Source organism: Marinobacter sp. P4B1 (genome assembly GCF_001447135.1).
GTDB classification, from domain to species: domain Bacteria; phylum Pseudomonadota; class Gammaproteobacteria; order Pseudomonadales; family Oleiphilaceae; genus Marinobacter; species Marinobacter vinifirmus.
The window spans coordinates 288,357-346,027 of the sequence record NZ_LLXM01000011.1 but is presented as its reverse complement, the minus strand read 5'-3'; the positions used below and the strand labels follow the sequence as shown (position 1 = coordinate 346,027).

At 57.9% G+C, this 57,671-nt stretch carries 48 protein-coding genes, 4 tRNA genes and 1 pseudogene (1 of these 53 only partly in view); 17 read left to right on the top strand and 36 right to left on the bottom strand.

The features are described 5' to 3' along the window. On the top strand, positions 1-622 hold the final stretch of the coding sequence (locus AQ621_RS09290) for an efflux RND transporter permease subunit (RefSeq protein WP_014422284.1). Its footprint begins 2,417 nt before the window's first position; only the last 622 of its 3,039 coding nucleotides appear in the window; its start codon lies off the left edge, out of view; the stop codon is at positions 620-622. A 281-nt stretch (positions 623-903) separates the two neighbouring features. Here the strand turns inward: AQ621_RS09290 and AQ621_RS09285 are convergent, their stop codons facing one another. From AQ621_RS09285 to AQ621_RS09245, 9 genes and pseudogenes are all read right to left on the bottom strand, one after another. Further along, positions 904-1,989, bottom strand: coding sequence for an aldo/keto reductase (locus AQ621_RS09285; protein WP_041654908.1), 1,086 nt, complete (start codon positions 1,987-1,989; stop codon positions 904-906). A gap of 84 nt (positions 1,990-2,073) precedes the next feature. Further along, positions 2,074-2,880, bottom strand: a complete 807-nt coding sequence (locus AQ621_RS09280) for a dienelactone hydrolase family protein (RefSeq protein WP_008170335.1) — start codon at positions 2,878-2,880, stop codon at positions 2,074-2,076. 78 nt (positions 2,881-2,958) lie between these two features. Continuing rightward, a complete protein-coding gene (locus tag AQ621_RS09275; protein WP_014422282.1) occupies positions 2,959-3,525 on the bottom strand; it encodes a TetR/AcrR family transcriptional regulator in 567 nt (188 codons plus the stop codon). Between the two features lie 43 nt (positions 3,526-3,568). Beyond that, positions 3,569-4,237 (bottom strand): cupin domain-containing protein, encoded by a 669-nt coding sequence (locus tag AQ621_RS09270; RefSeq protein WP_008170339.1) that lies wholly within the window; start codon positions 4,235-4,237, stop codon positions 3,569-3,571. 63 nt (positions 4,238-4,300) lie between these two features. Beyond that, on the bottom strand, positions 4,301-4,921 hold the full coding sequence (locus tag AQ621_RS09265) for a glutathione S-transferase family protein (protein ID WP_041654905.1): 621 nt from the start codon (positions 4,919-4,921) through the stop codon (positions 4,301-4,303). A 580-nt stretch (positions 4,922-5,501) separates the two neighbouring features. Further along, positions 5,502-6,191 (bottom strand): RES family NAD+ phosphorylase, encoded by a 690-nt coding sequence (locus AQ621_RS09260; protein WP_058341225.1) that lies wholly within the window; start codon positions 6,189-6,191, stop codon positions 5,502-5,504. Next, positions 6,191-6,595, bottom strand: coding sequence for an antitoxin Xre-like helix-turn-helix domain-containing protein (locus tag AQ621_RS09255; protein ID WP_058341224.1), 405 nt, complete (start codon positions 6,593-6,595; stop codon positions 6,191-6,193). Before AQ621_RS09255 ends, AQ621_RS09260 begins: the two co-directional genes overlap by 1 nt. Positions 6,596-6,741: 146 nt before the next feature. After that, positions 6,742-7,500 carry an SDR family oxidoreductase gene (locus tag AQ621_RS09250; RefSeq protein ID WP_058341223.1) on the bottom strand — a complete coding sequence of 253 codons (759 nt, stop codon included), beginning with the start codon at positions 7,498-7,500 and terminating at the stop codon, positions 6,742-6,744. Between the two features lie 25 nt (positions 7,501-7,525). Continuing rightward, positions 7,526-7,946, bottom strand: a pseudogene (locus tag AQ621_RS09245) (SDR family oxidoreductase). 148 nt (positions 7,947-8,094) lie between these two features. Here AQ621_RS09245 and AQ621_RS09240 point away from each other — a divergent pair. Next, positions 8,095-8,769 carry a spermidine synthase gene (locus tag AQ621_RS09240; protein WP_058341222.1) on the top strand — a complete coding sequence of 225 codons (675 nt, stop codon included), beginning with the start codon at positions 8,095-8,097 and terminating at the stop codon, positions 8,767-8,769. A gap of 15 nt (positions 8,770-8,784) precedes the next feature. Here the strand turns inward: AQ621_RS09240 and AQ621_RS09235 are convergent, their stop codons facing one another. The 3 genes from AQ621_RS09235 to AQ621_RS09225 all read right to left on the bottom strand — a co-directional run bounded on the left by AQ621_RS09235 (position 8,785) and on the right by AQ621_RS09225 (position 11,688). After that, complete coding sequence (locus tag AQ621_RS09235) at positions 8,785-9,087, bottom strand: monooxygenase (protein WP_058341221.1); 303 nt, start codon at positions 9,085-9,087, stop codon at positions 8,785-8,787. Between the two features lie 78 nt (positions 9,088-9,165). Further along, on the bottom strand, positions 9,166-10,185 hold the full coding sequence (locus tag AQ621_RS09230) for a hypothetical protein (protein ID WP_058341220.1): 1,020 nt from the start codon (positions 10,183-10,185) through the stop codon (positions 9,166-9,168). 27 nt (positions 10,186-10,212) lie between these two features. Further along, entirely contained in the window at positions 10,213-11,688 is a 1,476-nt protein-coding gene (locus AQ621_RS09225) for a DUF3360 family protein (RefSeq protein ID WP_082640993.1), read from the bottom strand. Positions 11,689-11,818: 130 nt separating this feature from the next. Here AQ621_RS09225 and AQ621_RS09220 point away from each other — a divergent pair, with 130 nt between their 5' ends. Beyond that, positions 11,819-13,666 (top strand): sensor domain-containing diguanylate cyclase, encoded by a 1,848-nt coding sequence (locus AQ621_RS09220; RefSeq protein WP_058341218.1) that lies wholly within the window; start codon positions 11,819-11,821, stop codon positions 13,664-13,666. Here the strand turns inward: AQ621_RS09220 and AQ621_RS09215 are convergent. From AQ621_RS09215 to AQ621_RS09200, 4 genes are read right to left on the bottom strand one after another with little or no spacing between them, the layout of a single operon-like run. After that, on the bottom strand, positions 13,657-14,289 hold the full coding sequence (locus AQ621_RS09215) for a condensin complex protein MksE (RefSeq protein WP_058341217.1): 633 nt from the start codon (positions 14,287-14,289) through the stop codon (positions 13,657-13,659). The two genes, AQ621_RS09220 and AQ621_RS09215, sit on opposite strands and share 10 nt — an antisense overlap. Continuing rightward, positions 14,282-15,709 carry a hypothetical protein gene (locus tag AQ621_RS09210; RefSeq protein ID WP_058341216.1) on the bottom strand — a complete coding sequence of 476 codons (1,428 nt, stop codon included), beginning with the start codon at positions 15,707-15,709 and terminating at the stop codon, positions 14,282-14,284. Before AQ621_RS09210 ends, AQ621_RS09215 begins: the two co-directional genes overlap by 8 nt. After that, on the bottom strand, positions 15,702-18,644 hold the full coding sequence (locus AQ621_RS09205) for a coiled-coil domain-containing protein (protein WP_058341215.1): 2,943 nt from the start codon (positions 18,642-18,644) through the stop codon (positions 15,702-15,704). The genes AQ621_RS09210 and AQ621_RS09205 overlap by 8 nt, the downstream gene beginning before the upstream one ends. After that, positions 18,637-19,419 (bottom strand): hypothetical protein, encoded by a 783-nt coding sequence (locus tag AQ621_RS09200; protein WP_058341214.1) that lies wholly within the window; start codon positions 19,417-19,419, stop codon positions 18,637-18,639. The genes AQ621_RS09205 and AQ621_RS09200 overlap by 8 nt, the downstream gene beginning before the upstream one ends. A gap of 59 nt (positions 19,420-19,478) precedes the next feature. Between AQ621_RS09200 and AQ621_RS09195 the strand changes: the two genes are divergently transcribed. Then, the gene (locus tag AQ621_RS09195) at positions 19,479-20,126 is read left to right on the top strand and encodes an MBL fold metallo-hydrolase (RefSeq protein ID WP_058341213.1); all 648 of its coding nucleotides are present in this window, start codon (positions 19,479-19,481) and stop codon (positions 20,124-20,126) included. Between the two features lie 21 nt (positions 20,127-20,147). Here the strand turns inward: AQ621_RS09195 and AQ621_RS09190 are convergent, their stop codons facing one another. Both AQ621_RS09190 and AQ621_RS09185 read right to left on the bottom strand, forming a co-directional pair. Further along, a complete protein-coding gene (locus AQ621_RS09190; RefSeq protein ID WP_022989656.1) occupies positions 20,148-20,771 on the bottom strand; it encodes an L-threonylcarbamoyladenylate synthase in 624 nt (207 codons plus the stop codon). Beyond that, positions 20,768-21,124, bottom strand: coding sequence for a BolA family protein (locus AQ621_RS09185; RefSeq protein WP_058341212.1), 357 nt, complete (start codon positions 21,122-21,124; stop codon positions 20,768-20,770). The genes AQ621_RS09190 and AQ621_RS09185 overlap by 4 nt, the downstream gene beginning before the upstream one ends. 126 nt (positions 21,125-21,250) lie before the next feature. On the opposite strand from AQ621_RS09185, the gene AQ621_RS09180 reads away from it, so the two are divergent. The 3 genes from AQ621_RS09180 to AQ621_RS09170 all read left to right on the top strand — a co-directional run bounded on the left by AQ621_RS09180 (position 21,251) and on the right by AQ621_RS09170 (position 25,813). Continuing rightward, positions 21,251-23,413 (top strand): DNA topoisomerase III, encoded by a 2,163-nt coding sequence (locus AQ621_RS09180; RefSeq protein WP_058341211.1) that lies wholly within the window; start codon positions 21,251-21,253, stop codon positions 23,411-23,413. A gap of 83 nt (positions 23,414-23,496) precedes the next feature. Next, positions 23,497-24,180 (top strand): response regulator transcription factor, encoded by a 684-nt coding sequence (locus AQ621_RS09175; protein ID WP_022989659.1) that lies wholly within the window; start codon positions 23,497-23,499, stop codon positions 24,178-24,180. Beyond that, positions 24,173-25,813: a PAS domain-containing sensor histidine kinase gene (locus AQ621_RS09170; RefSeq protein ID WP_227508283.1), complete on the top strand. Its 1,641-nt coding sequence runs from the start codon at positions 24,173-24,175 to the stop codon at positions 25,811-25,813. The genes AQ621_RS09175 and AQ621_RS09170 overlap by 8 nt, the downstream gene beginning before the upstream one ends. Here the strand turns inward: AQ621_RS09170 and AQ621_RS09165 are convergent. The 4 genes from AQ621_RS09165 to AQ621_RS09150 all read right to left on the bottom strand — a co-directional run bounded on the left by AQ621_RS09165 (position 25,782) and on the right by AQ621_RS09150 (position 29,161). Continuing rightward, a complete protein-coding gene (locus AQ621_RS09165; RefSeq protein WP_058341210.1) occupies positions 25,782-26,294 on the bottom strand; it encodes a shikimate kinase in 513 nt (170 codons plus the stop codon). The genes AQ621_RS09170 and AQ621_RS09165 overlap by 32 nt on opposite strands. Positions 26,295-26,301: 7 nt before the next feature. Continuing rightward, complete coding sequence (sstT, locus tag AQ621_RS09160; RefSeq protein WP_082640989.1) at positions 26,302-27,522, bottom strand: serine/threonine transporter SstT; 1,221 nt, start codon at positions 27,520-27,522, stop codon at positions 26,302-26,304. A 122-nt stretch (positions 27,523-27,644) separates the two neighbouring features. Continuing rightward, positions 27,645-27,721: transfer RNA gene (locus AQ621_RS09155), tRNA-Met, on the bottom strand. 102 nt (positions 27,722-27,823) lie between these two features. Next, positions 27,824-29,161: an acetyl-CoA C-acetyltransferase gene (locus tag AQ621_RS09150; protein WP_082640987.1), complete on the bottom strand. Its 1,338-nt coding sequence runs from the start codon at positions 29,159-29,161 to the stop codon at positions 27,824-27,826. A 187-nt stretch (positions 29,162-29,348) separates the two neighbouring features. Here AQ621_RS09150 and AQ621_RS09145 point away from each other — a divergent pair, with 187 nt between their 5' ends. Then, positions 29,349-30,755: a 3-oxoacyl-ACP reductase gene (locus AQ621_RS09145; protein ID WP_058341208.1), complete on the top strand. Its 1,407-nt coding sequence runs from the start codon at positions 29,349-29,351 to the stop codon at positions 30,753-30,755. Positions 30,756-30,800: 45 nt separating this feature from the next. Here the strand turns inward: AQ621_RS09145 and AQ621_RS09140 are convergent. The 5 genes from AQ621_RS09140 to AQ621_RS09120 all read right to left on the bottom strand — a co-directional run bounded on the left by AQ621_RS09140 (position 30,801) and on the right by AQ621_RS09120 (position 33,247). Then, a tRNA-Val gene (locus tag AQ621_RS09140) sits at positions 30,801-30,876 on the bottom strand. 11 nt (positions 30,877-30,887) lie between these two features. Then, positions 30,888-30,964, bottom strand: a tRNA-Asp gene (locus tag AQ621_RS09135). Between the two features lie 51 nt (positions 30,965-31,015). After that, positions 31,016-31,091, bottom strand: a tRNA-Val gene (locus tag AQ621_RS09130). A 206-nt stretch (positions 31,092-31,297) separates the two neighbouring features. After that, positions 31,298-32,179 (bottom strand): DUF2846 domain-containing protein, encoded by an 882-nt coding sequence (locus AQ621_RS09125; RefSeq protein WP_058341207.1) that lies wholly within the window; start codon positions 32,177-32,179, stop codon positions 31,298-31,300. Positions 32,180-32,305: 126 nt separating this feature from the next. Then, a complete protein-coding gene (locus AQ621_RS09120) occupies positions 32,306-33,247 on the bottom strand; it encodes a hypothetical protein (RefSeq protein ID WP_058341206.1) in 942 nt (313 codons plus the stop codon). A 310-nt stretch (positions 33,248-33,557) separates the two neighbouring features. Here AQ621_RS09120 and purE point away from each other — a divergent pair, with 310 nt between their 5' ends. From purE to AQ621_RS09090, 6 genes are all read left to right on the top strand, one after another. Continuing rightward, a complete protein-coding gene (gene purE / locus AQ621_RS09115; protein ID WP_022989333.1) occupies positions 33,558-34,049 on the top strand; it encodes a 5-(carboxyamino)imidazole ribonucleotide mutase in 492 nt (163 codons plus the stop codon). 167 nt (positions 34,050-34,216) lie between these two features. Further along, a complete protein-coding gene (locus tag AQ621_RS09110) occupies positions 34,217-35,335 on the top strand; it encodes a 5-(carboxyamino)imidazole ribonucleotide synthase (protein ID WP_058341205.1) in 1,119 nt (372 codons plus the stop codon). A gap of 71 nt (positions 35,336-35,406) precedes the next feature. After that, positions 35,407-35,985 carry a superoxide dismutase [Fe] gene (sodB, locus tag AQ621_RS09105; RefSeq protein ID WP_058341204.1) on the top strand — a complete coding sequence of 193 codons (579 nt, stop codon included), beginning with the start codon at positions 35,407-35,409 and terminating at the stop codon, positions 35,983-35,985. 252 nt (positions 35,986-36,237) lie between these two features. Then, on the top strand, positions 36,238-38,298 hold the full coding sequence (locus AQ621_RS09100; protein WP_058341203.1) for a putative bifunctional diguanylate cyclase/phosphodiesterase: 2,061 nt from the start codon (positions 36,238-36,240) through the stop codon (positions 38,296-38,298). 29 nt (positions 38,299-38,327) lie between these two features. Next, a complete protein-coding gene (locus AQ621_RS09095) occupies positions 38,328-38,915 on the top strand; it encodes a LemA family protein (RefSeq protein WP_022989337.1) in 588 nt (195 codons plus the stop codon). Positions 38,916-38,925: 10 nt separating this feature from the next. Then, positions 38,926-40,914, top strand: a complete 1,989-nt coding sequence (locus AQ621_RS09090; protein WP_058341202.1) for a M48 family metallopeptidase — start codon at positions 38,926-38,928, stop codon at positions 40,912-40,914. Between the two features lie 69 nt (positions 40,915-40,983). Here AQ621_RS09090 and gspD read toward each other — a convergent pair whose 3' ends face one another. The 6 genes from gspD to AQ621_RS09060 form a co-directional block, all read right to left on the bottom strand. After that, a complete protein-coding gene (gspD, locus tag AQ621_RS09085; RefSeq protein ID WP_058341201.1) occupies positions 40,984-42,939 on the bottom strand; it encodes a type II secretion system secretin GspD in 1,956 nt (651 codons plus the stop codon). 32 nt (positions 42,940-42,971) lie between these two features. Next, the gene (locus AQ621_RS09080; RefSeq protein WP_058341200.1) at positions 42,972-43,826 is read right to left on the bottom strand and encodes a type II secretion system protein N; all 855 of its coding nucleotides are present in this window, start codon (positions 43,824-43,826) and stop codon (positions 42,972-42,974) included. A 1-nt stretch (position 43,827) separates the two neighbouring features. Further along, a complete protein-coding gene (gspN, locus tag AQ621_RS09075; RefSeq protein ID WP_058341199.1) occupies positions 43,828-44,619 on the bottom strand; it encodes a type II secretion system protein N in 792 nt (263 codons plus the stop codon). Positions 44,620-44,786: 167 nt separating this feature from the next. Further along, positions 44,787-46,439: a chaperonin GroEL gene (gene groL / locus AQ621_RS09070; RefSeq protein ID WP_058341198.1), complete on the bottom strand. Its 1,653-nt coding sequence runs from the start codon at positions 46,437-46,439 to the stop codon at positions 44,787-44,789. 76 nt (positions 46,440-46,515) lie between these two features. After that, on the bottom strand, positions 46,516-46,803 hold the full coding sequence (groES, locus tag AQ621_RS09065; RefSeq protein ID WP_022989343.1) for a co-chaperone GroES: 288 nt from the start codon (positions 46,801-46,803) through the stop codon (positions 46,516-46,518). Positions 46,804-47,000: 197 nt separating this feature from the next. Further along, positions 47,001-47,471, bottom strand: a complete 471-nt coding sequence (locus AQ621_RS09060; protein WP_058341242.1) for an FxsA family protein — start codon at positions 47,469-47,471, stop codon at positions 47,001-47,003. Between the two features lie 70 nt (positions 47,472-47,541). Here AQ621_RS09060 and AQ621_RS09055 point away from each other — a divergent pair, with 70 nt between their 5' ends. Further along, positions 47,542-48,303, top strand: coding sequence for an SDR family oxidoreductase (locus AQ621_RS09055; RefSeq protein WP_058341197.1), 762 nt, complete (start codon positions 47,542-47,544; stop codon positions 48,301-48,303). A 23-nt stretch (positions 48,304-48,326) separates the two neighbouring features. Beyond that, complete coding sequence (locus AQ621_RS09050; RefSeq protein WP_058341196.1) at positions 48,327-48,650, top strand: MGMT family protein; 324 nt, start codon at positions 48,327-48,329, stop codon at positions 48,648-48,650. Between the two features lie 42 nt (positions 48,651-48,692). On the opposite strand, the gene AQ621_RS09045 is transcribed toward AQ621_RS09050, so the two are convergent. Then, a complete protein-coding gene (locus AQ621_RS09045; protein WP_058341195.1) occupies positions 48,693-50,207 on the bottom strand; it encodes a fumarate hydratase in 1,515 nt (504 codons plus the stop codon). A 486-nt stretch (positions 50,208-50,693) separates the two neighbouring features. On the opposite strand from AQ621_RS09045, the gene AQ621_RS09040 reads away from it, so the two are divergent. Further along, a complete protein-coding gene (locus tag AQ621_RS09040; protein ID WP_058341194.1) occupies positions 50,694-53,606 on the top strand; it encodes a hypothetical protein in 2,913 nt (970 codons plus the stop codon). A 107-nt stretch (positions 53,607-53,713) separates the two neighbouring features. On the opposite strand, the gene AQ621_RS09035 is transcribed toward AQ621_RS09040, so the two are convergent. Both AQ621_RS09035 and AQ621_RS09030 read right to left on the bottom strand, forming a co-directional pair. Beyond that, positions 53,714-56,356, bottom strand: a complete 2,643-nt coding sequence (locus tag AQ621_RS09035; protein ID WP_058341193.1) for a penicillin acylase family protein — start codon at positions 56,354-56,356, stop codon at positions 53,714-53,716. 114 nt (positions 56,357-56,470) lie between these two features. Next, positions 56,471-57,535 carry a CaiB/BaiF CoA transferase family protein gene (locus AQ621_RS09030; RefSeq protein ID WP_058341192.1) on the bottom strand — a complete coding sequence of 355 codons (1,065 nt, stop codon included), beginning with the start codon at positions 57,533-57,535 and terminating at the stop codon, positions 56,471-56,473. Positions 57,536-57,671 lie beyond the last annotated feature (136 nt).

Genomic DNA, 57,671 nt, shown 5'->3' with positions numbered 1-57,671 from the left:
TCAGGCCGATGTAGAAGGTGCCCAGCCACCGGATGTTACCAAGGAGATATGGAGTGCGATGACGGGCCTGCGCGAACAGTTGACGGAGGGTTACCGTATTGAAATCGGCGGTACGGTGGAACAATCAGCCAAAGCCAATGCTTCAATCCAGACATTACAACCGGTGATGTTGGCGTTGATGCTGATCTTTATCATGCTTCAGATGCGTTCCTTTATCGGCACATTGACTGTTCTTGCCACCGCGCCACTGGGGCTGATTGGGGCTGTGCTGGCTCTGCTGCTGTTTAATCAACCCTTTGGCTTTACCGCGCTGCTGGGGCTGATTGGCCTGGGCGGCATCCTGATGCGAAACACCATGATTCTGACGCAGCAGGTGCAGGACAACTTCAAAGCGGGGATGGCTGCGAGAGAAGCCGTTGTCGAGGCGGCAGTGCAACGTTCCCGCCCCGTGGTGCTCACCGCTCTGGCGGCCGTTCTGGCGTTTGTTCCTCTGACCTTTGACCTGTTCTGGGGGCCGCTGGCTTATGTGCTTATAGGTGGCGTAGCAGTGGGCACTCTGATCACGCTATTGTTTGTCCCGGCGCTTTATGCCCTTTGGTTTCGCTTACAGATAAAAGATTGAGGTAGGTTTGAATGAGCGCCAATTTTGTTAGCAATTACAACTCACTTAAGTCTTCCAGGAAGGTGATTGAGTTCTGAAATAACCCTTACACACGACCTGTTTTGCCGACAACACCAGAACCGGTAAAGTCAGGTGTTGAAGCAGCCAGGAGAGTCGTCGAAGTGGCCAGTAGGCACGGACGTCTACGTTTTGACAGCATTAACGGTTTTTCCAGCATAGCGGCTGCGCCGTCGGGGCGCAGCACGATGTGAAGGTTGGGTTGGGTTGGGTCGGTTTTGGAATCAGGACTCGGTAGAGTTTCGGTACCCGGCCATCATTGCCATCATCCAGCCCGGGTACTCCTCGGGCAGGCGGCTGACTTCATCCAGGGCTACCAGTTCATCGTCGGACAAGCGGATTTGGGCCGCGCGGATATTGTCCCTGAGCTGCTCGGGCCGCTTGGCGCCAACGATGATGCTGGTCACAGGCTTCTGGTGTAGCAGCCATGACAGGGCAATCTGTGCCACATTGACCGGTTCGCCGTCGATCTGTTTGCCATCGGCAATCTCCCGCATAACCTTGATGACTTCGCTGCCCCGCTCGCGGTTGACGGGTGGAAAGTCAAACTTGGCGCGCCGGTTTTCTTCGGAAACGTCCGGCCCCTCGTATTTACCGGACAGGTAACCCCCGGCCAGTGGGCTCCACACCATCAGACCAACGTTCTCAGATTTCAGCATCGGAATAATATCCCGCTCCAGATCGCGACCTACGAGGGTGTAGTAGGCTTGCATGGATATGATCGGGCACAGGTTGCGGGCCCGGGTGATGCCGATGGCTTTCATCACTTGCCAGGCGGCCCAGTTGGACAGGCCCACGTAACGCACATGGCCTTGCTGCACCAGGGTGTTCAGTGCCTCCAGAGTTTCCTCGATCGGCGTGGCCGGGTCAAAACCGTGGATCTGGTACAGGTCAATATAATCCGTTTGCAGGCGCGCCAGGCTCGCCTTGCATTCGCTCATTATATGGCCGCGGGAAGCACCACGGGCATTGGGGCTTGCGCCCATGGGGCCGAGCACCTTGGTCGCCAGCACCACATCTTCGCGGCGAACGCCGAGATTCTTCAGGGACTGGCCGACGATGCGCTCACTGGCGCCGAAACCATAGATGTTGGCGGTATCGATAAAGTTGACCCCCGCCTCCAGGGCGATCTTCACGAGTTCGTCGGCCTGTTCCTGCTGCAACTGGCCGATCAGGCCCCAGATGTCCTCATCGCCGCCGAAGGTCATGGTGCCCAGGCACAGTTCGGATACGAACAGCCCCGAGTTGCCCAGCGACTTGTAGCCTGGACGATTGTCTCCATCGAACAGTGGTAAACTCTCAGTTGCCATGTTGCACCTCATCATGCTTTTCGGTTGGTGTTCCAGAATTCACTGTAAATACTGCCGGTTTCGGTTTGTTTGCACTCGCTTGTGTTACTGGGTGAAGATGGCCTTGTAGAAACGCATGGTGCCATCCCAGGAACGGCTGGCAGCCTCTTCATCATAACCAACCGGCATGCCGAACTCCTCGGCGATCTTGTCGGCGCCTGGGTTGGTGAATGAGTGCAGTACTCCGGGAAAGCTCACCAGTGTCAGGTCGACTTCGGCATCCTGCATCTCCTTGACCAGGCCCGCGACCTGATCCGAGGGGACCAGCTTGTCGGCACCGCCGGTGTACACCTGGATCCTGGCTTTCACGGACTCGGGTTCAGCCGTGAGGGGGCTGCCGAGCGCGCCGTGGAAGCTGACAACGCCGTCCAGATCGACGCCCATGCGCGCCATGTTGAGAACCACGGCGCCGCCAAAACAATAACCCTGTGCCGCAATTCGGGACGCATCAACACTTTCGTGGTTCTTCAGGATGTCCATCGCCTTCATGAAGCGCGCCTTGACCTGACTCATGTCCCGAGTGGCTTCCTGCATGAACTTCTGGGCGGTATCGGGATGGTCGGCTTGTTTGCCAGAGCCATACATATCCAGCGCAAACGCCGTATAGCCGGCCGAGGCAAGTCGTTCTGCCTGATTCCGGGCAAATTCATTGTGCCCCCACCATTCATGGACCACCAGAACCCCCGGACGCTTTTGCCCGAATTCATCATCCCAGGCCATGTAGCCGGTGAAGGTCTCGTCGCCGACTTGATACTCGATGGTTCTGGTTTGCGTTTCTGCCAGTACCTGCGTACTTGCAACAGTGAGTGACAGCGTGGCTGCTGCCAGTGCTGTTTTCAGGGTGCTCATCATCTGTTTGCTCCTTTTCGCTCGTTATGAGTCAATTTGCGTAGCGATTCTGTACATCAAAGCGCGATTCCTGTCCCGTCGTTACTGGCAGCGGGCGCGCAGCAGTCGCGTTGCGGCATCAAACACGGCGAGGTCTTCTTCGGTGCGCGCGGCAAGGTGGGCCCCTTCCAGCATCGCCAGGGTCGCCTGCGCTTCATCGGCGGCACCCAGGATGGCCGAGACGGATCCATCCCTTTGTCCCAGTTCAAACGTTGCCGTAATCCACTGCAGAACCATTGCGCGAACGGCGCCGACTCTGGCAATAACGGTGTCGGACAGGCTTTCGCGGCAGGTCGAAAAGGCAACGCACAGACACACGGTCTGGCCATCATGCAACGCCCCGCGGTACAGGGCAATGAGTGCCTTGAGGCGCGCGCCAGCGCTGGCATGGGCTGCGTCTATCTCGGTCAGACCCTGCTGCAGACTGGTCTGATAGCGCTCGATCAAGGCTTCGGAGAGCTTCGCCTTGGTGGGGAAATGATAATGGATCGAGGCCTTTCGAATGCCGATGGCCTCGGCCAGATCCGCGTAGCTGAACCCGTCAAAGCCCCGTGACCGGACGGTGTGCTCGGCAAGATCCATCAGGGCTGTTCTGGTATCACGGTTCATGGTTGTTCACCTGTCTGCCTTTTCAATCCCGCTATTGCCGGGCTTATACCCTCGGTGCCCCGGCAAATCGCAGGTGCCCCGTTTTCATCCAGATCTTGGCGCCGTCGTCCCCGGCCGTCACGGACAACCTGTGTCCTTCAGGGAGGCGCAGCCAGTCATGCCTGGCCAGCACCTCGCCATCCCTGATAGCCGAACCTTCGACCACCAGCAGTTCGATTCCGCCGGGCGCCTCAGAGGTCAGTGTCGCCCCCGCATCGAGCTGGCTGTAGGTCACGATCTCACGATCGTCCTCATGCAGCTTTGCGGTGGCAACGCCGCCCACTGGGGCGCCCAGCTCGGCCTCCATATTCTTGCTGAACTGGGTGCGGTCGGCCAGGTCGAACTGCCACAGTTTCACAAATATCGTACAGCCCGTTTCAGAGCCCGGAATATGTGACGTGGTTGGGGGGTTGCGCACGTAGGTGCCAGCAGGGAAGTCACCGTGCTCGTCCTGGAACACGCCATCGAGTACGATGAATTCTTCTCCACCGGTATGGGTATGCGCCGAGAAATGACTGCCCGGCGCATAACGCACGATGGTCGTGGCGCGGGCAACTTCGTCCCCGATCCGGTCCAGCATGCGCCGCTCCACCCCTTTCATGGGCGAGGGCTGCCATTCAATCTGGTCGGAATGCATAACCACCGGTTTGGAGAAATCTGCATTAATCTCCATGATATTCCTCCCTTTTGTGCCCTTCATGTTTTCAGCGCTTGCATTAAATCCGAAGGTTTCGGATTACCCGGCAATTGAAGGACGGGCTGCGACTTTTGCGCGCCAGGCCTGGAGATTGGTCAGAGACTCGGGAATGTCAACCTTCGCGAAATCCGCAAACCCCAGGCCGGCAAAGGCGGTGATGTCTGCGACCGAGAAGCTGTCGCCTGCGAGAAACTCGTTGTCCGCCAGAACGCTGTCAAGGTAGGCCATGGTTGCGCTGGCAATTTCTTTCTGTTTATTACCCCACTCAGCGCATTGCCAGGTTTCCAGATCCGGACCAAGCCCCGGGGTCGCGTGGTGGAAATAGGCACCCACGGCGTTCATCAGACCGTTTTCTGCCCGCAGATTCATCATTGCGATACGGGCACGCTCCGCTGGGGTTGTACCCATAAGGGACGGACCATCAAAGACGCCGTCGATATATTCGGTGATGGCATTGCACTGGGCGATGCAGGTGCCGTCGTCAAGTTCCAGCATGGGCACGGTGGCATCCGGGTTTTTCGTCTTGAACGCCTCGGAACGGTGCTCGCCGCCCATGACATCGACCGGGACGAATTCCACCTGGTTTGTTGCGCCTTTTTCTGCCAGAGCGATGCGAACGCGGAGCGGGTTCGGGAAGCCTTCGATATCGTAGATTTTCATTGATTGCCTCTGTTGGTCATTAAACATGCGCCAATTAATCTACCTATTAGTAGGTAGATGTGCAAGAGGCAATTTGATTGTTCTGCTTTTCTTTGCGCTGTTGACAAGACATTCCAAACGCCAAGAACAGCCCGGACCTTCTTGCAGTACATAGCCAAACCAAAAAGCCAGCTTCTCAGTTAGACGATTTGATAAATATCGAAGTGTTTTTGTTGAAAGAAGCGTGTGCGAAAGAGCAGCCGTGAATGTTCGCTTATGTTTAAAAGTGGAACAACAATGACATCAACGTGGTGCGCCGCAACGGAGGGGATTACGGACATATGAAAAGATGCTGTAATTGAGTTCTGGCGTAAATGGTACAGATCGCCTAGCGTGAATTACCTCGCAATCTAGTTGCTCTTTGCACATTGACGCTTACTATCAAGTTTCTTGAGGAATTGCCTTACCCCAACGCACACAAGCCATCTCGGGGGTACAAATGGGGGCATATATCAACACAAAAACGATTACCTATATACAAAACAATTACTTACATAACTTTATGAGTCCTGCCGGGGGTACCACCTTCCCTGCGCCACAATCAAATCCCAACCACCTTTTTCCGGTCCACAATCTGCCCGTCCCGCACAATAAACTCATAATGCGCCGTTTGAACAATCGACCGCACCCGCCTGGGCGTAAACAGCCCCCAACAGGTGGCTCCCGGGTTTCTTACTGACCAGTACTGGATCCCTTCGGAACCGGCTGAACGAAGCTGGGCACCGAGTGCGCGGGCGGCGGAATAATCCTCAGGGTGATAAATGTCGCTGGATTCCGGTAACACCGTTGCGTCATGAATCTCTTCGCCCGCAAAGGTGCAGGCCAGCCCCCGAAACATCAACCGATCGAACTTCAGGCCTTCAATGTTGGCCAGGTACCGGCCCTGATGGTACTGCACTTCCGAAAGCGCGGTCTCAATGGTGTCGGCGATGTACAGCATACCGAAATCACCGCTGCTGAACCGGCTTCCCTCCGGTGCAACGTGGGTAAAGGGGGCTGCGGCATAGTGGCAACCAGGAATACCCCAGGGGATTTCGTTCAGGTCGATGTAATTCAGGCTGCCGACTTCCTGCCGAAGCCTGGGGTTGGTCAGTGCCTGCAGGTCGAACAAGTCCTGAAACTCGTCCGCATCCGCTACATCGTTAAAAATGTCGATGGGTGGCAGCCGGGTGTTGATCAGGCGAAAGCCCTTGGTTTTTGGCAGGGTGATGGCGGGTAACTGCGGCACCATTACCAAAGGCCGCCCCGCAGCGAATCAATGCGCCGGAAGGTTTCGTACAAGGCCGCGAAATCACCGCTTTCGATCACCTCCAGCGGAGCCCGGCCATGGAAATACGGATTGTGATTACGCTTGCGCATGAAGCCATACACGTTATCCGGGTTCTCGAACACAATGCGCAGGGCTTGGTGCATATTCAGCAGGTAACTGATCCGGGTAAGCTGGTCCCGATCCAGGCGGGCGCTGTCCGGATCATTCCGGTATTTATAGAAGGTGGCTTTGGGCAGGCGGAGAATGGCCTGCATCTGGTCGGCACTGCATCCCCATTTCTCGAGAATATTGAACGCCGCCTTAAGGCCGCTGACTCCCATCTTGCGGGCTTCAGCGGGCGATTTCTTCTCTGCCAGTGCACCCATGGCGAACCTCCTGCAGCTAATTTGGCTTCACGCCTGACACTCCCATTCTAGACTCATATTTAGAATAAGTCTAGAACGGGAATCGCGTGAGAATTCCGCGTACAGTAAGCCTGCTGCGGCCCGGTGTTCAATCTGGCCGCAACCGACTACTCTTCGTAGATCATCTTCCGGGTCATGCCGCCATCCACAACAAAATTCTGCCCTGTGATAAATGACGCCTCCGGCGAGATCAGGTAAGCCACCATGGCGGCAATATCCCCCGGGGTGCCCACGCGGCCTGCGGGATGTTGCTGATGATCTGACGCTGACAGTGGCTCCGGTTTTTCAGTCGTTCCCTGCCAGCCACGGGTATCAATCCAGCCGGGGCTGATGCAGTTCGCACGAATATCCGGGCCAAGGCTTACCGCCAGTGCGTGGGTCAGCGCAACCAGCCCACCCTTGGTTGCCGCGTAGGCCTCGGACTCCGGCTCAGACTGCAGCGCCCGGGTGGAGGCCATATTAACGATGGCACCTTGAGTTTCTCGTAGATGCGGAACCGCGTGTTTGGTCACCAGAAATGGCCCGGTCAGGTTCACGTCCAGACGGCGCTGCCACTGTTCCAGGCTAAGCTCTTCTACCGGCCCGGTATGGGGGTCAGCAATGCCGGCATTATTGATGACTGCATTCAGGCCACCTGCCCAGTTCACCGTTTGCGAGATTATGCGCTGAACATCCGGTTCGCTGGCCACATCGCCTTGGATAAACAGGATGTCGTGCTCTGAACTGGCCACCAGTTGCTCGCCTGCAATTCGGTCGGTATCACAGAAGGCTACCTTCCAACCGGCGGAGGCCAGGTGCAGCACAATGCCCCGGCCAATACCCTTTGCCCCGCCGGTTACCAGGGCCACGCTTTGTGTTGATTCCAACTTTAGCTCCAACAGTTCCTGACCTTCACTCCACGGCCGGCGTTGGCCGCACCAGGATTTCGTTCACATCGACATGAGCAGGCTGAGCCACGGCATACATCACCGCATTGGCAATATCTTCGGGCTTCAGCGCGTGGGCTGGGCGTTCGCCAAAGAACGGCGTATCCACCATACCCGGTTCAATCAGGGTTACGCGGATGCCGGAACCACGAAGCTCCTCACGCACACCATAACCAATGGCGGAGACCGCCCACTTGGTGGCGCTGTACATGGAGCCCGGAATGGTGACGCGACCTGCCGTCGAGCTCTTGCTGCAACCCCTTCAGTTTGTCCTCGGAGCGCGCCGCCAGTACCAGGCGATACCCCTGCAGGGCAGCAGCTCGTGCCGTTTCGGCACCAATGCCCGATGAAGCTCCGGTTATCAGCATGACCGGTTGATCTGTCATAAGTGCGCTCTCCTGTACTCTGGGCTTTAAAAATACGGCTATTTGACAATAACTGCAGTCTAACAGCTATTCTTCAAGGGGGTTTTGGCTGAAAACAACGGTGCCATCAGGTTAGAATGCGGCCTGATCCCGCCACCCGGAACCCCTCATGGCCCGCTTTGATGAAATTGGCACAGCAACCATTCCCGGCAACGGAACCCGTTTGCGTTTGCTGCAACGCAATGACGAATTCTCCATCAAGATTGCCGGTGCGCCCGGTGAGCTGATGAACAGCCGGTTGCACGGCTCGGAAGACGCTCTGGCCACCCTTGCCTGCGAACGTATCGCACGCCTGCCCGAGCCCCGGGTGCTGATTGGTGGGCTAGGCATGGGCTTCACCCTGGCGGCGGCTCTGTCTTCACTGGGCGACACGGCTCAGGTCACCGTGGCAGAGCTGGTTCCGGAGGTTGAAGCATGGAATCGCGGGCCCTTGGGCGCGGCCGCAGGTTACCCGCTGAACGATGCACGAGCCAGGGTACACATTGGTGATGTGGCGGAATTGCTCAAAGAGGGTAACGGCAACTGGGACGCCATTCTTCTGGATGTGGACAATGGCCCGGAAGGCCTCACCCGCAAGGAAAATAACTGGATTTACTCGCCGGAAGGCATTGCCGCCGCCCAGAAATCCCTGAGCCCGGACGGCATTCTGGCCTATTGGTCCGCAGGCCCTGAGCAGGCCTTTACAGAAAGGCTGCGCCGGGCCGGTTTCTCGGTAGAAGCGGTAGTGGTGCGTGCCCTGCGCCCGGGCAAAGGCGCAAGACACACCATCTGGCTGGCCTGGTAGGCTTAACCGGCCCGGTCAGACCGGGCCGTGATCAATCGCCGACAACGCATCGTTCACCTGAAACACCTTGGCATTCACCACCGGCACTCCGAAACCTTTAAGGCGTGCCGTGTGCATGTCCAGATACTTCCTGGCGCTGGCATCATCTTCGAACAGATAAATACCGCCAGCCTCCCTGGTTCCCGCATTCTCGGTCCAGATCTTCCAGATAAACCCGGGTTCTTTGGCAATGGATTCCGCCAGCTCTTTCATGGCATCGGCCATTTCCTGCCCGAACGGGCCATCAAAGGGAAAATCCACCTGCAACAATGTTTTCATCTCAGAATCTCCGTAACGGGGTCAGACCCCCGGTACACTTTGCCGCAGCAAATGTATTGGGGGTCTGACCCCAGTTAGTTATCGGCGGGCGGGGATGAACCAGAGGCACACCCGGGCCACCCATCGCAGTATCAGCAACAAGGGTAACAGGATCAGGAACCAGCCGGGCACCTGTATCATCCACGGTGGCACACCGAGGACTTTTGCGGCCCCGGCAAACAGGTCGTTCAGTAATACGGGGTGGCGCACCGCTACGTAAGCAAGCGCCGCCACGGCTGGCCATTTGGCATAGCCGATCATGGTTGATGCCATCTGCCCTGCCCTGGCCAAACGGGAGCCATAGGCAGCTGAGCGTGCGGTTACGGTAGTTGCCCGGGCGGTAGTGGCCGCTGCCCGACCGGCTTTGAGGAATTTTACCGCGCTGCCGATCACTACGGCATCCACCGCTGCCCAGCCAAGATCACTGGCACGGATGGGCTGGTCGGTTCGGTATCGGGACTCCAGGGTGTGAATGCCGCTGGTGAAAAACTGGGTAACGCCTTCGGTGATCCGCTCGGTCCAGATCCATTCAATGCTGCCATCCGGCGCCACCACAAACTGGCCGGTGAAATCCTGCCCTTCCTTGTTGGCAAAGTTCACTGCGTACCAGGCCCGCTGCTCGGGAGTGAGGGTTTGTCGGGTTCCCGCCACCCGGTTCAGCATCTCGATGGAGCTGACCGGGTTGCGGTAGAAGTGGATAACGGGCGGAATCAGGTATTCGCCGTGGGTTTTCAGGGCTTCCCGGAACTCCGGCTCTTCACCGAAAAGTTCCAGCAACTGCCGGGCATGCTCCGGGTACACCTGCAAGGCCGCCTGCGCCTTTAACAGCAGCAGGCGATCACTCCGGTAATCCAGCAGCGTGGCCTGCACCGGCAGCGGCTCTGCAAGGAGCTGAGAATCCGCCCCGAACACTTCCTGGGAATGCAGGCGCACCAAGCGTTCTTCTACCGGTTGTGGCGGTAAACGAAGCGCTACAAGGACTGCCACAATCAGCGCAAACACCGCCAGCCAGGGCCAGCTCCGGCGGCGATGGGTTCTGAACAGCACGGGCTCCGGCATTCGCCACTCCTGCTACTGCGAAAAACCTCAGTCTACACGGAAAGCGTCCACCATAGGCTCGATGCCCGGGAACATTCCGATGGCCAGCATGACCACGCACAGGATAACAAAGACAATACCCGGGATGATCCAGCGGCCGATATGGCCCAGCTCTTTGCCGCGTTCCTTGCAGCCAATCAACCCAAGGTTATCCAGCAGTACGGTCAGCGACCAGCCAAACACAGGATTCACCAGCGCAGACGAGAAAATCACGATGGCTGCAGACTCGGTGGTCTTGCCCTTGCGGGTCATTTGCATACCTGCCTCCAGCAACGGCAGGAACACGCCCACCATCAGCGCCACACTCAGCACCGGCGGCCATACCGCCAGGTCCATCGGGTAACCCAGCACCGCGGTAGCCGCACACAACAACCCGGTAAGCACCGCACCCGCCGCAATGGGCCGCTTGGCAATGGCTGCGGGCACAATGTAAGTACCCCAGGATGACGCAATGTTACCGCCACCCAGCGCCGTTCCGACTACCTGGCGGGCCGAGGCAGAGACCATGGTATCGTCGATATCCATCAGCACACGCTCGGTTTTTGGCGGATAATTCAGTTTCTGGAAGACCTGGTGCCCCAGAAAATCCGGAGACCACATGGCTACCGCCAGCACCGCAAACGGCGCCACGGCCATAAAGCTGTAGACGTCCGGAAGGCCCAGCTGCCAGCCGGTGGTTTCGCCCCACCAATAGGCCGGGTTCATATTGGGAATGCCCGGTTCGGTCACAAACTCGAACGGCGCACCCAGGGCAAAGGCCACAACACCGGCTATCAACGATCCCAGCGGGATCGCCAGCCAACGCATTTTTACATGCTCCAGCCAGGCGTACATCACGATGGTCAGCAGCACCACCACAAAGGCGATGTGGCCCTTATCGAACCCTTCTGCCCAGGTGAACAACCGTCCGATCTGGCTGGTTACCCCGATAAAGCCGAGATACAGCAGCAATCCGCCACACACGCCGTTACTGGTTAGCCGGGCCAACAGGCTACCACCCCGGGTAATACCCAGAATGAAACCCAGCACACCGATCATGATCCCCAGCGCCATGGGATGTCCGCCAGAGGCGACAATCAATGGAATCATGGGAATCAGCGGGCCGTGGGTACCGGCCAGGTTACTGGTGGGGTTCAGAAAACCGGAAATCAGGATGACAAACAACAGCGCTGCGATGATCATTTCGAAGCGCACGTTTTCAGTTACGAATTCTTTCGAAAGCCCCAGCGGGCCGGCGAAGGCGGCCACGATTGCGGCAACCATCACCACTTTGCCGATGGTCGCGGCCATGGCGGGCACCAGGTCTTCCCACTCGAAGCGGTAATCACGGAACGGCAGGTTTGGCCGCCACCGCCTCGGCGCCATCACCTGCAGTTCATGCTCCAGGTATTCCCGACGCGTTGCAAAGTGCGACCGGGGTTTTCGATCAGATAAATAGCTGTTGTTAGCGTTGTTGTCTGTCATAACCACTCGCGATTTGGAATTTTTATTAAGGCGCGGATACTAGAGAGACAGAAGCACACTAACCATTGGCTCTTTGGCTAAGGCTGGAGTTAAGATAGAGCTGTGCGACCGGAGGGTGTGACCACAAACGATGGATATACTTGAACAAAAGCGCCGTGTAATCGCCACGGCCATCATCGCAGTGGTGCTCACCGGCATTGTGATTGCTGCGATTGTCGCCACCCCGCTGATCAACCAGCTGCATTCCCAGGCCTCCCGCTCGGCCGGCAATGTTGCCGACGCCAAAACCCAGAACATCCAGGCCATCCTGGACCAACATCAGGACCTGGCCCGCCAGACCGCCAGCCGAACCGAACTGGCCCGGGTGATGAGCGAATATGTAAACGGTAACCTGGCCGTTGGCGTTGCAAGGACCTTCTCCCGGCCCAGGCTGGAAGATGCCGCCAACATCATCGACAACCTGGCGGCACTGATACGCTACGACGCATCGGGTGAGGAACTGGTCCGTGTCGGCCCCCTGGCGGCGTCATTACCAGGCAGGATAACCCTGCCAGGCGGCCTGGACTTCCGGGAATATCGCCTTGCCAATGGCGAAACCAGCAAACCGCTGCTGCATGCCACCGGTACCATTGAGCATGATGGTCAGCGGGTTGGCACAGACTTGCTCCTGTTCGATCTCTCTCCGCTTCAGGGAGCGTTGCTGACCAACACCTGGTCAAACATCTGCATTCTCGATGACGCGCGCACCCGCCGGGTAGAGCTGGACCCCACCACTCAGATGCCTGAGATCTTCCCGGCCAGCGAGTGCCTGACCGCCAGCGAGCGCCTGACGGGCGACAAACAGCCCCGCACCTTCAAACTGACTGACCCGGACGGTGCCTCGGTACTGGCGTTCATGAGACCCTTGGGCGATTACAACTGGGAAGTTCACATGAATTCCCAGGTCTCTGAGGTATACGCTCAAGTCACAAACGATATCATCATCAGCATCGCCATCATTGCGTTGCTTTCCTTGGTGGCCGGGCTGGTGGTGTGGCGCTCCCTGCAACCGCTGATGCATGCACTGGTGTCCCAGACATCCGAGATCGCCAGATCCACCGAAGAACTGCGATTGGCCCACCAGGTGTTCGAACACACCCAGGAAGCCATAGCCATCTGCAAGACGGATTTCACCATTGTCCGGGCTAACCCGGCCTTTCTGGAGAGGGCCCAGACTAAAGCCAGGGAGCTGTCCGGGCGCAACATGATGGAGTTTCTGGATGCAGGCAACCAGGACCGGGATCCCGTCGGCGAACGCTTGCACCGCCAGCTGATCGCCGAGGGTGCCTGGCAGGGAGAGGTCTGGCTCAGGAACCCCAAGGGTGAGGTGTTCCCCAACCTGCTGACGGTGTCTGCGGTGCGAAACAATCAGGGCCAGATCAGCCAGTACATTCTGACCTTCAGCGATATCAGCGAGCGGGTGAAAAACGAGAAACAGATGGCCCGGCTGGCACACTATGACCAACTCACCGGCCTGCCCAATCGTGCGGCCCTGGAGAATTACCTGCAACAAGCCATAGAGCAGGCCCGTCGTTCCAATGGCCACTTTGCCCTGATGTTCCTGGACCTGGACAAGTTCAAGCCGGTCAACGACACCCATGGCCACCCGGTGGGTGACGAACTGCTACGGGTAGTGGCCAAGCGCCTGAAACACTGCATGCGTAGTGGCGATATCGTGGGCCGGACCGGCGGAGACGAATTTGTGGTGATTACCGGGCCCCTGAACGGCGACGACGGTGCCCGGCACATTGCAGAGAAAATGATTGCAACCCTGAATGAGGTATTCCAGATTCAGGGCCACACGATCGGTATTGGCGCTTCCGTCGGCATTGCCCTGTATCCGGATAACGGCATGACCGCCGAAGATCTCATGAGGGAAGCCGACGCCGCTATGTACCGGGTAAAAGCCGGTGGCCGGAACAACCTGGCCTACGCCTGACCGCCCTGCTCGTACTCCTGAACCAGCTGGTCAAGGAAGTACATTCCAGCTGAGCTCAGGAAATACCGGCCAGCCCCGGAGCGGAACACCAGATTTCGCTTTTCCAGGTAATCCAGCGCTTCACTCAGGCCTTTCTCGAATCGAGCTGCCCGCAGAATGTCCTGGTACTCCTCATCGGCCGCAAGGTTGGCCAGGTCCTGCTCGTTCAGGCCGGCTTCCGGCCGCCCCAGGTAATCCAGGTCCCGCCCGCTACGGGCAAAGTAACGGCCAATCAGTAACAGCACCACCTGCACCCGGAAGGCATTCTCATCGTGCTCTTCGCTTTCATCGTCACTGCTTTCTTTCAGGAAGAAGAACGAGCCGGTTTCGTTGAACACCAGTTCGCTGCCCAGGTGTTCGTAGAAAGTGCGGAAATGCGAAAGATGATTGTATAGCAGGTTGTAGAGCGGATTGGCCCGCAGCTCGGAACGGTTGGCATCCCAGACATCCCGCACGATCACGCGGCCAGCCTGGAATTCCCGGTAGATGGCGGCACTGTGGGCCGGCAGGATCTGGTCGAAGCTGCTGGCTTGTGGTTCGTTCAGGTTGTTTTCTGCATCCCGGGTTTCCACAAAATCAGGCATGGTCTGGCTCTTGTTCGGTGTGGGTCGGAGTGGTTTCGAGGCGGCGTTTTCGGTAAACAAACTGCTCGCTGTCGGGCGCCTGCTCCAGGGTTCGGAAACGATTGGTGGTCGTTACCTGCATTCCTTCGGGCGGTGAATTGACCAGCCGGTTCAACGCCGCCAGCAGGTCCGGAAAGCGATAGCCGGGAATAAAACCGTCCAGCCGGCCGTGGAGTTCCCGTACCAGGTCGGTCGTGGGTCGTAATTCCAGCGTTTCCAGCCACTGGTAAAGCTGGTTGATGCGCTGAACGTCGATGCGACTGTGGCGGCCGCTGCCGTCCACTTCCTGCAGCACCGGCACTTCCGCTTTCCGGCGCAGGTCGCTCAGGCGCAGGTCCAGTTCGCTGAACAACAGCTGGTAATAGCTGGAGGATTGGCCGAAGGCGTAGTGTTTCGGCCGCTGCTGCGCCCGCAAACCCACCAGAAAGCCCGTGCTGCGGGCAAAGTCGCCGCCCTCCAGCCATTTACGACGAAGGCTCAGGGTTTCGGTGTCGTCTTTCAATGTGCGCAGCTTGCCGTAGAAATGCTCCATGGCGTTGTACTGGGCCATGCCCCGGCGGGTTTTGCGCAGGAAGTGTTCCACCTCCTGGGCTACGGCCTGGATGGGCTTGTACAGGGCGTTCAGGCTGATAGACGAACGGAACAACTGGTCCGCCAGACTGTGGTCGTCATGGCTCTCCAGCAGGCGCACCATGGCTTCCAGGGTTTCGAACAGGTTGCTGCCATCTGGCAGGCGGGTGTCCGGGTTCAGGAACACCAGCGTGGGCTTGATGTGGCGCTCATACAGAGTGACGATCTGCTCGAACAGGTTCTGTCGGAACTCCAGGTATTTCTCCGGCACCCGGCTGGCGTCGCCGGACAGGTCCGCCAGCTGGGCGCTGATGGTCTGCATCCGCAGCACGTTCTGGCGCAGCAGGCCGATCAGCTGGCTGACCCGTTCGTTCAGGTCGTCCCGCAGTTCGGTGTAATCCGGATCAACCTCGCTGAAGCTGCTGATTTCCAGGCGGTTGCGTACGTCCCGCAGGGTCACCAGGTGGCCCCGCAGGCGAGCGTCGGTCAGTTCCTGATAGAGCGAGGCGTTGCAGGCCCGCATCAGGTTGATCAGGGCATCCTGGAACACCAGCCGTCGCTCGCCCTCTGCCTTGATAATGTCGATGATCAGGCCACTGCGGAACAGGTTGTCGGTGTTCATGGCCAGGCGCACCCGTTCCCGGTCCGCCTTGCCCAGATTACGGGTGTAGTCCATCACCTCGGCCACCAGGTCGCTTTCGCGGATGTACCGGGCTTCGTTTCGGTCCATGCGCTCGATCATCCGGAACAGGATCTTCGGGTGTTCGAACAGCAGCCGCGTGGTGTCCAGGGTGCTGAAGCGTTTACTCATCCGCAGGCTCCAGCAGGCTGTTCTGGGTCTGGTCCGCCCAGTGGCTCAGGGGCTCGCCGCCGGTAAAGCCTTCCGCGCCACCCCAGAACACCAGTGTGCGTTCCTTGCTGTAAGGCCGCGCGGTGCGCATCTGCCCCACTTCCAGGTGCCGGCCAATCAGGTAGATCACTTCGGCACTGGCGCTGTGGGTAGCAGCGGAGAACAAGTTGAAGCCCTGTTTGCGAAGCCGTTCCAGCAACGACGGCATCTGGCTGATGTCTACACTGGCCAGCTCATCCAGCACCATGGGGAAGGACAGCTGCACGCCCGGGTACAACACCCGTTTGAGCAGCCGGTACACCAGTTCCAGGTTGATCAATGCCGTGGTGGAGGTGGACTGGCCCTTCTTATCCAGGTTCGCGGCGTTTTCCTTGCGGGTGCGGTAGGAAATACCGGTGATCACCTTGTCCATGGTCAGGCGCTTGCTGCCGCCCTGCTCCCCGAAAAAGTCCGCCACAAACACCCGCAGGCGGTCGTAAAAGGCATCAGACTGAAGCTGGTTGCCATACGGATCAATGTTGTTGGCTTCTTCCACCAGGTTGCGGAATTTCGGGTCGGTATGGATGTCCACCCGGATTTCCACCAGATCGTTGATGCGCACGCCGTCCAGCTCCCGGTTGAGCTGGGCTTCGAAGCGGGCGATGTGTTCGTGGTTGGACTTCAGGGCCTGACGGTAGCTGGCCACGGTTTCGTTGTGAATACCCACCTGCTGCTCAAGCACACTCCAGCGCTCGGCCATGCCGGCGAACAAGTCCGACAGGCTCTTGAAGGTTTCCCGAATAACCGAGGATGTCGGGCTGTCTTTCTGCAGTTCGCCGTCGCTGTCTTCGTGAATACCCAGGTACACAAACTGGCGCAGGTGATCGAGGATGTTACGGCGGCGCTCTTCCAGGTCGTCCAGTTGGCTTTGCAGGTCATCAAACGCGGCGGCAGACACCCGCTCGATGTCTAAAGGTTGTTCTGCCTGCACTGCTTTCAGGTGCGGGAAACGATGCTCTACGGTGCCCACGCTTTTGCTCAGCGCAGCCAGTTCCCGCTCCCGCTCTTCAATGCGGTCTTTCTCAGCCCTGGCCCTGGCGGCTTTCTGCTGCAGTGCATCCTGCTTTTCCTGCTCCAGACGGGCCTGTTCGTCCAGCTTCGCCAGCTGCTCTTCGGCCGCCTGTTTTTCTTCGGTGGCGTCCCGCAGGGTGGTGGCAGCGGCTGGATAACGCTGAAGCGTCTCAAGATCTTTTTCGATGGCCCGGATTTCTTTTTCCGTGCGTTCAATCAGCTTGGGCCGGTCGTGTTCCTGGTTAGCGGTGTCTGCCAGCTCTGAGCGTTCTTTCTCAAGGCCGTTCAGCTCGCCCTCAACATGGTGGCGCTGCTCGGCGAAATTGGTATGCCGGGCCGGTTGGCTCTGGTATTCGGTGTCGAACCAGTCAAAGCCATGGTCATTGGGCGCGAACAATCGGGCGAAGGCTTCGATAGTGGCCTTGCTGTCAGCGTCCAGGTCCTGGCCGGGGCTGGCCATCATCAGGCGGGGGTCGACCGCCCGCAGCGGCGCGGCGGTGGCTTCGTCCAGCTGGTTCTGCAACTGCCACTGTTGTTTGCTTTCCCGGTCTTTCAGGCTCTCGAGCTGGCGTTCCAGCTCCAGCTTCTTGCGCTGGATCTGTTCCAGGCGAATCTCGGCCTGGGCAGCACTTTTCAGGGCGGCCAGGTGGCCCCGCTTGCCTTCGAGCTCTTCCTTCTGGATGTCCGCAATTTCCTGCAGGGTCATCTCGCCGTATTGCGCAACCAGCAGCTCGCCGTCTTTCTGGTTCTGTTCCGCCTGCTTGATTCGCCGGTCGGCGGAGCGGATCTCGCCTTTCAGTCCGCTTTCTTCCTGTTCCAGCTTTTTCAGGGTTTGCAGCACATGGCGCAGGGTTTCGTTCTGTTCGTTATACGCCTCCAGCGCTACCCGGCGTTTGGCACCTATGTCTTGCAGCGCATTCGCCACGCCATCCCGGAATGCGGCAAAATCGTGCTGACTGCGCAATAACGCTTGATAGGCCTGATAGTCCCGGTTCAGCTTTTCAAACCGGGGGCGCTCCTTCTCGATTCGATTGAGCTGGCTTTGCTGTTGTTTCAGCTGGTCGTGGCGGTTCAGGAAATCGTCGATGTTGAAATCAAAGGCGTCGTCGGCAAACTTTTTGTCCGCCTCAATGATGCTGGCCACCGCGTTGGCCATGGCCTGGTCGTCGGCCTTCATTTCGAACAGCAGCAGAATCAGGGTGCGCAGGGACTGCACCCGACGCTCGTCGGATTCCCCCAGCGGCAATACAGAATAGCGAACCGCGTCGGCGTTCATGAGCTCACTGCTGTAGAGCATGGATTTGAGTTTGGCCGGGTCGCTGACCAGTTTGGTGTCTTTGGAGAGCTTTTTCAGGGCTTCCGACAACCGGCTGAACGAGAGCTCCGGCACCGCCTGGCCGATGCCGTCCTCATCATCGCCGTTCCAGAACAGCGGCCGTAGCTGGTCGTAACTCACCGGTACAAAGGCACGGCCATAGCTGAGCTGACTGGCGTTGTCCCGGTACAGAATCTGGCAATGGGTGCCGGCCGGGTTTTCCGCTTCCATGATCAGGAAACTGAACTGGCTGGGGAAATAATGCTGGTAGCTTTCTTCGTTGGTGTAAAAGCTGCCTGCGCTGGCGTTGCGAAAGGCGAATTTCTTGCGGCTGTTCTTGAAGTTGTTTTCCGGCAACAGGAACAGGCGCAAGCTGTTCAAAAGGCTGGACTTGCCCAGATTGCCCGGCCCCAGAATCAAGCCGTGGTTGTCCACCGGAATTTCCACGTAACAGAAGCCGGCGGAATCCACCAACACCAGGCGGCGAATGCCGAAGTTAAAGGTGCTCGCGCTCGCCTGTGAATCACTCATCCAGAATCATCTCCTGCTCCATGAATTTGCCAGTGGCCCGGAAGGCCAGCGCCAACGACACAAACCCCAGATCTTCCGCCAGCATGATGGCCTTTGTAAACCTTTCGGTGGCGTCCGGGGCTTTGCGGAATCTGCCCAGCCAGGGCTGCCAGTCAGACGGCTGCAGGTAACGGGCCTTATCGCCCAGTGCGGACTGCACCGATGAAAACATCTGCAAACCGCCGGCATCATAATCGAAGGCGCAGAGTACCTCATGGTACCCATTCAGCCAGTTCAGATCTGACGCGCGGGTAATCCGGTTACCGCCACCAAGCACAACATCGCAATTATTGAGTTCCAACGGTTGGCCAAGGCAGTCACTGGCAAAGGCCAGCATCTGGCGGTAATGGTAAAAATTCCGCTCGTTTTCCACCACCAGAACCCGGGGCGCCGGCCTGAAGCCGATACCCACCGAATCCCCGGTAATCACCACTGAATCCGGCCGATTGCCGGGCAGAGCCTGATGGTAAACCAGCAGGAAACTCACCTCGGTCCCGTGACGGTGGGAGTCTCCTTTCCTGACGGCATCCACCCTGCTCACCGGAGTTGCAGCCTGTTCCCGAAGCGTTTCGAAAACAGCCTCATCCAGCACGGTTACTCGCCAGCGGTTCGGCCCCGTTTTCTCGGTCGAAAAAAGCTCCCGATGCCTCTGCCGCAGTGCCTCCGGCAGCTTTTTAAGAAAGGCCTCGTAGTTGATCGCCTGGCCCTTAAGGATTTTTTGGAGGTAGTCGTTCAATGGCTCACCTGTTGCCGCCTTGGTAAACTTGCCGAAAAGTTTACAACCCGAGGCAGATTATGTCCCTGAAGTACCGTGTGATTCCCGTCACCCCCTTTGAACAAAACTGCACCCTGCTCTGGTGTACTGAAACCAACAAAGCAGCAGTCGTAGACCCGGGCGGGGACCTGGACCGCATTCGGGCGGCGGTGGAAGCCGAAGGCGTTACTCTGGAGAAAATCCTGCTCACCCACGCCCACATTGACCACGCCGGCGGTACCGCGGAGTTGTCCAAATCCGCCGGGCTGCCGATTGAAGGACCGCACAAAGAAGATAATTTCTGGATTCAGGGCCTGGCCATGCAGGCGCAGATGTTCGCCTTTCCAGCACCGGAGGTGTTCACGCCCAATCGCTGGCTGGAAGACGGAGACACGGTAACGGTGGGCAATGAAACCCTGGAAGTGCTGCATACACCGGGCCACACTCCGGGCCATGTGGTGTTCTTCCATCGCGGCTCAAAACTGGCCCAGGTGGGCGATGTGCTGTTCAATGGCTCCATTGGCCGCACGGATTTCCCGAAGGGCGACTACAACACCCTGATTCATTCCATCCGGGAAAAACTGTTCCCGCTGGGAGATGATGTGGCCTTCATCTGTGGCCACGGGCCCATGTCTACCTTCGGGCACGAAAAAGCCACCAATCCCTTTGTGTCTGACCACCGGGGCTGACTGCCCCGGCAACCAATAGCCCTAGACCTGAAACGGCGCCGGATCGCCTTTGCCAACCCGGGTAACTTCCGGGGCATCGCCGGTGAAGTTCACCACCGTGGTGGCTTCCATTCCGCAGAAGCCGCCGTCGATGATCAAATCCAGTTCGTGTTCCAGGGTATCCCGGATTTCGTAGGGGTCGGTCATCGGCTCGCTTTCCCCCGGCAAAATCAGGGTGCTGCTCATGATCGGCTCGCCCAGCTCACCCAGCAACGCACGTACAATCTCGTTATCCGGCACCCGGACACCAATGGTACGGCGCTTGGCGTGTAGCAGGCGGCGTGGCACTTCGCTGGTGGCATCCAGGATGAAGGTGTAGGGCCCCGGGGTGAACGTCTTCAGCAACCGGTACTGGGTGTTGTCGACCTTGGCGTAGACGCCGATATCAGACAAATCCCGGCACACCAGGGTGAAGTTGTGCTTGTCATCCAGCTTGCGGATACGTTTGATGGTATCGGCCGCCTGCTTGTCGCCAAGATGGCAACCCAGTGCGTAGCCGGAATCGGTGGGGTACACGATCACGCCACCCTTGCGCAGAATTTCCACGGCCTGGTTGATCAGCCGCTTCTGCGGATTTTCCGGGTGAATCTGGAAAAACTGACTCATGAATCTGCTCCCTGTTCCAGTTTGGCCGCCATGGTGGCATCACCCTTCGAGCCACCCATGCAATTCGGCGAATCCGGCGTAGCCTGGCCACTGGCCTGCCATTCTTCCGGCGTAAACAGGTGCAGCGACAACGCGTGCACCGAGCCTGCCAGTTCGTCTGCCAGCACCTTGTAGATCGCCTGGTGCCGCCGAACCTTCATCTGGCCGGCAAAATCCGGTGAAACCAGGGTCACCTTGAAGTGGGTTTCCGAATTCGGCGGCACCGAGTGCATGTGGCTCTCGTTCTCTACCTGAAGCAACCTGGCTTCAAAGGCATCTGCCAGTTTGGTTTCAATGGCACTCTGTACTTTCATCTTCGTTTCACTCCTGCAATTCCCTGAATGGTCAGTCTACTACACATTGGCCCTTACCCCCGAAACCTTGACAGCAATCCGGCAAAGGGCCACATTCCCGAACCGATCCAGCAACGCCAAGACCCCATGCATCTTTACATAGCCGAAAAACCCAGCCTGGCAAGAGCCATTGCTGCCGCCCTGCCCGGCCCACACCAGAAAGGCCAGGGCTGGATTCGCTGTGGCCAGGGCAAAGACGCCGCTACGGTGAGCTGGTGTATCGGCCACTTGCTGGAACCGGCAGAGCCGGCCCGCTATAACCCGGCGTGGAAAAAGTGGCGACTGGAAGATCTGCCCATGATTCCGGAGCCATGGCAGCTGTCCCCCAAAGATAGCGTGCGCCAGCAACTGAAAGTGCTGGAATCCCTGATCCGCCAGGCCGACACCATTACCCACGCCGGCGACCCGGACCGGGAAGGCCAGCTGCTGGTGGATGAGGTACTCCGTTATGTGGGCACCGAGGCGCCGGTGCAACGGATACTGATCAACGACCTGACCCCCAACGCCGTTGCCCGGGCCATACAGGCGCCCAAAGACAACCGGGAATTCCGGCGCCTGTCCCATTCGGCCCTGGCCCGCCAGCGCGCAGACTGGTTGTATGGCATCAACCTGACCCGTTTCTACACGCTCACCTATCAGCAACAGGGCGAACAGGGCGTGTACTCGGTCGGCCGTGTACAGACACCGGTATTGGGGCTGGTGGTGGAGCGGGACAACACCATCGAGGACTTTGAGCCGAAACCCTGGTTCCGGCTTGAAGGCGAATTCCGCGCCCGTGAAGAAGACGCAGACCAACGCCCCTTCACCGCACGATGGCTGCCGGACGAACAATTCCAGGATCACCTGGACGAAGAAAACCGCCTGCTCAGCCGTGAAATCGCAGACCAGATTGCCGCAGACGTAAACGGCCGCCCGGGCACCATTGTGGAATCCCGGTTCCGGGACCGGCCGGAAGCGCCGCCACTGCCACTTTCTCTGTCTGCCTTGCAAATAGAAGCCGGCCGGCTGTTCCGCATGGGTGCCAAAGACGTACTGGATACCGCCCAGAACCTGTACGAGCGGCACCAGCTGATCACTTACCCCCGTTCTGACTGCCGCTACCTGCCCGAAGGCCACTATAACCAACGCGAGCAGGTCATCCGCGCCATCGGCCGTGTCGCGCCCGAGCTGGAAACGCAGTTCGGCGAACTGGACACCAGCCGCCGCTCCTCCGCCTGGGACGACAAACAGGTGGACGCGCACCACGCTATCATTCCTACTGTGCGGCCGTCGGCCAACGGCAAGCTGACTGCGGCAGAGCAGAAAATTTACGGGCTGATCAGCCGCTACTACCTGATGCAGTTTGCGGCAGATGCCGTACACCGGGAAGGCAAGCTGACGGTGAAAGTGCTGGAGCACAAGTTCCGGGCGACCGAAACCGCCATACTCACACCAGGCTGGAAAGCCCTGGAGCTCCGGCTACGGGAAAACAACAGCGAACCGGAAAAGCCCCCCCTGCCAAGGCTGGAGCGAAACGAACCGGTGCTGTGCACCAACGCTGGCGTAAAGGAAAAGAAAACCCAGCCACCCCAGCATTTCACCGATGCCACACTGCTGTCGGCGATGACCAACATTGCCCGTTTCGTCGCGGACCCGGAGCTCAGAAAAACCCTGCGGGAAACCGATGGCCTGGGCACCGAGGCCACCCGCGCAGCGATTATCGACACCTTGTTCAAGCGGGACTACCTGTTCCGGGAAAAGCGCTACATTAAAGCCACAGACAAAGGCAAGGCGCTGATTGCCGCCCTGCCGGATTCCATCCGCACTCCGGATCGCACCGCTGTCTGGGAGGCGACCCTTGAAGGCATCCGCCGGGGCGAAGATGACCCCCGGCAATTCCTGGCCAGCCTGAAGGAAGAAATCACCGGCTTTATAAACCGGCGCCCGAAGCCGGCCAACGACGACAGCGTTGCCGGCAACGAAGCCATCCACTGCCCCAAATGCCGGGCACCGATGGTCGAGCGGGACGGCAAGTTCGGGCGTTTCTATGCCTGCACCCGCTACCCGGATTGCAAGGGCACCCGGCCGCTGGAAGACAGCCAGCCGAAAGACGGCACCAGCCAGAAACCGGTACCCTGCCCGCACTGTTTTTCACCCCTGGTGCGCCGGCACAGCAAGAAAGGCTGGTTCTGGGGTTGCAGCAACTTTCCCGGCTGCCGGCAAACGGTGGACGACGACAATGGAAAACCGGCGCTTACATCAAGGAAATAGCGCCTGCAGGGCTGATCGAACATTGAATTTCTGGAATAATGGCCGGATATTGCAGATAGCCCTATTAACGAAGGAAACGCCTGATGCGCATTGCGCTTCTTGAAGATGAGCACGAACAGGCCCAGAGGATACAGACCATCGTCTCCGAGAAAGGCCACCATTGTGACAGCTTTCCCACCGGCCAGGCCTTTCTGGGCGCGGTTCTGCACCGCAGTTACGACCTTATGATCCTCGACTGGCAAATCCCGGACATGACCGGCATCGACGTTCTGGAGAACGTGCGGGCGCACCTGAACTGGCCTATCCCGGCCATTTTCCTGACCCAGCGGGACAGCGAGTCAGACATAGTACGCGCCCTGGATGCCGGCGCCGACGACTACCTGGCCAAACCGGCGCGGGCTGCCGAATTGCTGGCCCGCATCAATGCTCTGGCCCGCCGCAGTAACCCGGACAGCGAGAAAGAGGTTCTGGTATACGGCCCGTTCGAAGTAAACACCCAGCAGCGCAGTATCAGCCTGCACGGTGAGCCACTGAGCCTGACCGACAAAGACTTCGACCTGACCCTGTTCCTGTTCCAGAACCAGGGCCGCCTGCTGACCCGTGAAATGTTGCTGGAACGGGTATGGGGGCTGACCAAGGACATCAACACCCGCACGGTCGATACCCACATGAGCCGACTGAGAAGACGGCTGGGGCTGAATCCTGAAAACGGATTCCGCATCAAAACCATCTACCAGCGCGGTTACAGGCTCGAAGCCGTTGCTTGACCGGAAGCTCTCACCATGGGGCCTTGGCCTGCTGGTCTTCGGGGTGCTTGCTGGCAGCTACGTTCTGACGCTGGTCGTATTCGGCTTCCAGCTTTCACCTACCAACCTGCTGGCGATACCGCTGATCGCCTTGCCGGTAGCCGCGGCGGTGCAACTGGCTGTAACCAACCGGCTGCTGAACCGGCAGCTCGATAAAATGGTCAGAACGCAGACCTTATCACTGCCGGAACCGTCGAAAAGACAGCCCCATCGCTTACTGGAACATTTCCGGGCCCTGCTGCGCCCGGAAGGCTGGTTGCTGGCAGAAGACGGCGACTTACTCGAAAATCATGGCATGAGCCTTGCCGAGGCCCCGCCACTGCCGGAACCCGGTGAGTGGCAGCACCAGCAGCAGCAAAGCTGGATCCGGCTGACCCGGGGCGAAACCAGTTACGTCATCGGGCTCACCCTGCGCAACGACCTCAGCCGTGAAGTGATACAGCACTTCCTGCACAAACTGGAACTGGACTCGCAACCCGCTACCGGCCCGCTCAGCCCCGGGCTCGGCCACTCGCCGCGCTTGCGCAAGGTGATCCTGGCCAGCGAACGCCTGGCCCAGATGCAGGCTTTTATCAGCAACAGCTTCGAACACATGCCGGACGGCATTATCGTAACCGACGAACTGGGGGTTATCCGGTTTGCCAACCAGCACATCGAAGACTGGTTCCGGGAGCCCATGCCCAGCATCACCGGCATGCCCCTGACCAGCCTGCTGGAAGGCCACGACCCGAAGGATACGCCGCCCTGGCACGAAGTGATTTCCGAAACCCTGACCCTGAAAGAAAGCCGCACACTGGACCTGACCGTACACGGCAAGGACTTCCTTGTTCACTTTGCGCCTTTCGAACTCCCCGAACACGGCCAGTTCGGCATTATCGCCAACATATCGGACATTTCAGAACTGCGGGAACAACAGCGGCAGCACCGGGAGGCCATCGACTTCATCTCACACGATGTGCGCTCGCCGCTGGTGTCTCAGCTGGCCCTGATTGAGCAGTTGAAGCGGGACCCCGCCAGCATAGACGAACTGCACCTGGACCAGCTCCGGATGCTGGCAAGGCGCAGTTACAACCTGGCGGAAGAATTCGTGCAACTGGCCCGGGCCGAGCAGCTGACCGAACCGCGCTTCTACGAGTGCGAACTGCTGGCCATTGTCGAAAACGCCCGGGACAGCGTGTATGAGCAGGCCCAGCGCAAGAACATTTCACTGCAACTGATCGGCACCGAAGACCTGTGGATGCGAGGCAATGCGGAGTTGCTGGAGCGGGCGGTCATCAACCTGCTGACCAACGCCGTGCAGTACAGCCCGGAAGACGCCACCGTGAGCATCCACGTGTATCGCGCTGCCCACCTGGCCTGCCTGGCCATCGCCGACGAAGGCTGCGGCATCGACACCGATGAACTGCCCTACCTGTTCGACCGCTACCACCGGCAAAAGCGCAGCGAGCTGGCCGGCACCCTGGGCGCCGGCCTGGGATTATCGTTTGTGAAAACCGTGGTGGAGAAGCACCGGGGCGAGATCAAGGTAGACTCCCTCCCCGATGAAGGCACAACCTTTACCCTCAAGTTTCCGATTTCGGATCCGATGCTTTGACCACCGCTTCACAAACCTGGTCCTGGGTAAGGTCTTCGCCCTTCACTGTGATATCTGCATAGCGGGAATAGAGCGCAAAACGCTCGTCGAACAACTCGGAAAGGGACTGGTCCGGCCGGCGGGAAATGCCCCGCAGGCTGTAGTCACCGATTCTCTGAATGACCACATCCAGCGGAATATCCAGAAAAACCACGGTGCCATTGGCTTTCAGGTGGCGCATGGCGGCATCACTGTAAACAGCGCTACCGCCGGTGCTGATAACCTGGTTTTCCACGGACAGCTTCAGCAGCACCTGCTCTTCAATATGGCGCAGGGCCTGGTAACCGTCCTGGTCGACAATCTCCTGCAAGGTGCGGCCGGCCTCTTCCTGGATCAGAAGGTCGGTATCCACAAACCCCATACCAAGCCGCTTTGCCGCCAGCACGCCCACGGTACTTTTTCCGCTGCCGGGCATGCCGATAAAAATCAGGTTTCGAGACATCGCCCTGTTACCCCTCTTTGCGCTCGGCCGCGCGGCAGGCGGCTGCGGTAAACAGTACATCCGTAGAAGAGTTCAGGGCCGTTTCTGTGGAATCCTGCACCACACTGATTACAAAACCGATGGCGACCACCTGCATGGCGATATCGGTGGAGATACCGAACAGGCTGGTGGCCAAGGGAATCAACAGCAGCGAACCACCCGCCACACCGGAGACCCCGCAGGCCGCCAGCGCAGACACCACACAAAGCAGCAACGCGGTACCGAAATCAACCGGTATACCCAGGGTGTTGGCTGCAGCCAGGGTAATCACAGAAATGGTGATGGCAGCGCCAGCCATATTGATGGTGGCACCCAAAGGGATGGAGATGGTGTAGGTGTCCGGGTCCAGCTCCAGGCGCTCACAAAGCTCCAGGTTTACCGGAATGTTGGCGGCGGAACTACGGGTGAAGAATGCGGTAATGGCGCTGCCCCGAAGGCAGGCAAATACCAGGGGAAACGGATTCTGGCGGGTTTTCAGGAACACAATCAGCGGATTGGTCACCAGCGCCACGAACAGCATGCAACCCACAATAACACCCAGCAGCCGGCCGTATTCCAGTAAGGTGCCAATACCGGCCTCTGCCAGGGTGTTAGCTACCAGCCCCAGAATACCAAGGGGCGCAAAGCGGATAACAATATGAACAATGCCTGAAACCGCATCAGATACGTCATTCAGTACCTTGCCGGTGGCATCACTGGCGTGGCGAAGCATCATCCCGAGGCCAACCGCCCAGGCCAGAATGGCAATGAAGTTGCCCTCCATCAGCGCGGTAACCGGGTTGGCGACCATGCTCAGCAACAAGTCCCGGAGGATCTGGATGATGCTCTCGGGCGGATTGCCGCTCACCTCCGGCATATCCAGCGTAAGTTCGGTGGGGAAAACAAAGCTGGCCACCACCGCCACCAGCGCTGCGATCAAGGTGCCAACCACATACAGCACAAGGACACCGCGAATATGCGTGGGCTGGCCTTTCTGGTGTGCGGCAATCGCTGCGGCAACCAACACAAACACCAGGATGGGTGCGACGGCTTTAAGGGCGGAGATGAACAGCTGGCCCAGAATCGAGAAGGATTTAGCCGTTTCAGGCGACACCACGGCCAGCAAGACACCGGCAATAATGCCTAGCGTGATCTGCGGAATCAGGCCAAGTTGAATAAGGGGGCGGAAAAGCTTGTACAGGCCAGACATCAAAAGCTCCGGTTGCTTGGTGGGGATGGCAGATTCCGCAACAGCATAGCATCCGGAAAAAAGACCACCCAGAAAACAAAAAAAGGCAGACCAGTAACTAACTGATCTGCCTTTCTTTTTTATGGTAGCGGGGGCAGGATTCGAACCTACGACCTTCGGGTTATGAGCCCGACGAGCTACCAGACTGCTCCACCCCGCATCAAACTGGTTGTTGGCTTCGAGGGCCAGCCCCGATCAACGTGGCGCGAATAATACGGGCTGGAATGCTGCCTGTCAAAGGTTATTACGGTTTTCCCGTAACTTAGCGCTCCAGGATCGCTGTTACGCCCTGACCACCGGCCGCACAGATGGAGATCAGCCCCCGGCCACTGCCCTTTTCCTCCAGCAATTTAGCTAGCGTCGCGACAATACGGCCGCCGGTTGCCGCGAACGGGTGGCCGGTGGCCAGGCTGGAGCCTTTCACGTTCAGTTTCGCCTTGTCGATGCTGCCCAGTGGTTTATCCAGGCCCAGCCGCTCCTTGCAGAAGGCAGGATCTTCCCAGGCTTTCAGGGTAGACAGCACCTGTGCGGCAAAGGCTTCGTGGATTTCGTAGAAATCGAAGTCCTGCAGGGTCAGACCGGCTTTCTCGAGCATGCGGGGCACGGCGTAGGCCGGCGCCATCAGGAGGCCTTCTTTCTTGTCGACAAAGTCTACGGCAGCCACTTCCGAGAAAGTCAGCCAGGCTTTTACTTCCATATTGTTGGCCTTGGCCCACTCCTCGCTGGCCAGCAGCACACAGGATGAGCCATCCGTCAGCGCGGTGCTGTTTGCGGCGGTCATGGTGCCGGTCTCACGATCAAAGCAGGGCTTCAGGGTGGCCAGCTTTTCCATCGTAGTGTCCGGGCGCAGGATGTTGTCTTTCTCCAGCCCGGCCATAGGCGTTACAAGGTCGTCGAAAAAGCCTTCTTCATAGGCTTTGGCCAGCTTCTGATGGCTTTCCCAGGCCAGCCGGTCCTGATCTTCCCGGGCGATGTTCCATTCCTTTGCGGTTACCTGGCAGTGATCACCCATCGACATACCGGTGCGGGGTTCGCCGTTCTCCGGAATTTCCGGCACCAGGTGGCCCGGGCGGAACCGACCCAGAATTTTCAGGCGTTCCTTGGTCGTTTTCGCGCGGTTAAGATCCAGCAGAATCTCGCGCAGACCTTCACCTACGCCGATAGGCGCATCGGAAGTGGTGTCTGTGCCGCCGGCAATGCCGCATTCAATCTGCCCCAGGGCAATCTTGTTGGCCACCAGAATGGCAGCCTCCAGGCCCGTGCCACAGGCCTGCTGGATATCGTAGGCCGGAGTTTCCGGGGCCAATCCGGAGCTGAGCACGGATTCCCGGGTCAGGTTGAAGTCCCGGGAGTGCTTGATCACTGCACCGGCAACCACTTCGCCCATTCGCATGCCCTGCAGGTTGTAGCGGTCGACCAGGCCACGCAGTGCTGAGGTGAGCAACTCCTGGTTGCTGATTTTGCTGTAGGCGGTATTGGAACGGGCAAACGGAATCCGGTTGCCGCCGATCACCGCAACGCGGCGAACGGTCTGGGTATTTCCCTTGGTGCTGCCTGCGGTGCTAGTAGCGCCTTGGGTGGTTTTCTTTGCCTGGGCCATTGCAGTCTTCCCTTTCAATAAGTACGGATTCAGATAATCTGAGGTTACAGCAAAGTCTAGCGATTGACGCCCCGGGCTCATTGGCAAGTCTGACAACGCGGTCCCTGCGTTGAGTCAATCCATTAGCCGGCAGAATCTTTACCCTTTAGCCTAAATTGCACTCAACCGCATCAACAAGGAAGAAACCATGTCTGACCTCTACCTGAAAATCGTAAACACCCCTGCCGGCAAAACGGCTGCCCAATCCCTTGGCCTGCCCTCGCCGGCTCCGCTGAAACGCCTGAAGCGTGTGGATCAGCCATTTATTGAAGGCGATGTGCTGATTGGTGCCGGTAACGGCGCCAAAGCCATCGCAACCCTCGGCTCTGTTCTTGGCGCCAGCCCGGCCAACCTGTTCCACGCCACCGGCCCGGACACCCTGGCGGAATCTTCCCAGGCCGGCAACAAGGCCAAGCCTTTTGAGGTGGGCGCCAACAGTGAAGGTAAGTTTTCCGCCCTGGTGTTTGATGCCACCGGCCTGAAAACCCCGCAGGATCTGCGGGCCCTGTACGACTTTTTCCACCCGACCATCCGCAAGCTGGCCGCCAATGGCCGGGTGCTGGTGATCGGCCAGGACCCCCACACCTGCCGCAAGGCCCCGAACGCCGCCGCACAACAAGCACTGGAAGGTTTTGTGCGGGCCGTTGGCAAGGAAATCGGCAAGAAAGGCTCTACGGCTAACCTGGCATGGATTGCGCCAAACGCCGAAAACCAGCTGGACTCTACCGTGCGCTTCTTCCTGTCGGCCCGGTCTGCCTATGTATCCGGCCAGGTCGTTCGCATCGGCAAGGCTGAGGAAGCCAGGGCCACCAATCCGGTTGCTCCGCTTACCGGCAAGGTTGCCCTGGTTACGGGAGCTTCCCGCGGCATTGGTGCAGCCATCGCCGAAACCCTGGCCCGGGATGGCGCCACCGTAATCGGCCTGGACATTCCCCCGGCCATGGAAGAACTGCAGAAGGTTACCGGCGCCATCAAAGGCAAGGCACTGGCTTGCGATATTACCGATGAAAAAGCCCCCAAGCTGATTGCCGATTTCATCGAAAAGGAAACCGGTGGCGTGGACTTTGTAGTCCATAACGCAGGTATCACCCGCGACAAAACACTCGGCAATATGCCGGAGCACTTCTGGGATATGACCATCGCGGTAAACCTGACTGCCGAGGAGCTGATCGACGAGGAACTGGCTGAGCGTAACCTGATGCGCGACAACGGCCGGATTGTGTGCATTTCCTCCATCAGCGGCATTGCCGGCAACTTCGGCCAGACCAACTACTCCTGTGCCAAGAGCGGCGTGATCGGCTATGTGGAGTCTATGGCGAAGCACCTGAAAAACGGCATTACCATTAACGCCATCGCCCCGGGCTTTATCGAAACCCAGATGACCGCGGCCATGCCGTTTACGATTCGTGAAGCGGGCCGGCGCATGAACAGTCTGTCTCAGGGCGGCCATCCGGTGGATGTCGCTGAAGCTATCGCCTGGTACTGCAACCCGGCCTCTGCAGGTGTAAACGGCAACGTGGTGCGGGTATGCGGTCAGTCACTGATTGGTAAGTAAGAAGCAAAAAAAAGCAGATCCGTTTGGATCTGCTTTTTTCAAAACTGGTGGGTGGTGCAGGGATCGAACCTGCGACCCTCGCCTTGTAAGGGCGATGCTCTCCCAGCTGAGCTAACCACCCGGGAAAAAGGTTGGCGGAGCGGACGGGACTCGAACCCGCGACCCCCGGCGTGACAGGCCGGTATTCTAACCAACTGAACTACCGCTCCGCAACGATCCAACTTTATCGAAAAAGTTAAACCGGCAATCCGCTTTAAAAGTGGTGGGTGGTGCAGGGATCGAACCTGCGACCCTCGCCTTGTAAGGGCGATGCTCTCCCAGCTGAGCTAACCACCCACTTCGTAGCCTTACTGTTCTTCAGGCTTAAAGCGGTCACTTGCTGCGCTTGGCGCTTGCTGATTCAGCGTTGCTGTCTCAACCAAGTGAGACGCGCATTTTAAGCATTTCGCTCACAGTGTCAAATGTTTTCCCGAAAATTTCTTAAATTTTTTCCGGCACCGGCAATATTGACCATTTGTTGATCAAAATCATAAGCTTGAGCGCTAAAAGATCCACCATCCCCCGCCGGATTCCTCTTCACGCCTGCGTTCGCGCTCACGCTCGAGCATGGCATATTCCCGCTCAAGCTCCTCCATCTTGCGATCCGCCTCAAGCGGCACGGTTGGGCCGCCTCCGAAGGGCCAGTACCAGGAGGCAGACCCGTACCTGCCTTCCTCCTTCAGGCGTTCGATTTCGATCTCTCTCTCTTCTTCCAGTGCGGCTTTGCGCTTTTCGTAATCTTCATCCTCATTCACTTCAACAATGGAAGTAGCCGCATGGTTCGGCGCCAACAGATCGCTGTTCAGAAACAGCGTAGACACAATCTGGTCTGCCTGCATGGCGTAGTCACGGGTCACCAGCTGCAAATCGCCGGACGCCAGCGGATGCTCCGGGTCCAGGCCCGGGTTCGGCTGTTCCGGCTCGGTCAGTTCGTTATAGCGAAGGTAGTAAATCTGCCCCGGCTTAACTTCCAGCGTAGCATCGGCAATCAGGCTCAGGCTGAAGGAGTTCAGACCCTCCAACCCCAAAAGCGGCCGGCGCATGGCAATATGCCGCTCACCCGGTTTTACCTCAAGCCAGGTGTAGCTGTTGTTGCGGATATTGAAGTAATGATGGTCATCAATATAGACACTGGGCGATTCGATCTCATCGGCCGCCCATTGGGAGTGGGTCCGGTAGAAATACAACAGGGCGTTGTTCTGGTCCCACTGGTCGTTGTCGATATGCACAAAGTCGTGGCCGGAAACCGGGTGCAGAAATGCCCCCACGCTTTTACCAATCGACTGGTAAACCGTACAGCCGGACAACATCGCCACACAAAGCAGTGCAGCCACTGGCTTCGCAGGCACCGCAACCGGCCTCAGGAAAGGTACTCGGATTTTCATTGTTATGTGCTCTTCATCCCTTATCGAGTTGGCTGATCATAACAACTGCCAACTCCAAGAAATGAGAGCTACCGCAAGGGATGGCTACAAACCGTTACACGACGCCGGAAAAGCTCCTGCCTGAGCTTACTGGGCGCGCAGCTGATTAACCTCCTCAGACAAACGAACCAGGCGGGAAGTCAGCTGCGAACGGGAAGCATCAATCGCCGCTACGGTTTTCTTCAGCTGAGCCAGCTCATTACGCAACGCCCTCACCTCCGCATCGCCGGCACTGCTGTCTGATGCTTTCTCCAAAGACCCAATCCGGCTTTCGATGCCATCCAGTGTCAGCTTCTGTTCCTGCTGGAACCGGCGAATACGACCATCAACCAGCTCATCAACCCCGGCCACCTGCTCAGATACCTCCGCAACCTCCCCTTGCAGCGCTTCACCCGCCTTGGCCAGCTCGGCCACCCGGGTTTCCACCGCGTCCACATCCGAACCTAACCCAGCCCGGACCTGCTCAACCTGTTCGCCCACTCCGCTAATTGCCTTCTCGGCCTCAGCGAGCTTGCCATCTATCGACGCCAGCCGCTCCTGGTGCTCGTCCAGCCGCTTCTTGTTGCGTTCATTGGCAATCGCCCAGAGTTTGCGGATCTCGCTGTCGGCCGCATCAATCTGCTTCTTATTAGCCGCCAACTGCTCTTCAAGGGAAGCGCCCCGCTCCTGCAAAGATTCGCCAGTCTCCGAAAGCTCACCCTCAAACCGCGCCAGCGCCAGCTTACTCTGCCGCGCCCAGTAATCAGCCTCCTCCAGCTGCCCCTCCAGGGCCTGAATCCGCTGCTCCTGAAAATACCAGCCCGCCCCAGCACCCGCAGCAACCACCAGCAACAGCAACCAGACCAACCCGGAACCCCCGGCCTTATCCTGCTTCGGCGGCCTAGGTGGTTTTGGCGGCTTCTCAGCCTTCTGCTTCGGCTTATCCGCCTTCACCGGCTTCTGCTTTCCGGGCGCAGTTTCCCTGGGCTCTGCGGCACCAAAAGGCTCGTCAGCAATCAGCTCGTCATCATCCGGGCGGATAGGTTCCATTACAGCTCCTGAAAAATGGGTATTAACAATAATGGCCTCGATAATACCCGCTGTTACGTGACTCTTAAAATGACAGCTTATAAAGGTTTATCAGTGGCGGATAACTGCACCGAATTCCGGGATTCGTCCGGGCCGTCTTTTCCGGAAATTTCGAAGGCCATGGATGGCCTGAGAGAAGCGCCCATGGACGGGCTTGTAGCGGTTTCCGGAAAAGACGGCCCGGACGGATCCTACAACAAAGCAGAAGTTGCATGGTAAGTAGCCAAAACATACAATGGCCGGCTTTCCAATTATCACAGGACAGTTGCACATGCAGCCGCTTGTAGGACTCATCATGGGCTCGAAATCCGACTGGCCCACCATGGAACACGCCGCCGAAATGCTCGAAAAACTCGGCGTAGCCTACGAAACCCGGGTAGTCTCCGCCCACCGCACCCCAGACCTGCTCTTCGACTACGCCAAAACCGCCTCAGACCGCGGTTTAAAGGTAATCATCGCAGGCGCCGGCGGAGCCGCACACCTTCCCGGCATGGTTGCCTCGCAAACCTCTTTGCCGGTACTGGGTGTACCCGTACAATCAAAGGCCCTGAACGGCCTGGACTCACTACTGTCCATCGTACAAATGCCCGGCGGCATCGCCGTGGGCACCCTGGCCATCGGCAAAGCAGGTGCCACCAACGCCGGCCTGCTGGCTGCCCAGATTATCGGCACGCACGATGACAGCGTGCGAAAGGCCGTAGACGAATTCAGGGCAACCCAAACACAAACGATCCTGGATAATCCTGATCCCAAGGATCAGTGAAACCAACTCCAGAACCTGCTGATCAGGTCAGGCAGCGCTTTCCAGAACTGTGCGGAGCCATGGATGGCGGAGCCCAAGCGTCACAGGGAAGTGCCGCAGGAGCGTGTTTTGGAAAGCGCTGCCTGACCTGATCACACTCCCAAAGCTTGAAAGGCAGGAGAGCTCGAATGAAAATCGGTGTACTAGGCGCTGGCCAACTAGGACGCATGCTCGCCCTGGCCGGATACCCGCTGGCCAAAGACTTCGTTTTCTATGACATGTCCGGCAGCCCAAGCGCAGGCCTGGGCGAGACCATCGTAGACCGCGACGGCAAGTACCTGGACGACTTCCTGTCCAGAGTCGACCGCGTAACCTACGAATTCGAGCACCTTCCCGTAGAAGTTGCCGAAGAACTCGCCAAACACAAACCGGTACACCCCTGCCCCCGGGCCCTGCAGGTCTGCCAGAACCGCGTCGCCGAGAAAACCCTGTTCGGCCAGCTCGGCATTCCGACCCCGGAATGGAAAGTGGCCGACAGCGCAGATTCCCTCAAAGCTGCTGCTGAGGAACTCGGCTGCCCGGTAGTCGCGAAATCCATCACCGAAGGCTACGACGGCAAAGGCCAGGCTGTACTGAAAAGCCCGGACCAGGCCGACGACGCCTGGGATATGATCGGCCACCCACAGGTTATCGTAGAGAAATTCGTCAATTTCAGCCGCGAAGTCTCCATCATTGCGGTACGGGCCGAAGACGGTGACGTTGCCTTCTATCCCATTGCCGAAAACACCCACCACGAAGGCATCCTGCGCTACTCCATCGCCCCGGCACCAGGCCTTCAAGCCCACGTCCAGAAAGACGCCGAGCGCTACATCAAGGCCCTGCTGAACGAACTGAACTATGTGGGCGTATTAACCCTCGAACTGTTCGAAACACCGGAAGGACTGGTAGCCAACGAAATGGCACCCAGAGTGCACAATTCCGGCCACTGGAGCATCGAAGGCGCCATGACCAGCCAGTTCGAGAACCACATCCGTGCCGTCAGCGGCCACCCGCTCGGCAGCGTGGAACCCCGTGGCCTGAGCTGCATGATCAACATCATCGGCGAGCATGGCGACATTGAACGGATACTGGAACTGCCCTACGCTCATGTGCACCTTTACAACAAAGGCGAACGGGCGGGGCGCAAGCTGGGCCATGTGAACATCCTGGCAGACAGCTACAAAGAACTGGTATGGCGGGTGCGCACCTGCGCCCAGTTCCTGCCGGGCTGCCCGGAGTTTAAAAGTTCATTAACGGCAAAGGGTTGATTTAACTCAAACCGCCCTTATATTGCTTGAACGTACATCCATAAACACAGAGAGACAGGGAGAACGACCTCATGGCATTTAAACTTCCCGCACTGCCTTACGAAAAGAATGCACTCGAGCCGCACATGTCCCAGGAAACCCTGGAATACCATTACGGCAAGCACCACCAGACTTACGTAACCAAGCTGAACGGTCTGGTTGACGGCACCGATAATGCCAGCAAGTCCCTGGAAGACATCATCAAGAGCGCCAGCGGCCCGCTGTTCAACAACGCCGCCCAGGTATGGAACCACACGTTCTTCTGGAACTGCCTGAGCCCGAACGGCGGTGGCGAGCCCACTGGCGCAGCCAAGGAAGCCATCGAGAAGGCTTTCGGCTCTTTCGAAGATTTCAAAAAGGAATTCAACGACAAGGCCGCCAACAACTTCGGTTCCGGCTGGACCTGGCTGGTGAAGAAGGCTGACGGCAGCGTTGCCATCGTAAACACCAGCAACGCGGAAACTCCGCTGACTGGCGCCGACAAGCCGGTACTTACCGTCGACGTATGGGAACACGCCTACTATATCGACTACCGGAACAGCCGCCCGAACTACCTGGAGGGCTTCTGGAACCTGGTGAACTGGGATTTCGTGAACGAAAACCTGGCCTGATCAGGCACCAAGCGCATCAGCGGGTAAACTGCTGACGCCGCAAACGCCCGCCCGGGGTTACCCGCGCGGGCGTTTGTGTTTCTGAACACCATCAATCCGCTACAATCAGATACAAGGCAAATCACAAAACTCCGAAAAAATCGTCCATACTCCATGCAGTTACAGCAAATCTGGGCCATACTGTTGTCCTGATCGGACAAACCGTGACAAACCCTCAAAAACACCCGTGCCGTTAACACAAGAAACTGCAGGATGCCCAGAGCCTTGGATGTAGAGCAACACCTCGGATACCGGATTCTACGCTGGATGCTGGCTACAGCCGTCATCTGCGGCGTACTGGTGAGTTCCGTACAGGTGGTTCTTGATGCCCGAAGAGTCTCCAAGGAACTGGAGGCCCAGGCAGCGCAAACCATCAGCATGGTCCGCGATGCCGCCACCCAATCGGTGTTCAGCATTGACGACATCCTGGCCCGGCAGGTAATCGACGGCCTCTTTGCGCTCAAACCTATCCATCTCGCCAGGATCACCCACCCTACGGGCGAAGAGCTGGGTGGCCGGGTTCGCCCCCTGAGGGATAACGCTTTCCGACCGATCACCGACCCGATTTTCGGTGCTGTGCAGGAGTATCGCGAAAGCCTCAGCCGCAGCGCCAGCCCCGACACCGTCTACGGTTACCTGGAAATCCACTTTGATACCGCTCCGCTGGCAGCCACCTGGCTCACCCGGGCCGCCGTTACCTTTGCCTCCGGCATTGCCCTAGCGCTGATACTCGGCCTGATCATGTTCGTGGTATTCCACCTGCTGCTGACCAGCCCTCTGCTGCGCATTGTGCATTCGGTAAAGAAAGTCGACCCGGAAAAGCCCGACGACCGGCTGATTGCCTTGCCCAAGGGCCACAGAAATGATGAGCTGGGGCTCTGGGTCAACGCCACCAACAACCTTCTGGTGGGCATTGGAGACAGCCAGAAACGCCACCGAGAGGCAGAAGACCGGGTCACCAGGCTGTCCCGCTACGACCAACTCACTGGCTTGCCAAGCCGGGATACCTTCCTGGAATCCCTTCGGGACGAAATAATCACGGCCCAGAAGAACAACCGGACACTGGCACTGATGGTCTGCGGCATTGATGACTTCAAGTCGGTAAACGACCAATGCGGCTTCCGCACCGGCGACATCATCCTGCAAACCATGGCCAGCCGACTGACCGCCAACCTGCCCACCGAGCGCTTCATGGTGGCGCGCCTTGGCAGTGACCAGTTCGTCATCGTGGAGAAAAACCTGAAAGACGGCTTCCAGGCTGCAGAAACCGCAGAAAAGATCCTCGCCAGCTTCGCAACACCGGTGAATGCCGGCAACCACCGAATTTCACTGACGGCCACCATCGGCATCGCCCTTTATCCATCAGATGCCAAGAAAGCAGACCCCTTGCTGCAAAGTGCCGAGCAGACCATGGCACTGGCCAAGCGCAGCAGCCACAACCACTTCCAGTTCTACGTGGCCAGCATCGACAAACAGATCCGCGAGCGCAAACAGCTGGAAAAAGACCTGGCCTCCGCCCTGGTAAACCACGAATTCCACCTGGTATACCAGCCCCAGATCAACCTCAGCAACAAGCAAGTGATCGGTGCCGAAGCCCTACTGCGCTGGGAGCACCCGGAGAAAGGCCTGGTTCCGCCGGACCATTTCATCCCGGTAGCAGAAGCCAACGGGTCCATCGTGGAAATCGGCCAGTGGGTTCTGGACCAGGCCTGCTGGCAGGCCGCCCGCTGGGCCAGCGAGGGCAAGTCACTGCGGGTGGCCGTTAACCTTTCGGCGGTTCAGCTACGGCAGGAGTCTATTGTGGAGGATATCCTCGGTGCACTGGATCGCCATCACCTGCCCGCCGCCCTGCTGGAACTGGAAGTGACAGAAACCAGCTTCATGACCAACATGGCCGACGCCATCCGAAAGCTGAACCAGCTACAGCAGGCAGGCATTGTTATCTCGGTGGATGATTTTGGTACCGGCTACTCCTCCCTGACCTATCTGAAGAAGATGCCGGTACACAGCCTCAAGATCGACAAACAGTTTATCCGGGACCTCCTGGTTAACGAGGAAGACACCCGCATTGCCAACATCATCATCGACCTGGGCCGCAGCCTGAAACTCAAGGTTATTGCCGAGGGCGTGGAGACTGCGGAACAGGAGGCTTACCTTACCCGCAGAGGCTGCGATATCGGCCAGGGCTATTTCTTCAGCAAACCGGTACCACCCAGGGATTTTGAGAGCTTCTTAAAGACATTCCACCGGAATATCGTGGAAAATAACACCTGAACAACCTGTTAACCCTCCAAGGAGTCGTCATGGGAACCACTGTCATCGGCCTTGTTGTTATTGCCGTTGTCGTTTTCTACCTGGTTTTTATCTACAACCAGCTGGTATCACTGCGCAACCAGTTCAAGAACGGGTTCGCCCAGATTGATGTGCAACTGCAGCGCCGGCACGACCTGATTCCCAACCTGGTGGAATCCGCCAAGGCGTATATGGATCATGAAAAATCCACCCTCACCCAGGTGATGGAAGCCCGAAACAACGCCGTCAGCGCCCAGAAAGATGCCGCCACTGACCCCAGCGACAGCACCAAGATCCAACGCCTGGGTGGCGCCGAAAACCTGCTGACCAAGGCCCTGGCCAACTTCTACGCGGTTGCCGAGAACTATCCGGACCTCAAGGCCAACGAAACCGTACAGCAGCTGATGGAAGAACTGTCCAGCACCGAAAACCGGGTTGCCTTCGCGCGCCAGGCCTATAACGACGGTGTCATGAGCTACAACATCTTCCGGGAGAAATTCCCCAACAACATTGTTGCCGGCATGTTCGCCTTCAAGGAAACTGCCCAGCTGCAACTGGAGACCCCAGAAGCTCGCCAGGCTCCGAAAGTCAGCTTCTGAGGCCTGATCCATGGCAAACCCCGGTTTCTTTCAGCGCCAGGCCCACGCCCGGCGCAACACCGGCCTGCTCGTGGTCCTGTTCCTGACCGCCGTTATCCTGATTACCCTCGCAGTATGCCTGGTGGGCTACGCCATCACCCGCAGCGACACCTCCTACCTGCCCTTCCACACCTGGCTGCTGTCGAGCCATGGCCTGGTCACCGCAGTTGCCGTGGTATTGCTGGTCGGGATCGGCTCGCTGATCCGCTGGGTGGACCTGGCCGGTGGTGGCAGTCGGGTAGCGAAGATGGTCGGTGCCCGGCTCATTGAACCCGACACCCGGGACCCGGAAGAGCGCAAGCTGCGCAATATTGTCGAAGAAATGGCCATTGCCAGCGGCGTGCCGGTACCGGAACTCTATGTAATGGACCAGGAAACCGGCATCAATGCCTTTGTGGCAGGCTACACACCCGGTGAGGCAGTCATGGTGGTGACCCATGGCGCCCTCACCCACCTGAGCCGTGACGAGCTTCAGGGCGTGGTGGGCCACGAGTTCAGCCACATCTTCAACGGCGACATGCGCCTGAACGTACGCCTTATTTCCCTGCTTGCGGGTATCCTGATGATTGGCCAGATCGGCCACTTCCTGCTTCGGGCCGGGTTTTACAGTGGCGCCGCCCGCAGCCGTGGTAACCGGGATGGCCGCGCCCAGGCATTGATCGGCGTGATGGGGCTGGCCCTGATGATCATCGGTTATGTGGGGGTATTCTTCGGCCGACTGATTCAGGCGGCAGTCTCCCGCCAGCGGGAAATGCTGGCCGATGCGTCATCGGTACAGTTCACCCGTAATCCGGAAGGCATTGGTGGTGCACTGTTTAAAATCGGAATTAAAGGCGGCTACCTGGACACCACCAGCCACGCCAGCGATATGAACCATATGTGTTTTGGCGAATCCGCCCGGATGAAATTCACCAGCCTGCTGGCTTCGCATCCCCCCGTCGACGAACGCATCAACGCCATCCAGCCCGGGCTACTGGCGCGCCTGCGCAGCCGGCTGAGGGATACCGAACCGGACAGCGCCCTGCGCCAGAGGCCGGCAGAGAGCGTCAGCACACGCGTTGGCGACCTGGTCAATCAGGTCGTCGAACCGGCCCGCGGGAGCCATGGTGGCAACCGCTTCTCCCCTGTGCGCTCTTCGCTGGCCGCCGGTACCGGAGAAAACGCAGCCACCCTGTCGAAAAGAGTGGGCACCGTTACCCCCCAAAGCGAGGCTTTCGCGGCCCACCTTCTGCAGCAACTGCCATCCACCTTCCGCAGCCTGCTCTATACCCGGGCCGGCGCCATTCAGCTCTGCTATGGTCTGTTGATCCGTGAACTGCCGGGCCAGCAACAGCAGGAATGGCTGGCTCTGATTCCCGAGCATTCGCTGCTGGGCGCCAAGGCGACCCTGCTCGACAAATTACTGCCCACCCTGGCAAGGCTGGGCGATTCCGCCCGTTTCCCGGTACTGGAACTGGCCATGCCCGCCCTGAGAAAGCTGGACCCGGACGAACGACAACAGCTGATCAGCAATGTTCAGAAGCTGGTGGCAGCAGACAGGCGGGTGAACCTGTTCGAACTGGCCCTGACCACCTTCCTGAACCGCCACCTGGGTGCCGGTGCCGAAGAGATCATTCCGGTGAAATACCGCAACTACCGGCAGGTATTACCCGCCATCAGCCGCGTGCTGAGCCTGTTTGCCCGGGCGGGCAGCGACTCAAGCGAGCAAGCCGGGCAGTTGTACCGGCAGGCCATGGCCGGTTTTGGCAGCGGCACAGAGCAGGATGCAGAACAGAAAGTGTCTATGCGCCAGCTGAGTGAAGCCCTGCATATGCTGAGCCGCCTGTCGCCACTCCTGAAACCGGGCATCATCGACGCCTGTGGCTACTGCATCAGCCACGACGGCAAGGTAGACGTAAAAGAATACGAACTGATGAGACTGGTGGCAGACCAGCTGGATTGCCCGATGCCACCACTTTGATTTCGCCCGGCAGAAATAAAAAGGCCAGACTCCTGAAAGGGAGCCTGGCCTTTTTCGATTCGGCGTCTGTTACTGACGACGGCCTTCAAACAGCATGTCGACCGACGGCTGCTGGTCCGGGGCTGGCAAGCCAAGCTTCTCACGCACGCTCAGGTCCACATCCCACAGGCGATTGAACTTGTCGGTGGTTGCCGCCACGCTCTCGTCTTTGCCCAGCATGATGGTCGGGCGCAGGAACACCAGCAGGTTACGCTTCACGCGGGTTTCGGATTCCGAGGAGAACAAACGGCCCAGCAGCGGGATATCTCCCAGCAGCGGCACCTTGCTTTTGCTCACCTGGTAGTCGTCTTTGATCAGACCGCCCAGCACCACGGTTTCGCCGTCATCGGCCAGCACCGTGGTTTTGATTTCCCGCTTGTTGGTGATCAGGTCAGAGGCACCGGCCACGTTGGTGGTAGAGATATCCTCGGTGGTCTGCTCAACCACCAGCCGTACCAGGCCATCGGCACTGATGGTTGGCGTCACCTTCAGGGACAGGCCCACATCCCGTCGCTCGATGGTAGTGAACGGGTTGGTGGTACCGTCCCCGGTTACCGTGGACTCACCGGTCCGGAACGGAACGTTCTGGCCCACGATGATTTCGGATTCCTGGTTATCCAGGGTAATGATGCTCGGCGTCGACAACAGGTTGGCGGCCGAGGAAGACGACAGCGCCTGAATCAACACGCCCCAGGTAATACCGTTTTCGTCACGCTCGCCGGCACCGATGGTAATACCGCCGCCAAGCTGGGGAATCATATCGCCCACCAGCGCACCGATGACCGAGTTCAGGCCCACCATACCTTCACCGCTGGTCAGGTTGGTGCCGATTGCCGGTACCGAGCCAACAGATTCATCACCGGCCGCAAGCTGAACGCCCAACTGGTCGCCCAGCTCGTCACTGATTTCAACGATGGCGGCCTCAATCATCACCTGGGCACGACGCACATCCAGGGCAGCCACGATCTGCTCCGCCTCCTGCATGAGAGAAGGCTCACCGCGCACCACCAGTGCGTTCAGACCTTCGTCAGCAAACACGGAAAACGAGGAAGACTGGCGGCTACCAGACCCACCACCGGCAGCACCGCTGGCACCGGGCGCTTCACGGGCGACTTCACCCATCACACCTTTGAGAATCTCGGTCAGTACCTTGGCATCGGCATGGCGAAGGCGGATTACATTGGTGGTACCGCCGGTAGCCGAGGGCTGGTCCAGCTGGCGGATCAGGCCACGCATCTTGTCGCGAAAGGTCTGGTCGCCGCGAAGAATCAGGCGGTTACTGCGCTCATCGGCCGTCACGTTATACTTGCGCGCCACGTTATCGCCACCGGAGCGGCCCAGCTCATCCGGGGCCAGTTCCTGCAGCAGCTTAACCATGTCACCGACCCAGGCTTCTTTAAGCTGGATAACTTCGACTTCGTATTTCGACGGGCTGTCCAGTTCACGCACAATCTGCTCAATGCGCTGAATGTTGGAGGAATGGTCGCTGACAATCAGGGCATTGGCTGCCGCCACACCGGCCAGGTGGCCATACTTTGCCACCAGCGGGCGCAGGATGGGCACCAGCTCCAGGGCGTTGGCGTTGTCGATCTGGATTACCCGGGTGATCAGCTGTTCCGAAGGGGTAACAGGGAAGCGATCCAGAATCTCGGCAGACTGCTTGGCATCTACCTGCTGAACAATCTTCACCACTTCCTCACCGGGTATGGCGGTGAAACCGTGAACGTTCAGCACGGCCAGGAACAGGTCGTAGATTTCGTCTTTGTTCATGGGGGCGCTGGACAACACCGTTACCTTGCCCTTTACCCGGGGGTCCACCACAAAACTGTAGCCGGTTATATCGGCCACCTGGGTGACAAAGGCCCGGATATCGGCATCCTTGAGGTTAAGCCGCCAGGTTTCCTCCTGGGCCTGAACCACCGACATCACCGGCAGCAGGATTACAAACAGAAGGGTCCGGAGAAGATTGGTTTTGTGGTTATACATCTGGCGATATCATCCTGTTGTAAATTACCCGTTCAGCGCCACTGTTCGGGTATGGCATAACTGACGGTGAGTATGGATCCGTCACGCTCTATTTCTATATCCAGCTGGCTCTGGTTCCGCCAGTCATCCAGCAACGCCTTGTCCTGTTCTACATCACCCAGGCGCTGGCCGTTAATGGCTGTAATGACATCCCCCGGGCGCAGATTGACCGCATTCAGCATCGGGTTGGAACCATCATACACATAACCCGACTGCCCGGACTCGTCTGCCGGGCTCAAACCGTAGGCTGCCAGCGCTGCCGCGCCTTCGGAATCCAGCAGGGCCCGGGCATCGGCAAGATAGGAGTCTGGCGATTGTGCCGCCTGTTGCGGCTGTTCCGCAACCATTGCCTCCACTCCGATGTCTTCCTCGAACGCCAGGGATTCGTATCGACCACCCCGGCGCAACAAAATCCTTTGAGGCTCTACTTCCGCTAACTCGGCGTTGCCCGGTAGCGTATCCCCTACCCGATAATACTCGGTTTCGCCGTTACTGCCGGCGACAATAGCTCCGGACTCTTCCGGCACAGGGCCAATCAGCACACCTTCAAGTTTCAACCGAAGGCCGGTCTCGGGTGCCGAGCGACGTACAACATCCGCCACGCCAGCCTGCCCTTCCGGCCGCCCGAAAAATTCGTACCCGGCCACCGAAGCCAGCTCACCACCGGCCGACCCTGACGCAGGTCCACCGGCCTGGCCGTAAATCTCCGGAACCGGCCGGTCGTTCCAGGCGAACAACCAGGTGATCTTCGCCAGTTCAACACCAAGAACCACGACCAACACCACCAGCAACAGATTGGCGACCAGCCGCGCCATGCGCTCCTGAACCTGTACCGACAAACCTGCCACCTCAGAACCCTCCAGGCAGCAGCGGCTGCCTGACCCGGAAGACTACATCATCCGGGCTTGCGGAATCCGGCCAGGGTTGTCCTGCCAGGTCCACCATGCGTTTGTACACGCGAATCCCCATCATGCCATCGCGGCCTATGCTGGCATCGGCTGCCGGGCCACTGGCACCCTGCTCGGCGATGGTCAGGGCGACTCCGTCTGCCACGGTGTCCAAGTTGGCCTGCATGGGCGGGAACCGTGCCTGGCCGGTGTCGTTACCCATGGGCCAGGTGACCAGCCCTCCGGGCCAGCGCCCTGAACCTTCCGCCTGCTGCAAACGGTTATCGGCCCAGGCTACCTGAAAATGATCAACCGATACCTGCCCTTCTATCATCGCACCACCGCTCTGGCGAATCAGGTCCCTGAATTCGGCCACGGTAACGGCACCCTTGCCGCTTACTTCAAAATTAGCGGGCCAGCCCAAGCTGGCAAGGCCTTCAATGCGGGATTGTGACGAAGACACTGAAAATTCGACAGGCAATGCCAGTTCCGTGACCGAAGGCCAACTTAACTGCCAGTGCACCCTTGCCGGGAAGCCTCCGAGGTTCAATCCGGCGGCGCCATTCCAGAGCTGCCCGGAAACCTGCTGCACCTGAATCTGGGGAGGTAACTGGATATGCCCGGAAGCCTTGTGCCAAAGCCATCCGGCGGGCACCCAGAACACCAGCGTTACCCCATAAACCACAAGGCCGAGCAGCAGCAGAAGAATAAACTTGCCGGGGCCAAGGAAGGATTTTTTCGGGGATTCGCTCATTGCATCCTGCACATTTAAAAACCGGTAGCCGAGTCTATCAAAGCCACCCTGCAAGTTCATGACAAAAAAACGAAAAACCCCGCGCCAGTGTGAACCAGCGCGGGGTTTCTCAGGGGTAGATCGGGCCAAGCCTCAAAAACTGAGACCTGGTCGGGACCTGGCCGGCATCACATCATGCCGCCCATGCCTCCCATTCCGCCCATACCACCCATGTCCGGCATGCCGCCGCCGGCTTTCTCGTCTTCCGGCTCGTCTGCAACCATCGCCTCGGTGGTGATGATCAGAGACGCAACAGAAGCCGCAGCCTGCAGTGCAGAGCGGGTTACCTTGGCAGGATCCAGGATACCCATCTCCAGCATGTCGCCGTACTCTTCAGTGGCCGCGTTGTAACCGTAGGCGCCCTGGCCTTCTTTTACCTTGGCCACAACAACTGAGGACTCACCACCGGCGTTGAATACGATCTGACGCAGCGGAGCTTCCATGGCACGACGCAGGATGTTAACACCGGCCTTCTGCTCTTCGTTGATAGCATCAACCTTGTCCAGCGCAGCGATAGCGCGAATCAGGGTTACACCACCACCGGCTACGATGCCTTCTTCAACGGCAGCGCGGGTAGAATGCAGCGCGTCTTCAACGCGAGCCTTCTTCTCTTTCATTTCCACTTCAGAACCGGCACCGATCTTGATGACGGCAACACCGCCAGCCAGCTTGGCTACGCGCTCTTGCAGTTTCTCTTTGTCGTAGTCAGAAGTGCTGTCTTCGATCTGCTTGCGGATCTGCTCAACGCGGGCCTCGATGTCGCCCTGGGCACCGGCACCGCCGATAATGGTGGTGTTTTCCTTGGTTACGTTGACACGCTTGGCAGTACCCAGGTCATCCAGAGTGGTGTTCTCCAGAGTCAGGCCTACTTCTTCGGAAATCACAGTACCACCGGTCAGGATGGCGATGTCCTGCAGCATTTCCTTACGACGGTCACCAAAGCCAGGCGCCTTGACGGCGTTGACTTTAACGATGCCACGCATGTTGTTCACAACCAGGGTTGCCAGCGCTTCGCCTTCGATGTCTTCAGCGATAATCTGCAGCGGCTTGCCCGCCTTGGCGACAGCTTCCAGCACCGGCAGCAGCTCGCGGATGTTAGAGATCTTCTTGTCTACCAGCAGGATGTACGGGTCATCCAGTTCAGCAGACATGTTGTCCTGGTTGTTGATGAAGTACGGGCTCAGGTAACCACGGTCGAACTGCATACCTTCGACTACGTCCAGCTCGTCTTCCAGGCCACGGCCTTCTTCAACAGTAATAACGCCTTCTTTACCTACACGCTCCATGGCGTCGGCAATGATGCGGCCGATTGTCTCGTCGCCGTTGGCAGAGATAGTACCAACCTGGGCGATGTTGCGGCTGTCGTCGCAAGGAGTTGCCATTTCACGGATGGCCTTTACGGCTTCAGCGGTGGCTTTGTCGATGCCGCGCTTCAGGTCCATCGGGTTCATGCCGGCGGTTACCGCCTTGATACCCTCACTCACAATGGCCTGGGCCAGAACGGTTGCGGTGGTCGTGCCGTCACCGGCGGTTTCGTTGGCCTGGGAAGCAACTTCCTTGACCATCTGGGCGCCCATGTTTTCGAACTTGTCTTTCAGTTCGATTTCCTTGGCTACGGAAACACCGTCTTTGGTTACAGTCGGAGAACCGAACGACTTCTCCAGAACCACGTTACGGCCTTTCGGGCCCAGCGTTACCTTTACGGCGTCTGCCAGAACATTTACACCTGCAACCATGCGTTTGCGGGCGCTATCACCGAACTTAACGTCTTTTGCTGCCATGTCTTCTATTCCTGTTCGTTAAACCGAAGTTGAATCAGATCGGGTTAATGAGCGTTCGTGCTTATCGCGGTTGCGATCACTCAAGCACGCCGTAGATTTCGCTTTCGCTCATAATGAGCAGCTCTTCACCATCAACCTTAACGGTGTTACCGGCATACTGGCCGAAGACCACGGTGTCACCCACCTTGACCGCCAGTGCACGGGTTTCGCCGTTATCCAGAACACGGCCGTTGCCTACTGCAACAACCTCGCCCTGGGAAGGCTTCTCTTTGGCGTTACCCGGCAGCACGATGCCACCCGCAGTTTTCTCTTCTTCTTCCTTACGGCGTACGACAACACGATCGTGGAGCGGACGAATTTTCATTGCTCTGTTTCTCCAATAGTCAGATTAATGTGGCAATGACAATTGCATGTTAAAAATGTCTGGCCGGAACCCCGGACCGGACAAACTGCCCCGGCATCCAAGCCACTGATAGTCAGTAGTTTTCAGCCTGAGACGAATCTGTGGTGAGTTAATGGGGTTGCCGGAAACGTTTTCAACACCCCTGAACGAAAAATTTTTCACTTTTTTTCGAGGCGATCGCGGTCTGTCCGGGTCTGATCCTGGTACTCACCCTCGATAATGTCGCCATTGGCGTCCCGGGATTGATAGAAAAAACTCCGGCTGTGAACCTGCCCGGCCACGGTCATCCGCTTCAGCGCCTGCGCCGCCAGCCAGTGCCGCGTACCCGGCAACAAACACAGAAAACCAAAGGTGTCGGTAATGAAGCCCGGAGTCAGCAACATGGCACCACCCACCGCAAGAATCAGCCCTTCGGCCACTTCCTTCGCCGGCAGTTCACCACTGTTGAGCCGTTCATTCGCCCGCAATAACGTGGCCAGCCCTTGCTGGCGCAACAACCAGGCACCGATTACCGCAGTAAGAAAAACCAGCCCGACGGTGTTCAGCACGCCAATCAAGCTGCCAACCTGAATCAGCACCGCCAGCTCGGCGATAGGCATAACGATGAAAAGAAAAAAGAAAACGGGCAAAATGCCTCCCATAAAAACGACGCAGACACACAGAACGTAGAACCACTTCTGACTTTAATTAGGGCAAACCATGAAACTTCAAGACTCGGTAATTGCAATCACCGGCGGTGGCCAGGGCCTCGGCCGCGCCATGGCGGAATACCTGGCAGCCAAGGGCGCCAGGATCGCCCTCATCGACCTGATGGAAGACAAACTGGCAGAGGCTGCCGAAGCCTGCAAAAAAGCCGGTGGCGATACCAAAACCTACGTCTGCAACGTAGCCAAAGAAGATGATGTAGAGGCTACCTTCCAGGCCATCATCAACGACTTCGGCCACCTGAATGGCCTGGTGAACAACGCCGGCATTCTGCGCGACGGCCTGCTGGTGAAGTTCAAAGACGGCAAGCTGGAAAAGCGCATGGAACTGGCACAGTGGCAATCCGTCATCGACGTCAACCTCACCGGCGTGTTCCTGTGTGGCCGTGAAGCCGCCACCCGCATGATCGAAAACGGCGACCAGGGCGCGATCATCAACATCGCCTCCATCTCCCGCGCCGGCAACATGGGCCAGAGCAACTATTCTGCCGCCAAGGCTGGCGTGTCTGCCCTGGTTCCGGTCTGGGCCAAGGAACTCGCCCGCTACGGCATCCGCTGCATGGGCATCGCCCCGGGCTTTATCGAAACGGAAATGACCGCCTCCATGAAGCCGGAAGCCCTGGAGAAAATGACCGCCGGCATTCCGCTCAAGCGCATGGGCAAGCCGGAGGAAATCGCCTCTGCGGTAGCGTTCATTTTCGAGAACGACTACGTGTCCGGCCGTATGATCGAGGTGGACGGCGCCCTGCGCCTGTAACCCGGCCAAACCCGGAGCTCTGAATGAACGAGTCCGAGAAGGAACCGACTAAAGAGCAGAAAATCTGGCAAGTCGTGGCCGCCATTCCGCAAGGAAAGGTGGCCAGCTACGGCCAGGTCGCCGCCATGGCCGGCCTTGGCCGCCAGGCGCGCTTCGTTGGCCGGGCGCTGGGCAAACTGCCCGCCGGCCACAGCATCCCCTGGCACCGGGTTATCCGGAGCAACGGCCAGATCGCTTTTCCTGAAGGCACAGAAACCTGCCAGCTTCAAACCGAGAAGCTGAGACTCGAAGGGGTGGAGGTGCATAAAGGAAGGGTAAAAATGAAAGACTTTCAGTGGCAGCCCTGAGCCGAAAGCCCAGGGCCGCACTGATATTACTGCAGACTCAGATCAAACCGCCTTGGCAGCAATGATCTTGTCGTGCCACTCAACCGGGCCGGTCTGGTGCACGGAGCTGCCGCGGGAATCCACCGCTACGGTGACCGGCATGTCTTCCACTTCAAACTCGTAAATGGCTTCCATACCCAGCTCTTCGAAAGCCACAACCTTGGCACCCTTGATGGCCTTGGACACCAGGTAAGCGGCTCCGCCTACGGCCATCAGGTACACCGCGCCGTGCTTTTTGATCGCGTCGATGGCAACCTGGCCACGCTCGGCTTTACCGATCATGCCGGTCAGGCCGGTTTTCTCCAGCATGGTGTCGGTGAACTTGTCCATACGGGTAGCGGTGGTGGGGCCAGCCGGGCCAACCACTTCTTCGCGAACAGGATCCACCGGGCCCACGTAATAAATGAAGCGACCTTTCAGATCCACCGGCAGCTCTTCGCCGCGCTCGATCATATCCACCATCTTCTTGTGGGCAGCATCACGGCCGGTCAGCATCTTGCCGGACAGCAGAACGGTTTCACCCGGCTGCCAGTCTTTTACATCTTCCGGAGTAACGGTGTCCAGGTTTACGCGGCGTACGTTTTCGCCCACTTCCCAGGTGATTTCCGGCCAGTCGTCCAGGCTCGGCGGAGTCTGCAGGGACGGACCAGTGCCATCCAGCACAAAGTGCGCGTGGCGGGTAGCGGCACAGTTCGGGATGATTGCCACCGGTTTGTTGGCCGCGTGGGTCGGGTAATCTTTTACCTTCACATCCAGCACGGTAGTCAGGCCACCCAGACCCTGGGCGCCGATACCCAGATCGTTTACCTTCTCGAACAGCTCAAGGCGCAGCTCTTCAGCGCGGCTGGAGGCGCCACGGGCCTGCAGATCGTGAATATCGATCGGGTCCAGCAGCGCTTCCTTGGCCAGTTCCATCGCCTTCTCGGCGGTACCACCAATACCAATACCCAGCATGCCAGGCGGACACCAGCCGGCACCCATCTGCGGAATCATTTTCAGAACCCACTCCACAACAGAGTCAGACGGGTTCAGCATGGCAAACTTGGACTTGGCTTCAGAACCGCCGCCCTTGGCTGCCACGTGGATTTCCACCGTGTTACCCGGCACCATCTTGTAGTGAATGATGGCGGGGGTGTTGTCTTTGGTGTTCTGGCGCTTGCCGTCCGGGTCTGCCAGCACAGAGGCCCGCAGCACGTTGTCCGGATGGGTATAAGCGCGGCGAACGCCTTCGTTGATCACATCGTCCAGCGCCATGTCGCACTCGAACTTCACATCCATACCGATGTTCACGAACACGGTAACAATGCCGGTGTCCTGGCAAATCGGGCGATGGCCCTGGGCGCACATACGGGAGTTAATCAGAATCTGGGCCATGGCATCCTTGGCCGCCTGGGACTCTTCCCGCTGGTAGGCCTCGTACACGGCCTGGATGAAATCCTTCGGGTGGTAGTAGGAAATAAACTGCAGCGCATCGGCTACGCTTTCGATCAGGTCGTCCTGGCGGATTACGGTGGTCATAGTCGCCTCATCAGCTTTCTGATTATGGGAATGGTGCGGAACTGCCAAGGCAGCCCCTGCCTTTAAATAAGGAAGCGAGAGTTTACCAGAAATTCCCGCCGGCGCGTGATGCGACGGAAGGCGAACGGCGCTATTACCTGAAACGGCAAAATCTATGGCCCGTTCCGTTCATATTCGCAACAAATTGTTAAAAGCGGCGTTTCTGTGCACCCGGCCACTCGACAAACCCCTCACAGCCCACTATTTTTCAGGAAGGCCACTCCAACCGTGCGAGGAGGGATTCCAGAAGCAGAATCACACTTTTGGCTGATCAACACTTGCCACTCTGTCGCTATAGTCAAAGCTACAGAAATTGGCTAAACGTGCTGGCTACAATTTCGGACAACCAAACAGACAAGCAGAACAGGCAAAAGAGCGGAATTCAGGGGCCGACCGGTTCCGTCTAAGCCGGATATAACGAAACAACAACAGGAAAAGGTTCCACCCATGTTCAAGAAAACTCTAATAAGTCTTGCCGTGGCTTCTTCCCTTGGGTTGACTGGCTGTTTTGACAGCGGCAGCGACACCAAAAACGCTAACCCTGACCCGAAGTACACTGATCCTGCGATTGATGGAAAGACCTGGCCGATTTTTAATCCGGCTACCAGTCAGCTGCCGCTGCCGAATGACCTGATTTTCCGCTCAGACGACAAAGATACCTCGATCAATGAGGCTGATGGATCCTTCCAAGTAGCTATCTCTGATCCAGCCGTTACTCCAGCCTTGAACCAGTTAAGCGGCGCTTCCTCAATTGCCCCCGCCGTAGTTCAGTTCCGCGGAACAATTGACGAGGATTCCGTCGATTCACGAGCCTTTATTCTGGCTGACGAAGCTGACCCAACAAGCGTCATGCCGAACCCAAATCAGAATGTATTCTTGATTGAATTAGAGTACGCAAGCGGAGATCCAGTACGGGGACTTAGTGCCGGTGAAGCGCCAACCATTCCACTCGCGATCACTGCGCAAGTTGCAGCCGGTGGCGCCCCCCAAGATCTAAGTGGCCGAGGACAAGCTGAAGCAGCCGCCTACCTCTATGGTTTAACCCAGGCACCGGAATATGTAGCGGAAGTTGTTACTCTGGACGGTGAGTCCGCCGTACGAATCAACCCCACAAAACCATTAAATCCGTTCAAGCGCTATCTTGTTGTAGTCACTAATGGCGTGTTAGATGTCAACGGTGATCCGATTATTCAAGATCCCGTATATGGCAACATTACGGCTTCCGGAACAGAAGATAACCCCAACGCTGGCTTGCTTTCATCCGCTCTTGCGCCCGTTAGACAATTGGTTAATGGTTTCTGGGAACCAGTGGCGCTGAGCTACGCAGGAAATCTGGGTGTTCCGGTTGACGAAGAAGATATTGCTGTTTCCTACAGCTTTACAACTTCAAATGATCAACGTGTTCTGCAGTACATTGCAGATCCGAAAACGTTCTTTAAAGAAACTATACTCGGCTCAATCAGATTTGATGCAGTACAAGCTGCTCGGAAAGACGGCGAAACAGACTTCTTTGCCTTGTTTGGCAAAGGCTCCGCTGCGGTAGCTGCAGCAGAACCAACCGCCAATGGCCAAGCGGAGGCATTGGTGGGCGCATTTACTGTCGGTGGCCTACTTCCAACACCCACAGACCTCAGCTCTACAGCAAAGTTTGATGATCCGCAGGATGTGACTCAGGTATCGGCAATCGCGAGCCAGTTTGTCGATTTCGGTGACGTTAATATTGTTCAGGGTACCATCGACCTTCCCTACTATCTCGGGGTTCCAACCGGATCGTCGGATGCCGAAGGTTCCGTAATTAACACTCAAAGCTGGAAAGCCAATGCAGCCTTGGCGGCTGTCGCTGGCGATCAGCTTGGCGTTGAACTTGCACAATCAGACACATCGGTTAGTGATGTCGTAAACTACCGATTCCCATTCCCGGCCAAGACGCAAGATGTCACCGTTCCCATCATGGTTCTCTACCCAGCAGGTTACGATGGCAGCGAGAAGCTTGAGACAGTCATGTACATGCATGGCATTACCACCGACCGGAGTACTGCACTAACATTTGGGAGTGCTCTAGCCCATAACTCCCAAGTGGCAGTCGTTGTTATTGATCAGCCAGTTCATGGCGTAACTCCATTCACTGAGGAAGCTCAGGCCGGCTTAGCAACTCAATTGCTTGCATCCGGTCAAGCTAACGGTTTACCAGAGATCTTGGCTCCTAACGACACCAACGTTCAGGCCGTTATCAACGGACAGATTGCCGTTGGGTTCCTGACCCAAACTCTGATCACTTTCGACCAAACCGCGGAGGCTGCTGCAGCTGCTGCCCCGGGTGCCGTTGACGCCATAGCCGGAGGCCTAAGTTCTGCTGTCGTGCTTGGCGTAACCGATCCAGTCCAAGCCGCACGACTGGATGCGGCTGTTCGCGCTCTCCGTTCTTTCGAAAACACTGTTGCGAACGCAGGCTCTACCGTTCCTGGCATTGCCATAACCGAGCACGAAAGGCACTTTGGTTTCACTGCCAATGCTGCGAACCAGCCGACCGAAATGACGGCAACCTCCGGAGACTCCGGCAGTCTGTTCATTAATTTGACGAACTTTACCAATACCCGAGACAAGATCCGCCAAGGTGTTGTAGACCTCTTAAACGTGCGCGCCTCGCTGGCAGGGCTAGATATTAACGATGATGAAACGCCCGACCTAGACGCTAACAGCGTTTACTTCGCAGGCCACTCTCTGGGAACCATTGTTGGTGCGCCTTTCGTTGCAGTAGCCAACGAAACAGCGGCACCTGAGGATGACATTGCGGCAGCTCAACTGCTAACTCCAGGAGCTGGCGTTGTTCGAATGCTTGAGAACTCCCCGACCTTTGCACCGCGAATTCTGGGGGGCCTCCAGCAAGCCGCAGGCCTTGAGCAAGGCGACTCCAAACTGGAGACGTTCCTTAACGTATTCCAGGCCGCCATTGACTCGACGGATCCGATTAACTTCACTGCCAGTCTGAATGCATCTGCTACTCCAGTGCTCCTATCACAAGTGAACGGTGACAACGTTATACCAAACGATGCACTGGCAGCTCCTTTCGGTAATGCATTCGATGCTTACCTGTCAGGAACTGAACCTCTTGCCCGACTGTTAAACGCCAGCAGTGTCACAACTGCCGGCACCCCCGTTAACCTTCCTGCGATAACTCGCTACACCGAAGGCAGCCACAGCACCCCCGTGCTGCCGCAGGGCGGTCCTCTCGACGCACTCGCGTTTACAGAGATGGTAAGCCAGACGGTGAGCATCATCGAAGAACTGGGAGGGGCGGGAACCGTTGTTCCCAACATTCTCGGTAACGCGAATTACGTGGACATTGTCCAACAGGACTGATCATCGAACCAAAATAAAAGAGGCGGCCTTTTAGGCCGCCTCTTTTATTTTATCTGACCCAAATAGGAGGACAGGTGCCCGATACTGTCATACCCACCCTTCCCGTTTTACTCGATCATAATCTGTATTACCCCGTTGGGGATTAGATTAGCCTCAATCTCACGATCATTGAAATACAGCTTCCGATAATCCTTCTCTGAATACCGCAACCCCTGATCATTGAAGTAAGGGGACACCTCATCACTCGACTGAGAGTAGCTCACCAGTCCATAGGCCTGAGGGCCCTCGTCTGTGAACTCCAGTCCAAAATGCCAACTGGTACCCCTAGCCATCAACCACCCTTCGCCTGGCTGATCGGACAGCCCCGCCGTGTTATCAATGGTCGAAGGCGCAATCCTTGGAAACACCGTGTCTTCGGCAACCGGCGAGGCCACTACACCAATCGCATTAAAGGCGCCATCGATAGTCCCGTCACCACCATGCCAAGGAAACGACTGAAGCTGCTCAACTGGAGTACCACTAGGCGGCACACCGCCGCTCGGCTGATAGTATTGCACCTCTCCCAGCGCCACATCGTAGGCAATTCCGACAGAATCCAGTGCTTCAAGCCCGTCTGCAAGTGCAATCAACATTGCGTCATTCGCAGTACCTTTGGCGGCTTCTGACGGTGAGGCGGGCGTTGCAACAGGGGCGCTCGGATCAAACGGAACGGTCAAGTCCGCCCCAAAACTATCCCGGTAGTTAGCAATAAATACCCGGAACACATGGGCACCAACGCTATCCACATCATAAACGCCGTTCCAGCCTTGCAAGACGTCACAGGCCTCGCCCACAGTTCTGGAGCCACCGCCCGAGAGATTCACGGGGTCGCTACCAATCAACGTACAACGGTCCCGCAATTCGGGCAGGAACTCCTCTGCGTACCAGGTACGGTTGTTGTAAATCACACTGATCAGATCGATCGCCCCAAATTTGCCGTCCTGCCCAGCCGGCGTGCCGTCCGAAAATCCCGGATCAGAAGGATTCTGCAACATTTTGATACCGATACGGGTTCTTGGATTCAGAGGCGTTTCTTCAGAGCCGAACAGAGGAGAAAACCCAGTCAGGAAAGCATCCGGGTTAGTTGCCCAGTAACTGTCATTGGAGTTTTGCACCCAATCAGTACGAAGTAACTGAGGCCGTTTGTCATAGGGCACCAAACCACTACACTCACCCTCCACCCAATCATCGCGGGATTTGCTCCCGTCCAGCAAAGTCAGGCCAGCATTAAACAACTGGTTGTACGCAGGGCTGACCTTTCGCTTAAAATCTACAACAGCCAGCGCGGCATCCGACAGGTGCGGCACCGAACTGCTGTCAATGTAGTAGGCGTTGCCCTGATCGTCCGTGTAGGTGGTATTCGTCCAGAAGGTGGTCCCGCAATTCTGGAACACTTGTTGAAACTCAGCCAAAGTACTGGCCCGGCTCATTTGCAGCCAGGTATCCAAGAGCCTCTGAGTAGAGGCATTCGCATCCCGGTAGGTGTACGCGGTACCCGTTGCCCCCCAGGCGGGGAGACCGCCACTGGTCACCGCATCAGCGGCCAGCATGGGGCCATACTCTGAGAAATAAAACGTTTTCTCGAGGATAGTTGGTGTTGGGGAGCCGTTGTTAACCTCGATTCTGTATGTTTCTGAAGTTATGGGCCGCTCCTGACCATCCTTTAGGTAAGTGAAGTTGTCGCCGTCTTTGAGCTGCAGTTCATACAGCGTAAAACGACGACTGGTGGTTACCGTATGGGACCATGCCAGATTCTCGTTAAAGTTAATCAGAGGTATGGCGGTACCCAGAAGCCCTGCCCCATTGGCATTCAAATATCCAGGCACTGTCATCTGAACCTGATAGAGCCTACGGTGTCCCGTATAAGGAAAGTGCGGGTTTGCCAGCAAGGCACCCTTACCTTGTTCGGTCAGATCCCGACCTATGCCCCAGGCATTACTACCGAGTCCGAAATCCTGATAATCGATTTGACTAGCCGCATTGGAAGCCGCGTTGGCAACCAGTTTCCGAAGCATTTCATCCGAAGATTTATCCCGTGAGACCGCATCCATAACCGGTGATGGGAAAGGTGATTCGCCGGCCGGCACAGCCAGGAATACTGCCCCCGTGGCAAACAACGCGCCACTGGCGTATTGACCGACGATCCGGTAGTGAGCAAACAGATCAACAGGTGTGATCTCTTTTACCCAAGGTTGATTCCGGCACTCCGGAGGTAAATCTGCCGACTCTGTTTCTTTCACATACTTATTGTAGCCAGCGGTAAATCCCTCGATGAGGGCTCTGGTCTCACTACTGAGGCTCGGATATTCAGCTTCGGCCCCACTCAGAATTTTCTGGGCCTTGAAACTGAAATCGTTGATGATGTTAATATCTCCGGGCCCTGGCCCAAAGTACTTTGCCCTTTCGCTCCTGGCCTTGACGATTGCCTCCGCCAGCAAACACACATTGTCCTGAGTTTGGGCATATCCCGCGCCAAAGGCTGCCGATGCAAGGTTGTCGGCCTTTACATGAGGTACACCATTGGTGGTTCTGCGAATGGTGGCATTGAACTTGCCGTCTGCGGGGAAGAGCGTTTCGTCGACACTCGAGCCCGAACCCGATGAGCTGCCATCAAAACAACCGACCAACATGATGCTGGAGGCAAGTACTACTCCAGCAGTTTTCAAGACGCCCGGATGGGCGTGTCGAGAACGATCGCTTAGCCATTTCATAATGAGTCGTCCATTGTAATTATTGGTTAGGAGCCAGTGACCTGGCTCACTATCTCAAATTAGCAGACGACGTTAATTTTTCCCGAAAGTAGCGGCGAATCGCCCTCCGTAATTTCAGAGCGAACTGAACCGGATTGGGCACCCCAACTGCCTCTGCCCCAAACCATCCCCCCTGTCTTTCTCAACCACCATCCCCCGCGCCACAATCTGCGGATGCTCCGCCGCCTCCTCAATGGTCAGCACCGGCTCCACACAGGCATCCACCTCTGCAAAAATCTCCCGCCACTCGGCAAACGTTTTCCCGGCAATCTTCTCTTTAATCGCCGCTTTCAGCCTTTGCTGATGCTCCGGGTTCTGGCTCAAGGCAAAGCTCTTCATTTCGCTGATGCCCAGCGTGTCGCACAGCCGTGCCGAGAACTGCGGTTCCAGGCTACCAACAGACAACCAACGGCCATCGCTGGTCTGGTCGTAGTCGTAGAAAGTGCCGCCATTAAGCATGCCACCTTCGGGTTTCTGCTCCACACCGCCAGCCAGTGCCGCAGCGCCGGCCATGGCATTCAAGGCAAAGGCGGCATCGGTCATGCTGATGTCGATGAAGGCGCCCTGCCCGGTTTGCTGGCGCTGGATAACGGCGGCGAGGATGCCCATAACGGCGTGGTGGGAGCCGCCGGCTACGTCGGCAATCTGGATACCCATGGGGGGCGGGCCGCTGTCGGCACGGCCGCAGTGGCTGGCAACACCAGAGATGGCCAGGTAGTTGATATCGTGGCCGGCGCGGTCTTTGTAGGGGCCTGTCTGGCCGTAGCCGGTGATGGCGCAGTAGATGAGCTTCGGGTTGATGGCTTTCAGGGTTTCGTAACCCACGCCCAGGCGATCCATAACGCCGGGGCGAAATTGCTCCACCACAATGTCGTAGTCCTTCACCAGCTCCTTGATCTTCTCCACGCCTTCCGGCTGTTTCAGGTTGAGCTGCAGGGTTTGTTTGCCGCGGCTCAGGTAGGAGAACGTGGTGCTGAACTTGCCATCAAAGGGCGGCATTACCTTGGCCAGGTCTACCCGGTCGGGGGCTTCTACCCTCAGCACTTCGGCGCCCATGTCAGCCAGCATCATGGTGGCGTAGGGGCCGGGCAGCAGGGTGCTGAAATCCAGGACTTTCAGGGTACTCAGTGGGCCGGGCATAGAGGTGCTCCTTCTCGTTGTTATGGGTATAGGGTTACTGTGCATCATGCTGACGGGTTTTGCCGGCGGGGCCAACTGCCGGTTACTTCATTCCTATTGGCAGTTTCTTCCAATAGCCGGCAAATCAGGTGGTTGC

Coding starts and splice junctions, on each gene's coding strand:
- AQ621_RS09285 (WP_041654908.1), bottom strand. CDS start 1,989: ATGGCAACTGAGAGTTTACCACTGTTCGATGGAGACAATCGTCCAGGC.
- AQ621_RS09280 (WP_008170335.1), bottom strand. CDS start 2,880: ATGATGAGCACCCTGAAAACAGCACTGGCAGCAGCCACGCTGTCACTC.
- AQ621_RS09275 (WP_014422282.1), bottom strand. CDS start 3,525: ATGAACCGTGATACCAGAACAGCCCTGATGGATCTTGCCGAGCACACC.
- AQ621_RS09270 (WP_008170339.1), bottom strand. CDS start 4,237: ATGGAGATTAATGCAGATTTCTCCAAACCGGTGGTTATGCATTCCGAC.
- AQ621_RS09265 (WP_041654905.1), bottom strand. CDS start 4,921: ATGAAAATCTACGATATCGAAGGCTTCCCGAACCCGCTCCGCGTTCGC.
- AQ621_RS09260 (WP_058341225.1), bottom strand. CDS start 6,191: ATGGTGCCGCAGTTACCCGCCATCACCCTGCCAAAAACCAAGGGCTTT.
- AQ621_RS09255 (WP_058341224.1), bottom strand. CDS start 6,595: ATGGGTGCACTGGCAGAGAAGAAATCGCCCGCTGAAGCCCGCAAGATG.
- AQ621_RS09240 (WP_058341222.1), top strand. CDS start 8,095: ATGGCCCGCTTTGATGAAATTGGCACAGCAACCATTCCCGGCAACGGA.
- AQ621_RS09235 (WP_058341221.1), bottom strand. CDS start 9,087: ATGAAAACATTGTTGCAGGTGGATTTTCCCTTTGATGGCCCGTTCGGG.
- AQ621_RS09230 (WP_058341220.1), bottom strand. CDS start 10,185: ATGCCGGAGCCCGTGCTGTTCAGAACCCATCGCCGCCGGAGCTGGCCC.
- AQ621_RS09225 (WP_082640993.1), bottom strand. CDS start 11,688: ATGACAGACAACAACGCTAACAACAGCTATTTATCTGATCGAAAACCC.
- AQ621_RS09220 (WP_058341218.1), top strand. CDS start 11,819: ATGGATATACTTGAACAAAAGCGCCGTGTAATCGCCACGGCCATCATC.
- AQ621_RS09215 (WP_058341217.1), bottom strand. CDS start 14,289: ATGCCTGATTTTGTGGAAACCCGGGATGCAGAAAACAACCTGAACGAA.
- AQ621_RS09210 (WP_058341216.1), bottom strand. CDS start 15,709: ATGAGTAAACGCTTCAGCACCCTGGACACCACGCGGCTGCTGTTCGAA.
- AQ621_RS09205 (WP_058341215.1), bottom strand. CDS start 18,644: ATGAGTGATTCACAGGCGAGCGCGAGCACCTTTAACTTCGGCATTCGC.
- AQ621_RS09195 (WP_058341213.1), top strand. CDS start 19,479: ATGTCCCTGAAGTACCGTGTGATTCCCGTCACCCCCTTTGAACAAAAC.
- AQ621_RS09190 (WP_022989656.1), bottom strand. CDS start 20,771: ATGAGTCAGTTTTTCCAGATTCACCCGGAAAATCCGCAGAAGCGGCTG.
- AQ621_RS09185 (WP_058341212.1), bottom strand. CDS start 21,124: ATGAAAGTACAGAGTGCCATTGAAACCAAACTGGCAGATGCCTTTGAA.
- AQ621_RS09180 (WP_058341211.1), top strand. CDS start 21,251: ATGCATCTTTACATAGCCGAAAAACCCAGCCTGGCAAGAGCCATTGCT.
- AQ621_RS09175 (WP_022989659.1), top strand. CDS start 23,497: ATGCGCATTGCGCTTCTTGAAGATGAGCACGAACAGGCCCAGAGGATA.
- AQ621_RS09165 (WP_058341210.1), bottom strand. CDS start 26,294: ATGTCTCGAAACCTGATTTTTATCGGCATGCCCGGCAGCGGAAAAAGT.
- sstT (WP_082640989.1), bottom strand. CDS start 27,522: ATGTCTGGCCTGTACAAGCTTTTCCGCCCCCTTATTCAACTTGGCCTG.
- AQ621_RS09150 (WP_082640987.1), bottom strand. CDS start 29,161: ATGGCCCAGGCAAAGAAAACCACCCAAGGCGCTACTAGCACCGCAGGC.
- AQ621_RS09145 (WP_058341208.1), top strand. CDS start 29,349: ATGTCTGACCTCTACCTGAAAATCGTAAACACCCCTGCCGGCAAAACG.
- AQ621_RS09125 (WP_058341207.1), bottom strand. CDS start 32,179: ATGAAAATCCGAGTACCTTTCCTGAGGCCGGTTGCGGTGCCTGCGAAG.
- AQ621_RS09120 (WP_058341206.1), bottom strand. CDS start 33,247: ATGGAACCTATCCGCCCGGATGATGACGAGCTGATTGCTGACGAGCCT.
- purE (WP_022989333.1), top strand. CDS start 33,558: ATGCAGCCGCTTGTAGGACTCATCATGGGCTCGAAATCCGACTGGCCC.
- AQ621_RS09110 (WP_058341205.1), top strand. CDS start 34,217: ATGAAAATCGGTGTACTAGGCGCTGGCCAACTAGGACGCATGCTCGCC.
- sodB (WP_058341204.1), top strand. CDS start 35,407: ATGGCATTTAAACTTCCCGCACTGCCTTACGAAAAGAATGCACTCGAG.
- AQ621_RS09100 (WP_058341203.1), top strand. CDS start 36,238: ATGCCCAGAGCCTTGGATGTAGAGCAACACCTCGGATACCGGATTCTA.
- AQ621_RS09095 (WP_022989337.1), top strand. CDS start 38,328: ATGGGAACCACTGTCATCGGCCTTGTTGTTATTGCCGTTGTCGTTTTC.
- AQ621_RS09090 (WP_058341202.1), top strand. CDS start 38,926: ATGGCAAACCCCGGTTTCTTTCAGCGCCAGGCCCACGCCCGGCGCAAC.
- gspD (WP_058341201.1), bottom strand. CDS start 42,939: ATGTATAACCACAAAACCAATCTTCTCCGGACCCTTCTGTTTGTAATC.
- gspN (WP_058341199.1), bottom strand. CDS start 44,619: ATGAGCGAATCCCCGAAAAAATCCTTCCTTGGCCCCGGCAAGTTTATT.
- groL (WP_058341198.1), bottom strand. CDS start 46,439: ATGGCAGCAAAAGACGTTAAGTTCGGTGATAGCGCCCGCAAACGCATG.
- groES (WP_022989343.1), bottom strand. CDS start 46,803: ATGAAAATTCGTCCGCTCCACGATCGTGTTGTCGTACGCCGTAAGGAA.
- AQ621_RS09055 (WP_058341197.1), top strand. CDS start 47,542: ATGAAACTTCAAGACTCGGTAATTGCAATCACCGGCGGTGGCCAGGGC.
- AQ621_RS09050 (WP_058341196.1), top strand. CDS start 48,327: ATGAACGAGTCCGAGAAGGAACCGACTAAAGAGCAGAAAATCTGGCAA.
- AQ621_RS09045 (WP_058341195.1), bottom strand. CDS start 50,207: ATGACCACCGTAATCCGCCAGGACGACCTGATCGAAAGCGTAGCCGAT.
- AQ621_RS09040 (WP_058341194.1), top strand. CDS start 50,694: ATGTTCAAGAAAACTCTAATAAGTCTTGCCGTGGCTTCTTCCCTTGGG.
- AQ621_RS09035 (WP_058341193.1), bottom strand. CDS start 56,356: ATGAAATGGCTAAGCGATCGTTCTCGACACGCCCATCCGGGCGTCTTG.
- AQ621_RS09030 (WP_058341192.1), bottom strand. CDS start 57,535: ATGCCCGGCCCACTGAGTACCCTGAAAGTCCTGGATTTCAGCACCCTG.